General features: G+C 41.0%; 53 protein-coding genes and 1 tRNA gene (1 of these 54 running past the window's edge). 35 read left to right on the forward strand and 19 right to left on the reverse strand.

Features of this window, described 5'->3' with window-relative positions; genetic code table 11:
• Window positions 1-276: 276 nt before the first annotated feature.
• Window positions 277-1,779, forward strand: a complete 1,503-nt coding sequence (locus BM380_RS06215) for an NAD(P)H-hydrate dehydratase (RefSeq protein ID WP_090493599.1) — start codon at window positions 277-279, stop codon at window positions 1,777-1,779.
• A gap of 96 nt (window positions 1,780-1,875) precedes the next feature.
• A complete protein-coding gene (locus BM380_RS06220; RefSeq protein ID WP_090493603.1) occupies window positions 1,876-3,843 on the forward strand; it encodes a methyl-accepting chemotaxis protein in 1,968 nt (655 codons plus the stop codon).
• An 81-nt stretch (window positions 3,844-3,924) separates the two neighbouring features.
• Here the strand turns inward: BM380_RS06220 and rnk are convergent, their stop codons facing one another.
• From rnk to BM380_RS06240, 4 genes are all read right to left on the reverse strand, one after another.
• Entirely contained in the window at window positions 3,925-4,338 is a 414-nt protein-coding gene (gene rnk, locus BM380_RS06225) for a nucleoside diphosphate kinase regulator (RefSeq protein WP_090493605.1), read from the reverse strand.
• A 177-nt stretch (window positions 4,339-4,515) separates the two neighbouring features.
• A complete protein-coding gene (gene groL / locus BM380_RS06230) occupies window positions 4,516-6,162 on the reverse strand; it encodes a chaperonin GroEL (RefSeq protein WP_013466037.1) in 1,647 nt (548 codons plus the stop codon).
• Between the two features lie 49 nt (window positions 6,163-6,211).
• The gene (locus BM380_RS06235) at window positions 6,212-6,499 is read right to left on the reverse strand and encodes a co-chaperone GroES (protein ID WP_008113511.1); all 288 of its coding nucleotides are present in this window, start codon (window positions 6,497-6,499) and stop codon (window positions 6,212-6,214) included.
• Between the two features lie 109 nt (window positions 6,500-6,608).
• On the reverse strand, window positions 6,609-7,088 hold the full coding sequence (locus BM380_RS06240; protein WP_013466036.1) for an FxsA family protein: 480 nt from the start codon (window positions 7,086-7,088) through the stop codon (window positions 6,609-6,611).
• Window positions 7,089-7,328: 240 nt separating this feature from the next.
• Here BM380_RS06240 and cutA point away from each other — a divergent pair, with 240 nt between their 5' ends.
• From cutA to BM380_RS06315, 15 genes are all read left to right on the forward strand, one after another.
• The gene (cutA, locus tag BM380_RS06245) at window positions 7,329-7,649 is read left to right on the forward strand and encodes a divalent-cation tolerance protein CutA (RefSeq protein WP_013466035.1); all 321 of its coding nucleotides are present in this window, start codon (window positions 7,329-7,331) and stop codon (window positions 7,647-7,649) included.
• Window positions 7,649-9,454, forward strand: coding sequence for a protein-disulfide reductase DsbD (locus BM380_RS06250; protein ID WP_090493607.1), 1,806 nt, complete (start codon window positions 7,649-7,651; stop codon window positions 9,452-9,454). The genes cutA and BM380_RS06250 overlap by 1 nt, the downstream gene beginning before the upstream one ends.
• Window positions 9,455-9,683: 229 nt before the next feature.
• A complete protein-coding gene (gene aroQ, locus BM380_RS06255) occupies window positions 9,684-10,136 on the forward strand; it encodes a type II 3-dehydroquinate dehydratase (protein ID WP_013466033.1) in 453 nt (150 codons plus the stop codon).
• 33 nt (window positions 10,137-10,169) lie between these two features.
• Window positions 10,170-10,631: an acetyl-CoA carboxylase biotin carboxyl carrier protein gene (accB, locus tag BM380_RS06260; protein WP_024601932.1), complete on the forward strand. Its 462-nt coding sequence runs from the start codon at window positions 10,170-10,172 to the stop codon at window positions 10,629-10,631.
• A 26-nt stretch (window positions 10,632-10,657) separates the two neighbouring features.
• A complete protein-coding gene (accC, locus tag BM380_RS06265; RefSeq protein ID WP_013466031.1) occupies window positions 10,658-11,998 on the forward strand; it encodes an acetyl-CoA carboxylase biotin carboxylase subunit in 1,341 nt (446 codons plus the stop codon).
• A gap of 126 nt (window positions 11,999-12,124) precedes the next feature.
• Window positions 12,125-12,592, forward strand: a complete 468-nt coding sequence (gene tsaE / locus BM380_RS06270) for a tRNA (adenosine(37)-N6)-threonylcarbamoyltransferase complex ATPase subunit type 1 TsaE (RefSeq protein WP_013466030.1) — start codon at window positions 12,125-12,127, stop codon at window positions 12,590-12,592.
• A gap of 28 nt (window positions 12,593-12,620) precedes the next feature.
• Window positions 12,621-13,964, forward strand: a complete 1,344-nt coding sequence (locus BM380_RS06275; RefSeq protein WP_090493609.1) for an N-acetylmuramoyl-L-alanine amidase — start codon at window positions 12,621-12,623, stop codon at window positions 13,962-13,964.
• Window positions 13,965-13,993: 29 nt separating this feature from the next.
• The gene (mutL, locus tag BM380_RS06280; protein ID WP_028835549.1) at window positions 13,994-15,820 is read left to right on the forward strand and encodes a DNA mismatch repair endonuclease MutL; all 1,827 of its coding nucleotides are present in this window, start codon (window positions 13,994-13,996) and stop codon (window positions 15,818-15,820) included.
• Window positions 15,821-15,830: 10 nt separating this feature from the next.
• The gene (gene miaA / locus BM380_RS06285) at window positions 15,831-16,748 is read left to right on the forward strand and encodes a tRNA (adenosine(37)-N6)-dimethylallyltransferase MiaA (protein ID WP_090493611.1); all 918 of its coding nucleotides are present in this window, start codon (window positions 15,831-15,833) and stop codon (window positions 16,746-16,748) included.
• An 81-nt stretch (window positions 16,749-16,829) separates the two neighbouring features.
• Complete coding sequence (hfq, locus tag BM380_RS06290; RefSeq protein WP_013466026.1) at window positions 16,830-17,093, forward strand: RNA chaperone Hfq; 264 nt, start codon at window positions 16,830-16,832, stop codon at window positions 17,091-17,093.
• A gap of 16 nt (window positions 17,094-17,109) precedes the next feature.
• The gene (hflX, locus tag BM380_RS06295) at window positions 17,110-18,399 is read left to right on the forward strand and encodes a ribosome rescue GTPase HflX (protein WP_024601936.1); all 1,290 of its coding nucleotides are present in this window, start codon (window positions 17,110-17,112) and stop codon (window positions 18,397-18,399) included.
• Between the two features lie 100 nt (window positions 18,400-18,499).
• Entirely contained in the window at window positions 18,500-19,669 is a 1,170-nt protein-coding gene (gene hflK / locus BM380_RS06300) for an FtsH protease activity modulator HflK (RefSeq protein ID WP_013466024.1), read from the forward strand.
• Between the two features lie 5 nt (window positions 19,670-19,674).
• Window positions 19,675-20,553: a protease modulator HflC gene (gene hflC / locus BM380_RS06305; RefSeq protein ID WP_013466023.1), complete on the forward strand. Its 879-nt coding sequence runs from the start codon at window positions 19,675-19,677 to the stop codon at window positions 20,551-20,553.
• Window positions 20,554-20,762: 209 nt separating this feature from the next.
• Window positions 20,763-22,076 carry an adenylosuccinate synthase gene (locus tag BM380_RS06310; RefSeq protein WP_024601937.1) on the forward strand — a complete coding sequence of 438 codons (1,314 nt, stop codon included), beginning with the start codon at window positions 20,763-20,765 and terminating at the stop codon, window positions 22,074-22,076.
• A gap of 124 nt (window positions 22,077-22,200) precedes the next feature.
• Window positions 22,201-22,839, forward strand: a complete 639-nt coding sequence (locus tag BM380_RS06315) for a tetratricopeptide repeat protein (RefSeq protein ID WP_013466021.1) — start codon at window positions 22,201-22,203, stop codon at window positions 22,837-22,839.
• Window positions 22,840-22,972: 133 nt separating this feature from the next.
• Here the strand turns inward: BM380_RS06315 and BM380_RS06320 are convergent, their stop codons facing one another.
• Window positions 22,973-24,832, reverse strand: a complete 1,860-nt coding sequence (locus BM380_RS06320) for a cation:proton antiporter (protein WP_013466020.1) — start codon at window positions 24,830-24,832, stop codon at window positions 22,973-22,975.
• Between the two features lie 862 nt (window positions 24,833-25,694).
• On the opposite strand from BM380_RS06320, the gene proB reads away from it, so the two are divergent.
• Window positions 25,695-26,801 carry a glutamate 5-kinase gene (gene proB, locus BM380_RS06325; RefSeq protein WP_013466019.1) on the forward strand — a complete coding sequence of 369 codons (1,107 nt, stop codon included), beginning with the start codon at window positions 25,695-25,697 and terminating at the stop codon, window positions 26,799-26,801.
• Window positions 26,798-28,045 (forward strand): glutamate-5-semialdehyde dehydrogenase, encoded by a 1,248-nt coding sequence (locus BM380_RS06330; protein ID WP_024601938.1) that lies wholly within the window; start codon window positions 26,798-26,800, stop codon window positions 28,043-28,045. The genes proB and BM380_RS06330 overlap by 4 nt, the downstream gene beginning before the upstream one ends.
• Window positions 28,046-28,224: 179 nt before the next feature.
• Here the strand turns inward: BM380_RS06330 and BM380_RS06335 are convergent.
• Window positions 28,225-28,300, reverse strand: a tRNA-Ala gene (locus BM380_RS06335).
• Between the two features lie 165 nt (window positions 28,301-28,465).
• Between BM380_RS06335 and BM380_RS06340 the strand changes: the two genes are divergently transcribed.
• Together BM380_RS06340 and BM380_RS06345 are read left to right on the forward strand one after the other, a co-directional pair.
• The gene (locus tag BM380_RS06340) at window positions 28,466-28,852 is read left to right on the forward strand and encodes a hypothetical protein (RefSeq protein WP_013466017.1); all 387 of its coding nucleotides are present in this window, start codon (window positions 28,466-28,468) and stop codon (window positions 28,850-28,852) included.
• 1 nt (window position 28,853) lies between these two features.
• Complete coding sequence (locus BM380_RS06345) at window positions 28,854-29,354, forward strand: prolyl-tRNA synthetase associated domain-containing protein (RefSeq protein ID WP_090493612.1); 501 nt, start codon at window positions 28,854-28,856, stop codon at window positions 29,352-29,354.
• Here BM380_RS06345 and BM380_RS06350 read toward each other — a convergent pair.
• Window positions 29,321-30,469, reverse strand: coding sequence for an MFS transporter (locus tag BM380_RS06350; protein WP_010391697.1), 1,149 nt, complete (start codon window positions 30,467-30,469; stop codon window positions 29,321-29,323). The genes BM380_RS06345 and BM380_RS06350 overlap by 34 nt on opposite strands.
• Before the next feature lie 194 nt (window positions 30,470-30,663).
• Here BM380_RS06350 and BM380_RS06355 point away from each other — a divergent pair, with 194 nt between their 5' ends.
• The 4 genes from BM380_RS06355 (at window position 30,664) to BM380_RS06370 (ending at window position 33,803) form a co-directional block, all read left to right on the forward strand.
• Entirely contained in the window at window positions 30,664-31,203 is a 540-nt protein-coding gene (locus BM380_RS06355) for a DUF2058 domain-containing protein (protein ID WP_010391699.1), read from the forward strand.
• Between the two features lie 171 nt (window positions 31,204-31,374).
• Complete coding sequence (locus BM380_RS06360; protein ID WP_010391700.1) at window positions 31,375-31,698, forward strand: c-type cytochrome; 324 nt, start codon at window positions 31,375-31,377, stop codon at window positions 31,696-31,698.
• A gap of 134 nt (window positions 31,699-31,832) precedes the next feature.
• Window positions 31,833-32,600: a class II aldolase/adducin family protein gene (locus BM380_RS06365; protein WP_013466014.1), complete on the forward strand. Its 768-nt coding sequence runs from the start codon at window positions 31,833-31,835 to the stop codon at window positions 32,598-32,600.
• 27 nt (window positions 32,601-32,627) lie between these two features.
• On the forward strand, window positions 32,628-33,803 hold the full coding sequence (locus tag BM380_RS06370; RefSeq protein ID WP_010391702.1) for a mandelate racemase/muconate lactonizing enzyme family protein: 1,176 nt from the start codon (window positions 32,628-32,630) through the stop codon (window positions 33,801-33,803).
• Between the two features lie 57 nt (window positions 33,804-33,860).
• Here the strand turns inward: BM380_RS06370 and BM380_RS06375 are convergent, their stop codons facing one another.
• The 9 genes from BM380_RS06375 to BM380_RS06415 all read right to left on the reverse strand — a co-directional run bounded on the left by BM380_RS06375 (window position 33,861) and on the right by BM380_RS06415 (window position 41,106).
• Complete coding sequence (locus BM380_RS06375; RefSeq protein ID WP_090493614.1) at window positions 33,861-34,235, reverse strand: hypothetical protein; 375 nt, start codon at window positions 34,233-34,235, stop codon at window positions 33,861-33,863.
• 3 nt (window positions 34,236-34,238) lie between these two features.
• Entirely contained in the window at window positions 34,239-35,801 is a 1,563-nt protein-coding gene (locus tag BM380_RS06380) for a S41 family peptidase (protein ID WP_010391706.1), read from the reverse strand.
• Window positions 35,802-35,849: 48 nt separating this feature from the next.
• Complete coding sequence (locus BM380_RS06385) at window positions 35,850-36,689, reverse strand: amidohydrolase family protein (protein WP_090493616.1); 840 nt, start codon at window positions 36,687-36,689, stop codon at window positions 35,850-35,852.
• Window positions 36,686-37,414 (reverse strand): SDR family NAD(P)-dependent oxidoreductase, encoded by a 729-nt coding sequence (locus tag BM380_RS06390; RefSeq protein ID WP_013466010.1) that lies wholly within the window; start codon window positions 37,412-37,414, stop codon window positions 36,686-36,688. The genes BM380_RS06385 and BM380_RS06390 overlap by 4 nt, the downstream gene beginning before the upstream one ends.
• A 21-nt stretch (window positions 37,415-37,435) precedes the next feature.
• Entirely contained in the window at window positions 37,436-37,924 is a 489-nt protein-coding gene (locus tag BM380_RS06395; protein ID WP_090493618.1) for an FKBP-type peptidyl-prolyl cis-trans isomerase, read from the reverse strand.
• A gap of 65 nt (window positions 37,925-37,989) precedes the next feature.
• Window positions 37,990-39,438: a transglycosylase SLT domain-containing protein gene (locus tag BM380_RS06400; protein ID WP_090493620.1), complete on the reverse strand. Its 1,449-nt coding sequence runs from the start codon at window positions 39,436-39,438 to the stop codon at window positions 37,990-37,992.
• A 56-nt stretch (window positions 39,439-39,494) separates the two neighbouring features.
• The gene (locus tag BM380_RS06405; RefSeq protein ID WP_090493622.1) at window positions 39,495-40,514 is read right to left on the reverse strand and encodes an MBL fold metallo-hydrolase; all 1,020 of its coding nucleotides are present in this window, start codon (window positions 40,512-40,514) and stop codon (window positions 39,495-39,497) included.
• Window positions 40,515-40,570: 56 nt separating this feature from the next.
• Window positions 40,571-40,876: a cell division protein ZapA gene (locus tag BM380_RS06410; protein WP_013466007.1), complete on the reverse strand. Its 306-nt coding sequence runs from the start codon at window positions 40,874-40,876 to the stop codon at window positions 40,571-40,573.
• Window positions 40,876-41,106: a hypothetical protein gene (locus BM380_RS06415; protein WP_008466311.1), complete on the reverse strand. Its 231-nt coding sequence runs from the start codon at window positions 41,104-41,106 to the stop codon at window positions 40,876-40,878. The genes BM380_RS06410 and BM380_RS06415 overlap by 1 nt, the downstream gene beginning before the upstream one ends.
• Window positions 41,107-41,344: 238 nt before the next feature.
• Here BM380_RS06415 and BM380_RS06420 point away from each other — a divergent pair, with 238 nt between their 5' ends.
• Window positions 41,345-42,184, forward strand: coding sequence for a 23S rRNA (adenine(2030)-N(6))-methyltransferase RlmJ (locus BM380_RS06420; RefSeq protein ID WP_090493624.1), 840 nt, complete (start codon window positions 41,345-41,347; stop codon window positions 42,182-42,184).
• 382 nt (window positions 42,185-42,566) lie between these two features.
• Here the strand turns inward: BM380_RS06420 and BM380_RS06425 are convergent, their stop codons facing one another.
• Window positions 42,567-43,373 carry an META domain-containing protein gene (locus tag BM380_RS06425; RefSeq protein WP_090493626.1) on the reverse strand — a complete coding sequence of 269 codons (807 nt, stop codon included), beginning with the start codon at window positions 43,371-43,373 and terminating at the stop codon, window positions 42,567-42,569.
• Window positions 43,374-43,508: 135 nt separating this feature from the next.
• The gene (locus BM380_RS06430) at window positions 43,509-44,075 is read right to left on the reverse strand and encodes a PhnA domain-containing protein (RefSeq protein WP_024601949.1); all 567 of its coding nucleotides are present in this window, start codon (window positions 44,073-44,075) and stop codon (window positions 43,509-43,511) included.
• A 267-nt stretch (window positions 44,076-44,342) separates the two neighbouring features.
• Between BM380_RS06430 and BM380_RS06435 the strand changes: the two genes are divergently transcribed.
• The 7 genes from BM380_RS06435 (at window position 44,343) to BM380_RS06465 (ending at window position 53,360) form a co-directional block, all read left to right on the forward strand.
• On the forward strand, window positions 44,343-45,617 hold the full coding sequence (locus tag BM380_RS06435; protein WP_013466003.1) for an EAL and HDOD domain-containing protein: 1,275 nt from the start codon (window positions 44,343-44,345) through the stop codon (window positions 45,615-45,617).
• 53 nt (window positions 45,618-45,670) lie between these two features.
• Window positions 45,671-46,279: a paraquat-inducible protein A gene (locus tag BM380_RS06440; RefSeq protein ID WP_090493627.1), complete on the forward strand. Its 609-nt coding sequence runs from the start codon at window positions 45,671-45,673 to the stop codon at window positions 46,277-46,279.
• A gap of 63 nt (window positions 46,280-46,342) precedes the next feature.
• Window positions 46,343-46,717 (forward strand): hypothetical protein, encoded by a 375-nt coding sequence (locus BM380_RS06445; protein WP_090493629.1) that lies wholly within the window; start codon window positions 46,343-46,345, stop codon window positions 46,715-46,717.
• 103 nt (window positions 46,718-46,820) lie between these two features.
• Entirely contained in the window at window positions 46,821-48,146 is a 1,326-nt protein-coding gene (locus BM380_RS06450) for a TolC family protein (protein WP_090493631.1), read from the forward strand.
• Window positions 48,136-49,635 (forward strand): efflux RND transporter periplasmic adaptor subunit, encoded by a 1,500-nt coding sequence (locus BM380_RS06455; RefSeq protein ID WP_090493633.1) that lies wholly within the window; start codon window positions 48,136-48,138, stop codon window positions 49,633-49,635. The genes BM380_RS06450 and BM380_RS06455 overlap by 11 nt, the downstream gene beginning before the upstream one ends.
• Before the next feature lie 8 nt (window positions 49,636-49,643).
• A complete protein-coding gene (locus BM380_RS06460) occupies window positions 49,644-52,760 on the forward strand; it encodes an efflux RND transporter permease subunit (RefSeq protein WP_090493635.1) in 3,117 nt (1,038 codons plus the stop codon).
• 144 nt (window positions 52,761-52,904) lie between these two features.
• The gene (locus BM380_RS06465) at window positions 52,905-53,360 is read left to right on the forward strand and encodes a hypothetical protein (protein WP_024601955.1); all 456 of its coding nucleotides are present in this window, start codon (window positions 52,905-52,907) and stop codon (window positions 53,358-53,360) included.
• 70 nt (window positions 53,361-53,430) lie between these two features.
• Here the strand turns inward: BM380_RS06465 and BM380_RS06470 are convergent, their stop codons facing one another.
• Window positions 53,431-53,937, reverse strand: coding sequence for a glycine cleavage system transcriptional repressor (locus BM380_RS06470; RefSeq protein ID WP_090493637.1), 507 nt, complete (start codon window positions 53,935-53,937; stop codon window positions 53,431-53,433).
• A gap of 356 nt (window positions 53,938-54,293) precedes the next feature.
• Here BM380_RS06470 and BM380_RS06475 point away from each other — a divergent pair, with 356 nt between their 5' ends.
• Entirely contained in the window at window positions 54,294-56,528 is a 2,235-nt protein-coding gene (locus BM380_RS06475) for an ABC transporter permease subunit (protein ID WP_028835570.1), read from the forward strand.
• A 15-nt stretch (window positions 56,529-56,543) separates the two neighbouring features.
• Window positions 56,544-57,671, forward strand: the 5' portion of a protein-coding gene (gene pstA / locus BM380_RS06480) for a phosphate ABC transporter permease PstA (RefSeq protein ID WP_090493639.1). Its footprint extends 522 nt past the window's final position; the window shows 1,128 of its 1,650 coding nt (coding positions 1-1,128); it begins with the start codon at window positions 56,544-56,546; its stop codon lies beyond the right edge, outside the window.

The following is a 57,671-nucleotide window of genomic DNA, read 5'->3' on the forward strand; positions in this document are numbered from 1 at the left end:
TACTCAATCATTTTGCGGGGCTAAACGTGCCGCTACCTGTGTTAAAAAATTCTCATTTAGAACAACTAAATAGCGAATTTTTTGCCTAGCTATCACCCCGTTTTTCCTGCCTCAAAATAGACCGCTTAATTAAGCGAATTGGTATAAATTGGTAATAAATACTCAAATAAGGGGATTGCACCCTTATTCTTGAATGATACATTTCTGATCTTACTTGAAAAAAAACCAATGAGCCCAAAGTCTACTTAATCAACACTTATTTTTATAGAGCCTATCATGTCGTTATTACCTTCATCTTCCAACGTTAAGCAATTCGTATATTTAGCACAGCAAATAAGAGAGCATGAGGGTAATGCTGCAAAAGCCAGTGGTTGTGATCTGTTTACCCTAATGGAACGAGCGGGGCATGCCGCATTTTTAAATTGGAAATCATTCAATGCACAGCAGACTCTAGTACTCGTAGGGAGTGGCAATAACGCAGGAGATGGCTATATTGCGGCTAGCCTTATTAAGCAAGCCGATAGACATGTAGTGGTGTGTGCCGTAGATGAAAATAAAGAATTAACCGGCGATGCTGCAAAAGCACAAAAGCGCTGGATTGATGCCGATGGTGAAATTTGTAACTTTAGCGCTGATGCACTCGATGAGTGTGATGTAATCATTGATGCATTACTGGGCACTGGTCTTGAAAATACGGTACGCGATAATGTTGCCACTATAATTAAAGCGGCGAATGAAAGCACTAAACCAATACTCAGTATTGATGTGCCATCAGGTATAAATGCTGATACAGGCCAACCTTTAGGTATTGCAATTAAAGCCACTAAAACAATTACTTTTGTAGGGGTAAAACAAGGGTTAACAACGGCTGCGGGTAAACAGTATGTTGGTGAACTTATCTTTGATGACTTGGCTATTGGCGAGTCATTCGTAGAATTAGCAAGCCCTTCGGGTAAGCTTATTAATATCAATAGTTTTAATGGCCTAGGCTCACGTGCTCTGAATAGTCATAAAGGTAGTTATGGAAAATTACTGTGTATTGGTGGGAATCAAGGAACGGCAGGTGCTATCAGGTTAACAAGCGAGGCTGCGCTTAGAGCTGGTGCTGGAATGGTCAGAGTGTATACCCATGAAAGCTCAATTATGCCAGTCAGTTTTGGCCGACCAGAGCTTATGGTAAGTAGTAATAACTTGCAACACGCATTGGAGTGGGCAAGCTGTGCTGTTATTGGCCCAGGCCTTGGACAAGACGAATGGGCGCAAAATACCTTTAATCAAGTCATTGAGTATTGTACACGTAATAATATGCCTTTAGTTATTGATGCTGATGCACTTAATTTACTCGCTAAACAAGCTTCACCGAAAATGCCCACGCGGTGTGTACTTACCCCGCATCCGGGCGAAGCCTCTCGATTATTAAAGGTGTCGACTGGGGAGATAGAGTCTGATCGGTTCAGCTATGTTCAACAATGTGCTAAACGTTACTCAGCAGTTTGTGTTTTAAAAGGCGCAGGAACTTTAATAGCCGATGGTAAGCATACTTGGGTTTGTGAAGAAGGAAGCCCTGCGCTTGCTGTTGGCGGTAGCGGTGATGTTCTTACTGGTATTATAGGGGCATTACTTGCTCAAGGGTTAGATTGTGCTGAGGCGACTTGCTATGGTGTTACACTGCATGCTAAAGCGGGTGATATTGCTGGGCAAAAAAATGGAGAGCGAGGTATGCTACCTAGCGATCTGTTTTGTATAGTGAGGCGGTTAATTAATAATATAAAACCATAAGATAAAAGCATTCATATTAATTTTGTTCTTTTTTTGATAAATCCATTAACCTTCTTATACTTAGTTAACGCTGTTTGGTTGTAACTGAGGTTAAAAATGTTAATACAGAAAAAAATGTATGCGGGAAGCTTATTACTTATCGTTTTCTCTTTGCTCGTTTTAACCGTAATTATGCAATGGGTGATAACGCCAATTATAAAAAATGAAGCTATTTCTGCAGCTAAGTTACAGGCTAAAGTAATCGGAGAATCATTTGCTAAGGATTTAGGAAAAAGTGCAGCATTAACTAAAAGCTTATCTGTTGTTGCTCAAACACTTCCCCTTGATAAAGATCAATTTATTAAAAATTTGGCACCGTTAATTGCTAGTGGTACAGGTATTGCCGGTGGTGGAATATGGCCAGAGCCAAATATGTTAGATGCATCAGCACAAAGGGCATCTTTGTTTTGGGCTAAGGGCGATAATGGTCAATACACTTTATTAGATGACTACAACCAAGCTGATAGCAGTCCATATCAACAAGAAAGCTGGTATACAAGTGCTGCTAACGCTCAACCAGGCGTATGTGTTTGGTCTGAGGCTTATGTTGATGCAGTTTCGAATGTGCCTATGGTAACTTGTTCCGTTAAAATTGAGCGTAATAATCAGTTTTGGGGAGTCGCTACTTTAGATATAGAGCTTTCTCATATTGAAAAGTCACTCCTTGCTGAAAACCAAGCAACCGGTACCTACAGTTTTATTATTGATAGTGCGCAGCAGTTTGTTTCTATTCCTGCATTTAGAGATACGAATTTAGCCATGCTAAATTTTTCACAAGTTGTGAGTAAAGATAGCTCTTTACAGCCTTTAGTTAACGCCTTGAAAAATGAAGATAGACTCGTAGCTGAGTTTAGTTCAGGTGTCATAAAGGGGGATAGCTCAATTCTAGTGACATTCTCACTGCCGGAGCAAAAGTGGCGCTCTGGCGTGATAATTCCAACAGCGATTGCAAAAAAAGCAGCTAATACGCTGACATATTATTTGTATGGTTCATTCATTGTACTCATTGTTATATTTATATCGGCATTATTAGTATTTGGTAAGCGATTAGTTGAGCAAATAGAGCAGACTTCGGCGCAAGTTAGGTCATTAATGCAAGGGCAAACAGATTCTAAATTACCAATATCAGGGGATGATGAAATGAGTCATCTTTGCGAAGCTATTAATGATTACGGTGATCATCTTATTAAAATTCTTGGGCTGATTAAAGAAGAGGCGGCCTCAGTAAAAAACAATGCTGAATCTATTGATAACTTGAGTAGTAATAGTCAGCAACGCGCACATGAACTAATGCAAGAAAATGAACTGTTAGCCACGGCTATCAATGAAATGTCGATAGCGGCTTCATCGGCATCAGAAGATATTGGTGGCGTTGCAGATATTACCGCTAAGTCATCAGATCTTGTAAACTCTGGATTTAATGTTATTGAACAAAACGCAGAATCTATCCAGCTGTTGTTCAATAAACTAACTGAGTCGTCCAATGCAATATCACAAATCTCTGAAGATTCACAGCAGGTTGGTTCGGTATTAGATGTGATTATGAATATCTCTGAGCAAACTAATTTGCTTGCGCTTAATGCTGCTATTGAGGCTGCTCGTGCTGGTGATTCTGGAAGGGGGTTTGCGGTCGTTGCTGATGAAGTTAGAACACTGGCACAAAGAACGCAACAATCAGCTGGTGAGATTGAAACCATGATAAGTCAGTTACAACAAGCGGCTGCAAAAGGAGTCAGTGTTATTCAAGAATGCCGAGAGTTCTCAGAAGTGGTCAATGATCGTTCAAATACAACACGCACGCAATATGAAAATATAGTTGATGCATTTAACGACATTAAAGGGCGCTCAGCAAGTATTGCCGTAGCCACTGAAGAACAGGCTCAAGTAACCGTCAATGTTAAAAAACTAGCGGAACGCATCCGAGAAATATCAGGGCAAAATGCCGCTGATGCCGAAGACTTTAGAGAAGTAAGTAAAGCCTCTAATAGCCAAGCACAAAGGCTATACGACATTAGTCAGCAGTAACTCAATAAAAAAAATCCAAGCCTTGCTTGGATTTTTTATATAAATTTGTTTATTAATTTAAAATTATGAGGATTTAAAAGTCTATCTATGAAGCTCGCCAGCTCTTTCTGGTTGATAAGTTACCTCTTTAATAGTTACTGTTATTAACCCACCGCCTGGCTTTGGCCATTCAATTTTATCTCCCTGTGAAAGGCCAAGTAATGCACTACCAACAGGGGCTAAGATTGATATTTTGTTGCCACTTGAGTCAATATTCTTCGGGTAAACAAGCGTTAAAGTAAACTCCTCACCTGTAGATTCAACAACAAAGTTCACTGTTGAATTCATGGTTACCACGGTTGAGGGAACTTCGTGTGGCTCAACGATGTTAGCCCTACCAAGTTCTGCTTCAAGTTCTTTTTCACCCGCAAAACTGTTCGCAGGTAACGATTCCATTAGCGCATACAATCGATCTGCATCCAGTGATGAGATGATTATTTCAGGTTTAGTATTCAACTTAATATCCTTAATCATGTTAAATAAAATTTACTCTGGGTATAGCTTGCAGGAACTCAGTTGCATTGGAATACACTGAGATAATTTTATTGTTGCCTTAGTGAATTTATTTTATCTCTATTGCTAAAAACCCAGCCGAAGCTGGGTTTTTATTTGAGCTAAGTGTTTAGGGGATGATTACATCATGCCGCCCATACCACCCATACCACCCATGCCACCCATATCAGGAGCGCCCGCTTCTTCTTTAGGAATTTCAGCGACCATTGCTTCTGTGGTGATCATTAGACCGGCAATCGATCCTGCAAATTGTAATGCAGAACGGGTTACTTTCGTTGGATCTAGGATACCCATTTCAATCATGTCGTTGTATTCGCCAGTGGCTGCGTTGTAACCGTAGTTACCTTCACCGCCTTTCACTGCGTTAATAACAACAGATGCTTCGTCGCCTGCGTTTGTAACGATTTGACGAAGTGGTGCTTCCATCGCGCGAAGTGCCACTTTAATACCGTGGTTTTGGTCTTCGTTATCGCCTAGTAAGTCTGCTAATTTGCTAGCAGCACGCACTAAGGCAACACCGCCACCTGGTACAACACCTTCTTCAACCGCTGCGCGAGTTGCATGTAATGCATCTTCAACACGGTCTTTTTTCTCTTTCATTTCAATTTCAGTAGCGGCACCTACTTTGATTACTGCAACACCGCCAGCTAATTTAGCCATGCGCTCTTGTAGCTTTTCTTTATCGTAGTCTGAAGTCGCTTCTTCAATTTGTGCTTTGATTTGTGCAACACGGCCGTTAATACCGTCTTCTTCACCAGCACCATCAATGATTGTTGTATCGTCTTTAGTGATTACTACGCGTTTAGCAGTCCCTAAGTCTTCAACTGTTGCTTTTTCAAGCTCAAGGCCGATTTCTTCAGAAATCACAGTACCGCCAGTTAAAACCGCGATATCTTGTAGCATTGCTTTACGACGATCGCCAAAACCAGGTGCTTTAACCGCTGATACTTTTACAATACCACGCATGTTATTAACTACCAGTGTCGCTAACGCTTCACCTTCAAGGTCTTCTGCGATGATGAGCAGAGGTTTACTTGCTTTAGCAACCGCTTCTAATGTAGGTAATAATTCACGGATGTTAGATATTTTTTTATCTACAAGTAAGATAAATGGGTTATCTAGCTCAACCGCGCCTTTTTCAGCGTTGTTGATAAAGTATGGAGATAAGTAACCACGGTCAAACTGCATGCCTTCTACAACATCTAATTCGTTTTCAAGTGATTGCCCTTCTTCAACCGTAATAACACCTGTGTTACGGCCTACTTTTTCCATTGCATCAGCAATGATTTCACCAATTTCTTTATCAGAGTTAGCTGAAATAGTACCTACTTGTGCAATCGCTTTAGTATCAGCACATGGAACAGAAAGCGCTTTAAGTTCTGCAACTGCAGCAATGATTGCTTTATCAATACCGCGCTTAAGATCCATTGGGTTCATACCCGCAGCAACCGCTTTAAGACCTTCGTTTACAATAGACTGAGCAAGCACCGTTGCGGTAGTGGTACCGTCACCAGCAGCATCATTTGCTTTAGACGCTACTTCTTTAACCATTTGTGCGCCCATATTTTCAAACTTGTCTTCAAGTTCGATTTCTTTTGCTACAGATACACCATCTTTGGTGATCACAGGAGAGCCAAATGATTTGTCTAATACAACGTTACGACCTTTAGGGCCTAATGTTACTTTTACTGCATTTGCTAGAATATTTACGCCTGTTAGCATTTTTGCACGTGCGTCGCCTGCAAACAGTACTTCTTTTGCTGCCATGTTTAATTTCCTCTAAATTCTTAAAATGTGTGTTAAACGAAAAGTAGGTTTAGCCTACAATGCCTAAAATATTGTCTTCACGCATGATCAGGTACTCTTGACCTTCGATCTTTTCTGTTTTTTCAACATATGAGCCAAATAACACAGTGTCACCGGCTTTCACTTCTAATGCTCGAACGTCACCGTTTTCTAAAACGCGACCATTACCTACGGCAACAACTTCTCCGCGAGTTGATTTTTCAGCTGCAGAGCCAGTTAATACAATACCGCCAGCAGACTTGGTTTCTTCTTCTAGACGCTTGATGATTACGCGATCTTGTAAAGGACGAATGTTCATGTTTTTAGTTCTCCTAACAGTTTCTGAACAGTACAGAAAAAAGTGTATCTAATTTGCTTTCATTAATGGGGGTGGAGTGAAAAATTCCAAGAGAAAAAATGATAAATTTTTAATCTTTTCGCTCGTATTCACCATCTATGGTCTTAGGGCGGTTTTCATCTTGCTCGTGATGCATTGATTGATGAGTTTGCGAAAACCCTGAAGTGCCAGTTTGATGCATGCTGGCGCTCATTCTTACAGTTGCTTGACTAGCAAGTCCTGCAGCTAATTTGTTTCGAATAGCAGGGGTAAGGAGTAGTAAGCCAAATACATCTGTCATAATGCCGGGTGTTAATAAAAGTACCCCTGCAATAATTACGCAAATACCGGTAAACAATTCTTTAGCAGGCATTTGCCCTTGAGCCATTTGCATTTGTACGTTTTGTAGTGCGCCCATTCCTTGCTGTTTCACCATTTTTGCACCCACAATGGCGGTTAGTACCACTAAAGCGATTGTTGCAAAGCCACCTATCACGTCACTAACCTGAATTAGTAAGGCAATTTCAATAATAGGGATGATGATAAACAGCAAAAATAAAATTCTAAACATAAGACTCTCTAAAAAAATGACACTTATTAAGGTGCTAATGAAATATAAGTGAGGGTTGTCGGGTCTATTTTCAAGCTAATAAGAGTAAGTAATAAACTTTAGTGTTAGTTGAGTTAAAGGTAGCGGGTTTAAATCAATTTACTGCAAAGACCCAAAATGCAGACAGAGTTCGTGTCTACACATTATACCCGCTATCAGCTACTATGGGGCTAGACCCCCGTAAACAAGTAAAGGTTCACTATGACAACGCAATTTAAACTTATTTTTACCACTTGCAAAGATAACGATGAAGCCCGTTTATTGGCTATGGCGCTAATTGAAAAGAAATTAGCCGCTTGTGTAAATATTTTACCGGCCATGACTTCTATTTACATATGGGAAGGTGAAGTAGCTGAAGCAACTGAAGTAAAGCTGCTAATTAAAACTAAGGCTGACAAAATGAACGATGTATTTTTAACCTTAAAAGATCTTCACAGCTACGAAGTACCAGAAATACAAGTTGTTGATGTGGCAACGGGTAACTTGGCTTACTTTAATTGGATGGACGAGGTGCTTCATTAATGCGCTTTATTTTATTTTTTTTATTAAGCGTATTAATGGCGCCTGCTTGGGCAGCACAAAATACCCTTGATGATTTTCTAAAACCGACTCAGCACACATTTTTACCGGTAAATGAAGCGTTTGTATTTGATTTTGACCAGCAAGGAAGTACGTTATTTGTTGGTTGGGATATCGCTGATGACTATTACCTATATAAAGATAAAATAGAAATTATTGCCAAAGGTGCCAGCATTGACGTGCCTGAGTTGGGCGCTGGTGAAATAATTGAAGATGAATTTTTTGGCAAAACTGAGGTGTTTTTTAATTCTCTTAGCGTTATCAGCAAACTAAGTAATGTGAGTGAAGATGGCGTTGTTAAGGTGCGTTATCAAGGCTGTGCAAAAGCAGGGCTGTGTTATCCACCTGAAATCATCAGCATTCCATTAAGTGTACTGGCAAGTGAAACTAATACTAATGACAATACTGCAGCAAGCAGTGCATTTGCAGCACTTAGCCAATCTGCAGAAAAACCAGCAACTGCATCAACACCTGATAAAGAGCTCACATTTACAGAGCAGTTAGCCAGCCAAAGCTTAATGGTTAACTTAGCCATTTTCTTTGCCGTGGGTGTGGGTTTGGCATTTACACCGTGTGTATTTCCGATGTTCCCTATTTTATCTAGCTTAATTGCGGGTCAAAAGAACCTATCTACCAAAAAAGCATTTGCCCTATCATTTGTTTATATTCAAGGCATGGCGGTTACCTATGCAGCATTAGGGCTTGTGGTTGCTGCGTTAGGCGGGCAAGTGCAAGGCTATTTACAGCATCCATATGTATTAATTAGCTTTAGCTTATTATTTGTACTGCTGGCTATGTCGATGTTTGGTTGGTACGAAATAAAGTTACCCAGCGGCATGATGAACAAGCTAACCCAAGTGAGCAACAACCAAAAAGGCGGTAACTATATTGGGGTGTTCTTGATGGGGGTTTTATCAGGGCTTATTGCATCTCCTTGCACTACAGCGCCTTTATCAGCCGCATTATTATTTGTGGCACAAAGCGGCGATTACCTAGTAGGCGGGCTAACACTTTACGTACTGAGTTTAGGTATGGGGCTACCGCTGTTATTATTAGGTACATCGGGAGGTAAGCTATTACCGAAAGCTGGCGGCTGGATGGAACAAGTTAAAACCTTATTTGGTTTTATTATGTTAGTTGTGCCACTTATTTTGCTAGAGCGCATTATAGATATTGAAATTATTATGCTTATGGCAGGCTTATTAGCTATCGCCACAGCGCTTTATTTCCATTATTGGCAAAGCGCCCAAACTCAAGGCAAATTAAAAACCTTATTGTGGTTTATGGCTGTTTTATTGATGCTTACTGGCTTTAATTTAACCAAAAACTATTTTTGGCCAACACAAGCCGTGAGTTTACAAACAACCTCGCAAAACAATGAGTTTAAACATGTTGCCAATTTAGCTGAGCTTAAACAAGCCGTATCACAAGCAAATAGCGAAGGGCGCATGGTTATGGTGGACTTATACGCTGACTGGTGTGTAGCGTGTAAAGAGTTTGAGCATTACACCTTTCCCGACCCGCAAGTACAAAGTGAGTTTAGCCATTACCAACTGATTCAAATTGACTTAACCCAAAGCGATAATGAAACAATTGAGCTAATGGAAGCATATTCAGTGTTTGGTTTACCGAGTATTTTATTCTTCAATACTCAAGGTGAAGAGCTAAGTGCACAACGTGTTACTGGCTTTTTAAATGCGGATGATTTCGCTAAGCACCTTGCTGCAGTGCGTGCCAGCGCTGAATAACCATTCTATATGGCACAACATGATTGTTAATGTTGTGCCATTATTCCCCCTCAAGATTCGTCCCCAAAATAGAGATTAGACCAGTATTTTGCTGCTATTTACTTCGAAATCACTATAATAGTTGGTTAACGTGAGAAATTGTTGCTATCTTACTTTTTTCAGCTTACTTTTTAGTGAAAAATTAGTTAGTAACCGCTTAACTCATTACTTATAGGATATATCGCGTATTATGGCTGCAAAATTAAAGATTTTAGTTATAAATGGCCCAAATTTAAACATGCTAGGAAAGCGTGAGCCCGATAAGTACGGTTCGCACTCTTTAGAGCATATTATGAGCGAGTTAAACAGCGCTGCTAATAGTTTAGATGTGGCGTTAACGCATTTTCAAAGTAATAGTGAGCAAGCGCTCATTGAACGCATTCATGATGCTTGGCAAGCGGTTGATTACATCATTATTAACCCTGCAGCATTTACGCACACAAGCGTCGCATTACGTGATGCATTGCTAAGCGTTGATATTCCGTTTTTTGAAGTGCACTTAAGTAATGTGCATGCACGTGAAACGTTTCGCCATCATTCTTATTTTTCTGATGTGGCGCAAGGCGTTATTTGTGGATTAGGTGCAATGGGCTATCACGCTGCTTTACATGCAGCGGTGAGCCGATTGCAAAACTCAAACTAAATTTAAACTAACAAACTAATAGGCGGGTCGTTTATGGATATTCGCAAGATCAAAAAACTAATTGAATTAGTAGAAGAATCAGGTATTGCAGAACTAGAAATCACTGAAGGTGAAGAATCAGTACGTATTAACCGTAACAACATGAGTGCCGGTCCTGCGTACGCGCAATTTGCTCCACAGCAATATGCTCCAGCACCCGCTCCTGCGGCTGCACCAGCAGCACCTGTAGCAGAGTCTGAAGCACCAGCGGCAGGTCCTACAGGACACCAAGTTAAATCACCTATGGTAGGTTCTTTTTACGCAGCAGCTTCTCCAGAAGCGCCAGCATATGTTGAAGTCGGTTCACAGGTTAAAGTTGGCGACACATTATGTATCGTTGAAGCAATGAAAATGATGAACCAAATTGAGTCAGATAAAGCCGGTACAGTAAAAGCTATTTTAGTAGAAAACGGCGAGCCAGTAGAATTTGATCAACCTTTATTCATCATTGAATAATAGCGCAACGTAAAAGGCCAACTCTCATGTTAGATAAAGTAGTCATTGCAAACCGAGGTGAAATTGCACTTCGTATATTGCGCGCCTGCAAAGAGCTTGGGATCAAAACGGTTGCTGTGCATTCAACGGCGGATCGCGATCTTAAGCACGTATTACTAGCAGATGAAACCATCTGTATTGGTAAACCAGCAGCAACTGAAAGTTACTTAGACATTCCACGCATTATTGCCGCAGCTGAAATAACTGATGCGGTCGCTATTCACCCAGGTTATGGTTTTCTTGCTGAAAATGCCGACTTTGCCGACCAAGTTGAGCAAAGTGGCTTTGTATTTATTGGTCCTCGTGGCGACACTATTCGCCTAATGGGCGACAAAGTATCAGCTATCGAAGCGATGCGTAAAGCCGGTGTTCCATGTGTGCCAGGTTCTGATGGTCCGGTATCGGATGATAAAGAACGCAACATGCAAATTGCTAAGCGTATTGGTTACCCGGTAATTATTAAAGCAGCTGGCGGCGGCGGTGGTCGTGGTATGCGTGTTGTACGCAACGAGGCTGAGTTAATCAACTCGATTGCGCTTACGCAGCAAGAAGCTAAGCAGTTCTTTGGCAACAGCATGGTTTACATGGAAAAATTCCTTGAAAACCCACGCCACATTGAAGTGCAAGTATTGGCCGATGGTCAAGGTAACGCGGTTCATCTAGGTGAGCGTGATTGTTCAATGCAACGTCGCCACCAAAAAGTAGTGGAAGAGGCGCCAGCACCAGGGATTACTGCAGAAGTACGTAAGTTCATTGGTGAGCGTTGTACTCGTGCGTGTATCGAAATTGGTTATCGTGGTGCAGGTACGTTTGAGTTTTTATACGAAAACGGCGAGTTTTACTTCATTGAAATGAATACCCGTATTCAGGTTGAACACCCAGTGACTGAAATGGTTACCGGTGTGGATTTAATCAAAGAGCAGCTAAAAATTGCCGCTGGTCAGCCATTATCATTCACTCAAGACGACGTTGTTATTCGTGGCCACGCTATTGAGTGTCGTATTAATGCTGAAGACCCTGAAACCTTTATTCCATCGCCAGGTAAAATCACCCGCTTTCATCCAGCTGGTGGTTTAGGTATTCGTTGGGACAGCCATATTTATGCTGATTACACGGTACCGCCACATTACGATTCTATGATTGGTAAGCTGATCACTTACGGTGAAAACCGTGATGTTGCTATTGCCCGTGCTCGTAATGCACTCAATGAGCTGGTAATCGACGGTATTAAAACGAATACGCCATTGCATAAACGCATTCTTGCAGATGAAAACTTCAAAAACGGTGGTACAAATATCCACTACCTTGAGAAGAAATTAGGGCTGTAAAGTCTATGCTAATTAAAAACCGGCTCAGGCCGGTTTTTTTATCTTTAAAAAAGAGGCAGTATCACCTTAAATAAATAATCTGGTATGATTAACAAATATGCGCTTTTCGTAAATTTTGAGGTAATCATGTCGTGTAGTTTTGATTTTCATTTAGTCGATGAAAATGCCACTGTTGCTATGGGTAATAAATTAGCTGCCATAATAGAACAGGGCGCAGTTATTTATTTGCATGGTGATTTGGGGGCCGGTAAAACGACATTTACTCGCGGTATAGTGCAAGGTTTTGGTCATACAGGTAAGGTTAAAAGTCCCACTTATACACTTGTTGAACCTTACGAGCTTGTGCGTGGCAATGTCTATCATTTTGACTTATACCGATTAGGTGACCCAGAAGAGCTTGAATTTATGGGAATTCGTGATTATTTTTCAGAAACGGCAACTTGTATTGTTGAGTGGCCGGAAAAAGGCGGAGAATTTATTCCTGTTCCCGATCTAAATGCTACGCTAAGTTATGTAGGTGATGAGCGTAAAATTGTTATTAACAGTGCTAGTGAGCGTGGTGTAGCAATTGTCGAAAAACTAAATAATAGATAATAAAATAGTTAAGGCAGTGATTATCAAAATGAGTCGTGGTTTAGTTAAACTTTTTATTTACCTCATGGTTTTTACAGTGAGCTTGCCATTGTGGGCGCAAAACACTATTAATAGTGTGCGTGTCTGGCCATCCCCTGATAGCACTCGGGTGGTGTTTGATCTCGACGATAAACCTGACTTCAGCTACTTTATGCTAAAAAACCCAAGCCGTTTAGTGGTTGATTTAGAAAACACTGATGAGTTGAAAACATTGCCAGGTGTGCCACCAAAACACCAAATTGTTAGTAAGTTACGTTACTCAAAACCTAAAAATAAACACAGCGTGCGTTTAGTGTTTGAATTAAATGGGCCAGTTAAACCGGTTATATTTGCACTAGCCCCCACAGGCCCTTATAAAAATAGATTGGTGGTCGATTTATACGATAAAAGCCAAGCTAAAAGTGCAATTACCCCTGCGCAAACGGCGGCAAAAAAACGCCAATTAAGCCAAGAGCGCGATATTGTAATTGCTATTGATGCAGGGCATGGCGGTGAAGACCCTGGCTCCATTGGCCCATCAGGCACTTACGAAAAAGACATTACACTGCAAATTGCCAAGCGTTTAGAGCGGATGATTGATGCTGAGCGAGGCATGATTTCGCGTATGGTTCGCAGTGGCGATTACTTTGTAAAACTCAATACACGTACCAACCGCGCACGTCAGAAAAAAGCAGACTTTTTTGTTTCTATTCATGCAGATGCGTTTACCAGCCCTGGGCCAAATGGTGCTTCTGTATGGGTGTTGTCGCTGCGACGTGCCAATTCAGAAATTGGTAAATGGATTGAGGATAAAGAAAAACACTCTGAGTTACTTGGCGGTGCTGCCGATGTAATTAAAGATGCTGCAAATGAAAAGTACTTAGCGCAAGCCTTGCTTGATATGTCGATGGATCACTCCATGAAAACCGGTTTAAACGTGGCTGAGGAAGTAGTTAAAGAGCTACGAAAGGTGGCTAAACTTCATAAAAAAGAGCCGCAACATGCCAGCCTTGCAGTATTAAAGTCGCCAGATATTCCGTCTATTTTGGTTGAAACTGGGTTTATCTCTAATCCACGTGAAGAGCGACTGCTTAAAAGTGCCAATCATCAAGAGCGCTTAGCTAAAGCCATGTTTACCTCAATTAAAAATTACTATTTACGTAACCCGCCTGACGACTCACTGTTTGCGTCATTAAAGTCTCAATACCCAACAAAACATAAAGTACGTCCTGGTGAGTCACTGAGCATGTTGGCAGGTCGATATGGCGTGAGTATCAGTAAAATAAAACAAGTTAATAAGCTCAGTTCAAATACGCTATTTATTGGTCAGGAACTTGATATTCCTCAGAGTTAATTTTAAAAGCGCACATATTTAAGGTTGTTATGAGTATTGAAATATTACCTGCGCGCTTAGCAAACCAAATTGCGGCGGGTGAAGTTGTTGAGCGTCCCGCATCGGTGGTTAAAGAGTTAGTAGAAAACAGCCTTGATGCAGGCGCGACACGTATTCAAATAGATATTGAACGCGGGGGCCACAAGTTAATTCGTATTCGCGACAATGGAGCGGGTATTGCAAAGGATGAGCTCACATTAGCGCTCTCTCGCCATGCAACCAGTAAACTAAAGTCCTTAGACGACCTAGAAAATATTTGTTCTCTTGGTTTTAGGGGGGAAGCCTTAGCATCTATTAGTTCGGTATCTCGCTTAACCTTAAGCTCTAAACCCGAAAATCAAGAAGCTGCGTGGCAAGCCTTTGCACAAGGCCGAGATATGGCCGTAGAGGTAAAGCCGGTTGCTCACCCTAGCGGTACCACAATTGAAGTTAAAGATTTATTTTTTAACACCCCAGCAAGACGTAAGTTTTTACGCACTGAAAAAACCGAATTTAGTCATATTGATGAGCTTATTAAGCGTATTGCGCTGAGCCGTTTTGATGTATCAATTACATTAACCCATAATGAAAAAGTGGTGCGCCAGTATCGCGCTAAAACTGATCCCGCTCAAGCGATTACGCGAGTCGCACAAGTGGCGGGTAAAGCGTTTGCTGAGCAAGGATTGCATATTCAATCGGGTGAGGCTGGGTTGCAACTACACGGTTGGGTATTGCCAGTTGGATCGGCTAATACTACTCAGTATACCTATGTAAATAATCGTATGATGCGCGACAAACTTATTCTGCATGCTATTCGTCAAGCATTTGAAGAGGTCAGTGGCGAGCAGGAACTTCCCGGATTTGTGATTTACATTGATATAGACCCACGCCAAGTGGATGTTAACGTGCACCCGGCAAAGCATGAGGTACGTTTTCATCAAGGTCGTTTGGTACATGACTTTATTTTACAAGCTATTAAACAAGTTGTGGTGCCACTTCAAGCTGAGTTTGTTAATTCGCCAGCCGCTCACACGCATCAATCACCGGTTACATCGTTTAACCAAGAACACACGACCAATAGTGAACTTTTTGATTATCCTAAGTCGTCATTACAACCAAGTCATTCGCCATCCACAAGTAGTGCCTCTTATGGTGGCAGTCGTCAAGGTGGGGGTAGACAGGTGCGTACTGAAAGCCAAAATTACCATGATGTGAATGCGTTTTATCAGGGCGTGAATGAGCAACAAGCGCAGCACTTTGATACTGCGGCAGCATTTGTACAATCTAATGAGACGCAAGTATCAGATACAGCACTGCGCACTGTCGATATAATAAGCATTGAAAAGGGCGTTTGCGTGTTCAATAATGAAAATCAACTTTATTGTTCACACTTTAAATACGCATTAGCGGATGATTGGCATACACAAATAAAAGAGCATGGCAGCCTTGAAGGTAAAGCACTCCTATTGCCTGTGCGTGTCAACGTATCAAAACAAGACACGGCGCTTCTTGCTGCTCAGCAGTCTTGGTTTACCTTACTAGGTTTTGAGTTATTAATAGAAAAGCAGTTTGTTATGGTAAAGAAGCTGCCTACAAGTCTGTACTTATTAGATGTAAGTGCTGCAATAGATGCATTGCTTGAGGGATGTAAGGCTCAGTTAGCAAGTATTGATGAATGGCTACAATGGCAGGTAAATATAATTCCCGCACGGTTCTATGCGAGCAATGCCTTTTTAGAGCAGCAAACGCGCTTACAAAATAATCCGCAAACAATTGAACGCTTGCGAGAAAAAGCAGTTAAAATAGATCTAAACTCTTATCTAACGCAATTTAATTAAGGTATTCGTGTTGAGTAATTTACCGGTCATATTTTTAATGGGCCCAACCGCTGCTGGTAAAACAGCATTGGCAATTTCACTGTGTGAGTATTTAAATACTGAGATTATTAGCGTTGATTCTGCGCTTGTTTATAAAGGTATGGATATTGGTACGGCTAAGCCTGATGCCGACGAATTAGCTCGTGCCCCACATCATTTAATTGACTTACTTGATCCGAGTGAAACGTATTCGGTTGCTGATTTTAGACGTGATGCTATAGAAAAAATTGATAAATTTCATCAACAAGGTAAAGTGCCTGTATTGGTTGGAGGTACAATGATGTACTTCAAAGCGCTAATTGATGGGTTGTCGCCATTACCTGAGGCCGATGCAAACGTTAGAGCCGAACTAGAAACACAAGCTAAAGAGCATGGCTGGCCTTATTTATACAAAGAGCTGGTTAAAGTTGATCCGCAAGCCGCACAAAAGATGAGTGAAAATGATTCGCAGCGAATTAATCGTGCTTTGGAAGTTTACCGTATAACAGGTAAAACGATGACTGAATTGCAAAAGCAAAAACAGCCAGCATTACCCTATACTTTTCATCAATTTGCAATTGCACCCGATGATCGAAGTGAATTACATCATCGAATTGAAGAAAGGTTTAAAATAATGATTGAACAGGGGTTTGAAAAAGAAGTTTTGACCCTATATCTACGTGAGGATTTACATCCCAATATGCCTTCTATTCGTTGTGTAGGTTATAGACAGATGTGGGATTACCTTGCGGGTGAAATTGATCATGATGAAATGATTTTTCGCGGCATTGCAGCCACACGTCAATTGGCTAAACGTCAATTAACGTGGTTAAGAAGCTGGCCTGATGTTACATGGTTAACAACAGGTGATGAAGAAAACTTGCATCGTGTAGTAAGTTCGCTAAGCTAGTAGTAGTTGGACAAAATTTATCTTTGTTAAATCAGTTCAGCCACTTAATTATAATAACACCTAGAACGAAGGAATAATAACATGGCAAAAGGCCAATCGTTACAAGACCCATTTTTAAATGCACTACGCCGTGAGCGCATTCCAGTATCAATTTTTTTGGTAAATGGCATAAAATTACAAGGTAAAATTCAGTCATTTGACCAATTTGTAATTTTGCTGGAAAACACTGTTAACCAAATGGTGTATAAACATGCAATTTCTACAGTTGTACCTGCACGCGCAGTCAACTTCCAAGGTGTTCAGGGAAATGAAGACACTGAAGAACCTGAAGCTGGAAACTTTTAAATTAGGAGCGTAATGCTTGTTTGACCGCTATGAATCTGGCGAACAGGCAATTTTAGTCCATATCGACTTACCTAAAGAGGGGGATCGTGAAGATCTCCACGAATTAGAAATGTTGGTATCTTCTGCTGGTGTTAGTAGTTTGGCGGTTGTGCAAGGCAGCCGTCAAGCACCACATCCGAAGCTATTTGTCGGTACCGGCAAAGCAGAAGAAATAGCTGAAATTGTCAAAATCCACAATGCCGATGTTGTCATTTTTAACCATCAGTTAAGTCCGTCTCAAGAACGTAATTTAGAGCGTGTTTGCCAATGTCGGGTGCTTGATAGAACCACACTTATCCTTGATATTTTTGCTCAGCGCGCACGTACTCACGAAGGTAAACTTCAAGTTGAGTTAGCGCAGCTTCGTCATATGTCGACTCGTTTAATCCGAGGTTGGACCCACCTTGAACGCCAAAAAGGCGGTATTGGTTTACGTGGTCCTGGTGAAACGCAGTTAGAAACCGATCGACGTTTATTACGTGCACGTATTAAAAATATACGCGCCCGTTTGGCTAAAGTTGGCGTACAACGTGAGCAAGGTAGACGAGCACGTACTCGTAATGAGATCCCAACGGTTTCTTTAGTGGGTTATACTAATGCGGGTAAATCAACCTTATTTAACCGTATTACAAATTCTGATGTATATGCCGCTGATCAGTTGTTTGCAACACTAGACCCAACCTTACGCAAATTAGATATTGGCGATGTTGGTTCGGTTATTTTAGCCGATACTGTAGGGTTTATTCGCCACTTACCGCATGACTTAGTGGCTGCATTTAAAGCAACGCTGACAGAAACGCGAGAGGCTGATTTACAATTACACGTGATAGATGTAGCCGACCCTCGTCGAAAAGAAAATATTGAACAGGTACAAGAAGTACTCAAAGAAATTGAAGCTGATGATGTACCGCAATTACTTGTATACAACAAAATTGATGCGCTGGATGATGTAACCCCACGTATTGATCGCGATGACGAAGGTCAACCTATAAGGGTATGGTTATCAGCAAAAACAGGTGAAGGTTGCGAGCTGCTAAGTGAGGCTATTAGTGACCTACTAGCTAAAAAGATGTTGAGTGAAACTTTACTACTGGCTCCTCAGTATGGACGTTTAAGAGCATCTTTATTTAACTTAAGTGCAGTACATAACGAACGTTTTGATGAGCAAGGTAATTGGTTGCTAGATGTGCGATTACCTATGATTGAGTGGAATCGTTTGATTAAAGATTTTGGCCCAGAGATTGAAAGTTTTATTAGCTGCGACTAAAAACTGAAAGATTAATGTCGGTTTTAGTATAAGAAATGCATAAGATTTGTTAGATTTAACACAATTTCCGAATTTATTTAGATAACAATGGAGTATAGCTATGGCCTGGAATGAACCGGGTAATAATGGCAATGACAAAGATCCGTGGAATAACAAAGGCGGACGTGATCAAGGCCCACCTGATTTAGACGAGGTGTTCCGTAAATTCAGTAACAAGTTTAACGGCTTATTTGGCGGTAAAAAATCCGGCAATGGTAGCGGCGGTGGACTTGGCGGAGCCGGTATTTCATTTGTACTTATTATCGCTGCCATTGTGTGGGCGTTAAGCGGTATTTATACGGTGAAAGAAGCTGAGCGCGGTGTCGTTCTTCAATTTGGTAAGTTTGACCGAATTGCAGATCCAGGCTTGCGTTGGAAGATGACCTTTGTTGAGACGGTTATTCCAGTCGATATCGAAGCTGTTCGTTCGTTATCAGCATCAGGTTTTATGCTAACTGAAGATGAAAACGTAGTAAGCGTTGAGTTTGAAGTACAGTATCGAGTAATCGACCCATACTTATACAAGTTTAGTGTCACTAACGCTGACAGCAGCCTTGAAGAAGCATTAGATAGTGCGCTGCGTTATGTTGTTGGCCATTCAAAAATGGACCAAGTACTGACTAACGGCCGTGAAGTTGTGCGTCAAAATACCTGGGATGAGCTAAATCAAATCATCGAACCTTATAATTTAGGTTTAATCGTAACTGACGTTAACTTCAAGGATTCACGTCCGCCAATGGAAGTTAAAGATGCGTTTGATGATGCAATTGCAGCCCAAGAGGATGAACAACGCTTTATTCGTGAAGCCGAAGCGTATGCCCGTGAAATTGAACCGCGTGCGCGTGGTCAAGTAACGCGTATGACGCAAGAGGCTGAAGGTTACCAAGAGCGTATTACTTTAGAAGCGCAAGGTGAAGTGGCTCGTTTTGAGAAATTACTTCCAGAATACCAAGCAGCTAAAGAAGTAACACGCGAGCGTTTATACATAGACGCAATGCAAGAAGTATTAGGTAATAGCTCTAAAATATTGGTTGACGTTAAGGGCGGTAACAACATGATGTATTTACCACTTGATAAAATCATGGAAAAACAGGGTTCATCAACACGCGTTGCTTTACCTAGCTCAAGCGATATTAACGATTTACGTAACAAGGTAAATACGTCACGTAACAGCACTGTTAATAGTGGTAACGATCGCTTTAACAATGATCGCTTCAACGACGGGAGATAAGCATAATGAAAAACTTTAGTTTAGTAATCCTATTAGCTGCCATTGTAATGTGTTTCTCGTCAGTATTTGTGGTTTCTGAAGGCCAAAAGGCGATTGTACTTTTATTTAGTAAAGTACAAAAAGACAGTGATGATCAAGCGGTAGTTTATGGTCCAGGTCTACATCTAAAAGTGCCATTTTTTAGCCAAGTGCGCCGCATTGATGCGCGTATTCAAACGCTAGATGGCACACCGGATCGCTTTGTAACTAGCGAGAAAAAAGACTTAATTGTTGATTCGTTTGTAAAATGGCGTGTTAACGACTTTAGCTCTTTTTACCTGCGTGCACGTGGTGATAAGCAATACGCTGAAACACTGCTTAAGCAAAAAGTAAATAATGGCCTACGTACTAACTTTGGTACTCGTACTATTCGTGAAATTGTATCGGGTGAACGTAGCGAGCTGATGGAAGAAGCGTTAGTACAAGCCTCTGAAAGTGCTAGTGAGCTGGGTATTGAAGTACTTGATGTACGTGTTAAGCAAATTAACTTACCTCAAGAGGTGAGTAGCTCTATTTACCAACGTATGCGTGCTGAGCGTACTGCCGTTGCTAAAGAGCACCGCTCTGAAGGTCAGGAAAAAGCAGAAACGATTCGTGCAGGTGTTGACCGCCGTGTAACAGTAATGCTTGCTGATGCAGAACGTAATGCGCGTTCTGTTCGTGGTCAAGGCGATGCTGATGCTGCTGCGATTTACGCTAGTGCTTATAATAAAGACCCTGAGTTCTTTAGCTTTGTTCGCTCTTTAGAAGCTTACAAGCAAACTTTCAAAGGAAAGCAAGACGTGATGGTGTTATCACCGGATAGCGACTTCTTCCAATACATGAAAGGCGCGAAAGCTCAGTAATCACAGCTTTAGTTAAATTTAAAAAGCCCTGCAATTGCAGGGCTTTTTGTTATCTGAATTTTAATCTTATAAATCACTGTTATTTATGTGATTATTAGCTAAACACTGATGTTTACTAAGGGCACGAGGAAAAAATAAGCTAAACGGGGTGAACTTTGCTTTAGTTTTCTGGTAAAATCTCGTCCTAATTTTCTCTAAGTGAATTTGCAATGGGTAAAAACGTTGTTGTACTAGGCACCCAATGGGGTGACGAAGGTAAGGGTAAGGTAGTTGACCTCCTTACAGATAAAGCATCTTTAGTAGTTCGTTATCAAGGTGGTCATAACGCTGGCCATACCTTAGTGATCGACGGTGAAAAGACAGTTCTACACCTTATTCCATCGGGTGTATTACGTGACAATGTTAAATGTGTGATTGGTAATGGTGTTGTTTTATCACCAGAAGCGCTAATGAAAGAAATTGGCATGCTTGAAGAGCGTGGCGTACCAGTACGCGAACGTCTTTTAATCAGTGAAGCATGTCCGCTAATATTGCCTTTCCATGTTGCATTAGATGTAGCTCGCGAAACAGCGCGTGGCGATAAACCAATCGGTACAACGGGTCGTGGTATCGGTCCAGCGTATGAAGATAAAGTAGCACGTCGTGGTTTACGTGTTGGCGATTTATTCAATCCTGAACTATTTGCTACTAAGTTAAAAGAAGTATTGGAATACCACAACTTCACATTAGTGAACTACTACAAAGTAGATGCAGTAGATTTTCAAAAAACGTTTGATGACGCAATGGCTGTTGCTGACATCTTAAAAGCAATGGTAGTTGATGTAACTGAGCTTTTAGATCAAACGCGTAAAGCCGGTGACAACATCTTATTTGAAGGTGCACAAGGTACATTACTTGATATCGATCACGGTACTTACCCTTATGTTACATCTTCAAACACTACTGCTGGTGGCGTTGCTACAGGTGCGGGTTTTGGCCCATTACACCTTGATTATGTACTAGGTATCATTAAAGCGTACACAACACGTGTAGGTTCAGGTCCTTTTCCTACAGAGCTTTACGATGGCCTTGAAAAACAAGACCCAGTAGGTAAGCATTTAGGTGACAAAGGTCATGAGTTTGGTGCTACTACTGGTCGTTTACGTCGTACTGGCTGGTTAGATGCAGTGGCTATGCGCCGTGCAGTTCAAATTAACAGCATTTCAGGATTTTGTTTAACTAAACTTGACGTTTTAGACGGTTTAGAAACACTTAAAATCTGTACGGGTTATAAGCTTGAAGATGGTACTGTGACTAACGTTACGCCATTAGCGGCTGAAGGTTACGATAAAGTAACACCAGTATACGAAGAAATGCCTGGTTGGTCTGAAAATACCGTGGGTGTAACATCGCTTGAAGGTTTACCTAAAGCAGCAATTGATTACATTAAACGTATTGAAGAAATCACGGGCGTCCCTGTTGATATTATCTCTACAGGTCCAGATCGTGTTGAAACCATGATACTTCGTAGCCCATTTGCATAATTGGGTTTATGTTGAAAAGAAGCTGCCATGTGCAGCTTTTTTTATGTCTATAAAAAAGCATACCTATTAATAGTGGAACGATCTTTGTATATTATTTGGTAAGTTTATTTTTAAAGTGGTTAATATGCGTTTATCTTCTCGTTGCTCAGTGTGGTCATTATCACTACTTACACTTTCTTTATTTAATATAAGCAATAGCTTAGCTGAAGAAAGCCCTGCAGCTGTGCCGCTGTATACCGAATCTGAGTTAATAGCTTTAATTAATGAGAACACTCATCTAGCCCGCGTGAAGGCAGATAATTGCCAGTTAGTGCAAGATATAGAAGCACGAGCCAATAAAATGGCATTGCCGTCGTATCAATTTTTATACGGTGATATGCTCGCCTACAAGGTGTGTGTTGAGCGTGATGTAGCTTTAGGTGTGTATTACATGAAAAAAGCGGCTGAGCAGGGCTTAGCGGCAGCATTAGAGCAACTAGGTCGCTACTACGATGTTGGGCAGTTAGTCCAAAAAGACAAAGCCATGGCAATAACCTACCTCCGTGAGGCCTCAGCGCAAGGTAACTTAAAAGCGCAATTACGATTAGTGGGCTTGTTTAATCAAGGCTATGGTAGTCCAAGAGACTTTGAAGATGCTTATCGTTGGCTGTTTAACACCACGGTAGCCGATAAAGCGACACATAAAAAAATAGAGCGAGCATTAACTAAACTTGCTGAAAAAATGCCAGCTAGTGTCGTTACCCGCGCGCGCTTACCTATGTAACCTAAACTCTGGCTAGAGAAAATAAACCTAATTATGACTATGATTTAATATGTTAGTAAATCCCTTAATCAGAGTTTAGGTTTGTAAATAAAAAAGCGAGAGTGCTTTTTTTAGCACTCTCGCTTTTTAGTTATTACTCGTCTTTTTTATTGTCTTTGGCTTTGTTATTGGCCGGATCTTTTAATAGCGATATTTTAGGCGGTTGCAATGCAACTACTCGTTCACCCTCTTGTGGTGGCTTTTCCATATCACTGGTAAAAGGCCTCATTTTCACTGGTGCATCTTCATCACTGTCTTTATCCCCTTTGAGAATAAACAGTGGGATCGCTTCAGGATTCATTTCTAAATACTGCTGCCAGCTAAACTCTTCAGATATACGTGTTGCACTCACTTTACCGCCTTTGGCAATAACACTGCTTAAGCGTGCATATGCGCCGTTCTCACCAAACAGAATTTGTCGTGATAAAAACGTCGCACTGTCTTTATTTGCTTTGGCGTGCGAAGAAGAGGAACGTAGTGAAAATACATTTTTTTCATTTAATAAATGAGAGAAGTACTGCACCCCTAATGCGTTGTGGTGGCGATTAGGTGAAAGCGCTAAAACACTGCGAATCGTGGTTAAAGGTAAATAACGTTCAGCATGCTCCGATTGCGGGTTACCGTAATAACAAGGCAGGCCATCCATACGCGCCATTCTACAGTTCTCCCAAGCAGGATCTGATAGATGAACAGGAATATTTTGCTCTTTTAAGCCACGTGCAATTGCACGCGATACATGGTTTGCACCAATGATTAAAATAGTATTAGGGGATGGTTGACGCACTCCAAGTAGTTTCGCAACAGGGATAGCCGTTAAGCTTTGCAGTACCACAGTAACAATAATAACAGTAAATATGAGTGGCACCATTTTTTCGGCATCGGCCACTCCCGCTTCCATCATACTCAGCGCAAATACTGAACCAACGGCTGCTGCAACAATACCGCGAGGTGCAATCCAAGCAAGTACTAGGCGTGATTTCATCGGTAAGTCTGTACCAAAGGTTGAAATAGCAATACACAATGGGCGCGCAATAAATAGCACAATAGCTAAAAATATAAATACGTCGCTGTCGAGCATCATTAAATCAGAGAGTTGTAGTCTTGCGGCCAATAAAATAAATAAAGTTGAGATTAAAATCATCGACAAATCTTCTTTAAACTCGAGTACCGAATCTATTTCCAAGTCATCTTGATTAGCTAACCAAATGCCAAACACCGTCACAGCCAGTAAGCCTGACTCATGGCTTATGTGGTTTGAAATAGAAAAGCTAATTAACACTAACGCTAAAATACCAAACTTATGTAGCTCAAATGGCAGCCATTCTCGGCGCATTAGTTGCGTCGTGATCCAACCCGAAACCACACCAATACTTAAACCAACGCCAACGGTTTTAACCAGTGCAACGATAGTGTGGCTAAGTACTTCACCCTGACCAACCAGCATTACGGCTTCAAACACTAGTACTGCAAATAAAGCGCCAATGGGGTCTATTACTATGCCTTCCCAGCGTAAAATACGATCGATATCCTGGGTAGGTCGCATCGAGTTAAGTAATGGAGCAATAACGGTTGGCCCCGTAACAACAAGCACTGCGCCAAGTACTGCAGCAACTCGCCAATTTAACTCGAGTAACCAATAGGCGCTAAAACTAATAACAATACAAGTTGTAAGCATACCAATAGAGCAGAGGTTTCTGACGACTTTACTGATCCCTTTAAGTTCTCGAAAATGTAAAGTTAAGGACCCTTCAAATAAAATCACAGCGACACTCAAAGAGACCACAGGAAAAAGTAAATCACCTAATAATGCATCAGGGTCTAATACGCCACTAAATGGCCCTAATAAAAGCCCTGTAAGCAATAAAAACAGAATAGCGGGTACTCTAAACGCCCAAGCGACCCATTGGGCTAACACTGAACACAGTGCAATACCGGCTATATAAATTGCTGACATAGAGTAAAAACTCCTTAATTTTAATAATGTTTAAAAGTATAACGGTTACCAATCAGTAATACAGTGGGTATACACGTGTAAATTAAATTTAGCTAATAAATAATGTTTATTTATTTAGTGTTAACGTCTTTTGTGAGAGTGTTATCAAAGTTATAGTCTCTATAATTACTATTTATAGTAGTCTAACTTTATGATATCTATTGCAAAATGTGCATGCCTTGTCTGTTATGACCTATTTAGCTTTAATTTTAGCCTTGATCTAAGCGGCTATTTTAACGTATTATACTTCGTGTTCGAATAATTAGTTATCTAATAAAGTTTGTTATTTAAGTAAGTAAACGTATTAGATATAAACATCTTAACTCTCTTAGTGATTGTTTCAGCGATGTTTTATAATGTTCGAACATAAAATATCATTTACCGAACTCTTTGGTATAGTTTTGCTCAAGGTGTTTATTTGCTTAACGCATATAAATTAAAGTTTGAGTTGAATTATTACCTTTCAATATTTAATCCCCATCGTGGCGGTTAAATCTCGGTCCTTAAGTCATCACCCTATCTGTTGGTGTACCAGACTTAAGAGGCTCTATGTATGTTGTTAATAAAAAAGCCGCACACAGCTTTTTACAGCGATACATAAACAACACTTTATATTTTTTTAGTTAGTACAATCCAATTTTATTGGGTTAATACTATTTATTTTTTGCATCTCAATTTAAAACAATGGTTTTAGAGACGGTGTACGCGTGTGTAAAAAAAGTGTGGGCAATGATAAACAAATTCGACGTTATGTTTTAAACATAGCGACCTGGTTTCATTCATCAGTGTGATGAATACAAATAAAATGGAAAGTTGAGCATTTATGCAAAAGTTAAATTGGCGACGTATCGTACTTAAAGTGGGCAGTGCCTTAATTGCACCCGATCAAGATGGCTGTCGTTCACGCTACTTGTTAACCATCGCACAGTTTATCGTTCACTGTCGCGCACGTGGTATAGAGGTTATTTTAGTGTCATCAGGCTCTGTAGCGGCAGGCTCGCATTTATTTCCATCAGAGAAGCCGCGCTCAGTTGTTATGAAAAAAGCCATGGCAGCAGCAGGGCAAACAGAAATGATGGCCATGTGGGATCGTTTCTTTGATTTTCCATCAGCGCAGCTATTATTAACTCATGGTGACTTACGTGACCGTGAGCGTTACCAGAGTATCCGTGAAACCGTATTTACATTGCTAGAGCACGGTGTGCTACCTATCATTAATGAAAATGATGCGGTAACAACAGATGATTTAAAAGTGGGTGATAACGATAACTTATCAGCTATGGTGGCAGCTGCCGCTGACGCTGACGCATTAATGATTTTTTCAGATGTAGATGGGCTGTATGACAAAAATCCAAATCTGCATGACGATGCCGTATTATTGCCTGAAATAAAATCAATTGATGATTCTATTTATGCTATGGCAGGATGTGCTACCAGTGCAGTAGGCACCGGTGGTATGAAAACCAAGATTGAAGCGGCAGAAAAAGCCACATCACATGGTATTGCAACGTATATTATTAATGGCTTTAAAGAAGAGACCTTTACTCGTTTATTAGCGGGCGAAAATCCAGGTAGTGTGTTCTTGCCTTATGAAAAACCAATGCAAGACTCTATTCACTGGATGACACATACCGCAAATGAACAAGGTGAAGTGGTTGTCGATGGGTCATTTGATGATTCGCTAGAAGGCGAAGACGGCTGTTTACGAGGCGATGAGATCAAGGAAGTACATGGCGAGTTTGCTGTGGGCGATACTATCTTAGTTCGCAGTGAAGATGGTACGCGTTTAGCTAAAGCCACAGCAAATTACAGTAGCTGCTTGTTAAACTTTATTGCAGACAACGAGCAGAGTGAATTCAGCGAAAAAATGCAGGATTCAATTGGACCAATTATTTCAGAAAAAGATATCGCATTATTGGAGAAGTCATGAGTTTAATTACGGATATATCACGCCAAGCAGCAAAAGCTGCACATACACTTGCTTTACTCGATACCGAGACTAAAAACAACGTGTTAACCGATATGGCAGCGGCATTAAGAGATCAAAAAGAATTTATAATCAAAGAAAACGAAAGTGACCTAAGCGCTGCGCGTGACAATAATTTAGCAGCGTCAATGATAGACCGTTTAACATTGAATGATGAGCGCATTGAAGCGATGGCTGAAGGTATCGAAGTGATTGTTTCACTTGATGATCCGGTTGGCCAGTTACGTGATATCACTGAACGTCCAAATGGCATTAAAATTCGAAAAATGCGTGTACCACTGGGCGTGGTATGTATGATTTACGAAGCACGACCTAATGTAACGGCTGATGCTGGCGCATTGTGCTTTAAGTCGGGTAATGGTGTTATTTTGCGCGGTGGTAAAGAAGCGCTTAAAAGCTCACAAGCCATTGCTAGTGTAATGCACAGCGTGCTTACTAAACATGGTTTGCCAACGGCGCTAATTTCAGTTATTCCAGATCCTGACCGTGCTTTACTAATGGAATTAATGCAGCAACGCGACAGTATTGATTTAATTATTCCACGTGGCGGTGAAGGGCTTATTAACTATGTAACAGAAAACAGTACAATTCCTGTTATTCAGCACTTTAAAGGCGTGTGTCATTTATACGTAGATAAAGATGCAGACTTAGAAGTGGCACTTAATCTACTACTTAACGGTAAAACTCAACGTACTGGCGTATGTAATGCCTTAGAAGGGTTAGTAGTTCACCAAGATGTTGCTGATGAGTTTTTAAACCTTTGCGCGGTAGTGCTTCGCCAAGAAGGCGTAAAAATAAATGCTGACGCCAAAGCGGCTGAGTATTTTGATAATGCCACTGTGCTTGCAGATAACGAATTTGGTGAAGAATATTTAGATTTAGAAATTGCTATTCGTATAGTGCCAAGCTTTGATGCAGCCGTTGAGCACATTGCTCAATTTGGCTCAAATCATACCGAAGTTATCTGTACTAAAAACGATGCTGCGGCAGAGTTATTCCAACGTAGTGTGGATGCATCGGTTGTTATGGTTAATGCGTCATCACGTTTCTCTGATGGCTCACAACTAGGTTTAGGTGCCGAGATTGGTATTGCAACGACTAAGCTGCATGCTTATGGTCCAATGGGGCTTGAGTCACTAACGACTGAGAAATATTTAGTTAATGGTGTTGGTCAAGTTCGCGAATAACTTACCCAACCTAATAAACGATAAAATGCCGAGCTTTTGCTCGGCATTTTTGATCTCAATTTAGCAAAATCAAACAACTAAGCAAACATAAAGATTAAAACAGGGCAAAAAATTATTAACAGAGAAATTTATTTAGAATATAAAAATAAGGATATTACTTAAGGGAGAGAGTAGGAAAGTGGTGGAGCTAAGCAGGATCGAACTGCTGACCTCCTGCGTGCAAGGCAGGCGCTCTCCCAGCTGAGCTATAGCCCCACATTCCTAATTTACATACAATGTAAATGCTTAAGTGCTGAGTCTCAAGCGGGGTGAACTTTAAATATTTTTACGATTTTGGTCAAGTATTTTTTCACAAATTTTTCCGTTTTAACTAATTTTTGTTAAACTCGAGCTCAATATTTACTAAAACGACAATACATAATGAAAAAATACGCGTTAGTTTTCATGATTTTCCTTTTTGGTTGTGCCAGTTCAGTAGATGAACCGCCCTACGAAATTAATAATAAACAATTTTATGACACCCTTGATGAGCAAGGTAACAAGCTTTTTGCTTATGTGGTTTCTGTAAAGGCTAAAAGTCGTGAGCAAATTAATATCAATAAAAAACTAACTCGCAGTGATGTTCAGCGTTTTGCTGAGCAAGAGCATTTTGAAGAGTCGAGTGTTTTAAAATTACAATTAGAAGATCAAGCGGTAGAGTTTCTTAATAAAGAACTAGCACAGCGTAACTATTGTGCAGATAAGCATGAAATAAACGAAGTACTATGGCGTGATTTAAGTGTGCAATTAAGAGGGCGTTGTTTGTAGTATGTTAGCGGATAAACAAAAACTAGCGGCAGTGTTAGCCCAACTAAATATAGAATATGACGTAATAGAACATCCAGCGCTACATGGCAGTTTAGATGCCGATGAACTGATGGTAAATCGCCCAGGAACACGCTTAAAAAACCTATTTTTGCGAGACAACGAAGGTAAGCGTCATTTTTTAGTGATCACCGCGCATGATAAACAGTTGGATTTAAAGTTACTTGCTAAACAGCAAGGGCTATCGCGCTTAGGCTTCGCCTCTAATGAGCGCTTGGCTAAGTACTTAAAGGTTGCACCGGGTTGCGTGTCAATGCTCAGCTTAATGAACGACAAACAACGAGATGTAACGCTTTGGCTTGACCAAGATATTTGGTTTGGCGATTTATTTCATTGCCACCCGTTTGAAAATACCCAAACATGGTTATTAACTAAGCCTGATTTACTGCGTTTTTTTGACTTTACTGAGCATCAGCCGCGGGTGATGTTTTTGCCATCGCGCTGAGCCCACAAAATAAGCCCCAGTCCACACAAACATACAGCGAGTAATGTTGCCATAAACGCCGTTTGTCCATGAGTTTGATAAACCACCCCTGGTAATAACGAGCCCAGTGCGCCGCCGCTGTAATAAAATGATACATAGCACCCGTTGGTAACGCTTGGCGGTGCGTGACTGATTTTATTAACCAGTGGTGCCGCTGTGGAATGAATCACAAACATAGCGCCGCAAAAGAGTGTGAATGCAATTAAAAACAACAACAGTGAATGACTCATTAATAACACAATACTGAGGTTATAAAACACGAATACCGCGGCCAACAATCGCCAGGCTGAAGTCATTTTTTTTAATAGCCAAGGAGTGAAAATAGAAGCCAAAGCACCCACCAAATAGCCACTATAAACAAAGCCAATGTCGCGCGTGTTATTAATTAAAAAGGTATTTTTTAAAATAAAAGGCAAGTAGTTTAATAATGCTGCAAAGCAAAAAAACATACAAAAAATGGCACCATAGAGCTTAAGTGCAGAGCCCTCTTTAAGTTGTTTTATATAATCTAATGGTGATAAAACCTCGGTTGATTTAACGAGATTAAAACGTTTATGGGGAATACTTAACGCTAGAATAATCAGCATGGCTGCTATTAGGTAATAAAAACTCTGCCACGACCAAACATCGCTAAAGAGCGCAGCCAATACACGACCAAAATAACCACCGACAATCGTACTACCTATATATAGCGTCATATTTTTTTGTAATGTATCGGCTTGATAGCTCATACCAATAAAGCTGGTCATGGCAGTCAATGCGGCAGGTAAAGTCAGTCCTTGTAAAAACCTTACCAGTAGAAGTAATTCAAAACTCGGGGCATAAATAAATAAGATACAACCCACACCCAGTAACAACATAGCGAAGCGTAATATCAATAAAGGGTTTCGCTTAGCTAAAAACAGTCCATACACCAAAGGGGCAATAGCTAAAGGCAACATAGTGGCCGTCATTAAGCTGCCTGCAACAGCAGGAGCAACATTAAATTCAGTAGCAAATAAACTTAATAATGGCTGTGGTGCGTATAAAACAAAAAAAATGAAAACTGAACAGATGAGTAGGTGAGGTAAGCGCATTAACTGCCATATACATTGCTTATTAGTTGAGCTGCATTATATACAAAACTGCTAGGGTTTTCATAAATTAACCTTTATTGCGCTAAATCATGCTTTGTTTTCAGTAGTTTGTTAGATTAATACCAATAGCGCTGTTATTTACGCTCGTTGGTGATTAAAATAGCATTAATATTCGTTTTTAGTGGGAACACGCCATGGGGTCACTACAAGAGCAATTGCTCCAAGCTGGTTTAACAACATCACATAAAGCTAAAGTTGCTAAATCAGAAAAGCGCAAGCAACAGAAAAAGCAAAAGAAGGGAGCGACGAGCAACCCGAACGATTTACAAAAGCATATTCAGCAAACTAAGTTGGAGCAGCAGCAAAAAGCTGAAGAGCTCAATAAAGCGCGCCAAGAAGAATTAAAGCAGCGCGAACAAGTAGCCCGTGTTAAGCAAATTTTAGAGCATCATAATCAAGAGTCAATTCGCGGTGAGCGTACCTTTAACTTCACTTATGAAAACAAAGTGAAAGGGCTTGATGTGAATGAGCAAACGCAAAAGGCGCTCTCGGGCGGGCGTTTAGCTATTTGTGTGTTAGAAGGTCAGTTTTACGTATTAGAAGATGAGCCTGCGCGTAAAGTGGCTGAGGTGGATGAAAAGTATATTGTGTTTCATGTTGAGCCTGAAAATAAAGCCAAAGATGAAGACGATCCGTATGCTGATTTTGAAGTGCCAGACGATCTTATTTGGTAAGCCTATTAAGTATCTGCTCAGTTAAAGCAAGCTAGTATGTGTTTTATGAGGGATACACGTATTTGTTCTGATTGATCGTCAAACCTTACCAAGGACGTATGCTTTTTAAAGATTTATTGACTACAATAATCACAACCGTTTTTTTTAACCGTAAAAAGAAGAGTAAATACAATGAGCAAGATAAAAACACTTTTATTAGGCGCGGGTATTGGTTTAGCCGCAAGTTTTTCATTTTCAGCAGCCGCTGCAGATGGCGCTGCACTTTACACAGCTAAAAATTGTCAAACATGTCATGGTGCAGAAGGTAAAGCACCTATTATGGCGATGTACCCTAAACTAAATGGTCAAAACAAAGAATATTTAGTAGCGCAAATGAAAGACATCAAGTCAGGCGCTCGTAACAACGGTATGTCTATGGCGATGAAAGCGATGGTTGCGACTGTGACTGATGAAGAATTTGAAGCGATTGCCGATTACCTATCAAAAGTACAATAACCGTTAACGCTAATTAAAAAGAGCCACACCTATGTGTGGCTTTTTTATTTGGTGATTGCCATCATGCTAATACTCATTTAGACTTCTAAACATCTACAATCACTAGCGCTATGCTGTGTTTTAAAAGGCTTGTTATGTTTGATTTACCCCAGCTCAATTTAAAAAATAAAGTATCAGAACAAGAGTGGCAACTACGTGTTGATTTAGCCGCATGTTATCGATTAGTTGACCATTTTCGTTGGGGGGATTTAATTTATACGCACCTTTCTGCTCGCCTACCGGGCACTGATCATTATTTAGTGAATGCCTTTGGCTTAACGTTTGATGAGATCACTGCATCTAACTTAGTCAAAGTAGATTTAAATGGCCGCATTATTGACGATACACCCTTTAATATTAACCCTGCAGGGTTCACTATTCACAGTGCCATTCACGAAGTACGTGAGGATGCCCATTGCGTTATACACCTGCACACCAAAGAAACGATTGCGGTTGCAACACAAAAAGAAGGGCTGTTACCGCTAAGTCAGTATTCGATGTTTTCATTGCCGTCTCTGTCTTACCATGGCTATGAAGGTTTAGCGGTGAATGACGATGAGCGTAAACGCCTGCAAACAGATTTAGGCACCACCAATCATATGCTATTGGTCAACCACGGCGGTTTAACAGTAGGCCCAACGGTAGGCGATGCGTTTATGCGCTTTTATGACCTTCAGCGTGCCTGTGAAATACAGTTAGCCATTCAATCAAGTGCGCAAGAAGCGGTGGCTGTGCCTCAAGCTATTATTGATAACATTTATAACCAAGCGAACGTCGTTCACAGCGGCAGTACAGGGGGCCAGCTAGCATGGCCTGCCATGTTACGAAAAGCGTATCGTCTTGATCCTAGTTTTGCAAAATAACCCACTGAAGGTTAATAAGGAATTTTTATGAAAGTAAATCGCGTTGAAGTCTTTGATATTCATTGCCCTGATCGTCCTGCATGGACGCCGGTATTTGTTCGAATTCATACCGATGAAGGTATTAGCGGTGTGGGTGAAGCAGGTCTTGCATACGATTTAGGCCACAGTGCAGCTGCTGCGATGATCAAAGAAATGGCCGATGCCTTTTTAATTGGCCATGACCCGTTTCAAACTGAAAAACTATGGTCGCGCATGTTGCGTGAAAGTTTTTGGGGTCTAGGCGGTGGGCCGGTGGTTTACGCAGCAATGAGTGCGATTGATACGGCACTTTGGGATATAAAAGGTAAAGCATTAGGTTTACCGGTTTATCAGTTGCTTGGCGGTAAAGTTAACGACAAGCTGCGTACTTATGCATCACAGCTGCAGTTTGACTGGGACAGTGAATTTAAAGCGCTGGTACAGCCACAAGAATATGCAGAAGCGGCACTAAAAGCGGTGGCGGAAGGTTACGATGCGGTAAAGGTCGATCCAATTCAATACGATAAAGACGGCAACACCTATTACGACCGCACAAATATTATTTCTCGTCCAGAAATGAAACTATACCGCGCTCGTATGCAGGCTATTCGTGAAGCCGTGGGTGACGAAGTAGATATTATTTTTGAATGTCATAGCTTACCAGGGGCGACATCGGCAATTCAAATTGGTGAAATTGCAGAAGAATTTGACTGTATGTATTTTGAAGAGCCGGTGAATTACCTAAACCATTCATTACATGCAAAAGTGGCTGACAAAGTGGCTGTGCCTATTGCAGGCGGCGAGCGCTTGTATAACCGCTGGGGTGTACGTCCTTATTTAGAAGATCAAAGTATTGATGTACTACAGCCAGATATCGGCTTATGTGGTGGCTTTACCGAAACTAAAAAAGTATGTGATTACGCTGATATTTTTGATGTGCGTATTCAGGCACACGTATGTGGAGGGCCGGTTGCAACGGCGGCATCATTGCACTTAGAAACAGCGATCCCTAACTTTTTAATTCACGAGCATCATACTTACGCGATTAAAAAGTGGAATAGAGAGCTATGCTTACAAGATCCACAACCAAAAAATGGTTTTTTTGAAGTATCTGAAGAGCCAGGTCTTGGGATTGAGCTTAACGATGAAATTGTAATGCGCTCACAACGCGTAGAAATAAAATAGTTTACTCTGTTGAGGAATAGCCGGTAAGTGAGTTATCACTTACCGGCTTTTTTATCGCTATGGGTTTATTTTACAAAGTACTTGTTTTAGTTCAATGGTTGCTTTGCTATCAAGGTGGCGAACAAAACAGCGCTCTCCCTTAGTCACGAGCTCAAATTGATCTGGCATATTAAGTTGCTTGCCCAAAATAGGGTTGCCCTGAGGATCTTTATGATTAAGTTGCTCAAGGGTAACTGTGCTTGAGGTGACAAAAACATCGTCTGCTAATTGAACCTGCGAGCTATGCAGCAGCTGCGCAATTGCGTCGGCTACTTTAGCGCTATTAGGCTCAATTAGTAACGCATGTTGCAATTTAGGTGTGGGCTCTGAGCTTTGTGCTAAGCACCCACTTAAAAATAGCGAAATTGCAGTTATTGCTAATAAAATCTTCATTGCTTATCTCATGTTATCGCTAAGAATAATATTCTGTTTAAGTACAGTCTGAATTCGCGCGTCTTTTACTTCAGGCATATCGGTGGCGATAGTGGGCGCAAAACCGAGAACACTATTTATTGAGCTTGGGGCTGGGCAACTGCCGGTTGCTCTATAACTAAGTGCGGTATTAAGTAAGCCTTCACTTGCATCACCTAAGCGTTTGCTAAAGTCATCGGCAACAGCACAGCCTGCAATAAGTACGGGCTGGCGCGCATTATCAATGGTATTTTGCGGTGCAAAGCCATCTGAATATTCACCAAAACCTTTGTTATTTTCGCCAGTAAATTGAATGGTAAAATAAGTAGTGTCGCAGTTATCGGTTGGGTAAAAGCCATACGGTTTACCACAGGTGCCAGCCCCTATCTGAATGATTTCAACATCGGCTCCGCGCAGCCCGTTAATTATAGCCTCACTGGCTGAGCAGGTGCTGCTGGTGGTGAGTACAAATACCCGATCTAAATTTAACGTTGGTAATGGGGTGCCTGCAGCTATTGCAGGGTTATTTTCAAACCCGACAAAACGATTTGTAAAGGGCATGGGGGTCAGTGTTTGCCCTGTGATAGGGTTGGTATTGGGATATTTATCGTTAAAAATAGTGCGTTCAAATATTTTGCCTTGGGTATTGCTACCTGCCACCATGTAGCCTACTTGGCTGGCCATTTGTAACAAACCACCGCCGTTATAGCGCACATCAATGACTAAATCTTTAATGCTGCTGGCAGCGAGTTGGTTAAAGGCGTTGTAAAGCTGCGTTTCGGCTATCGCGTTGTGGCTATTAAATTGAAAGTAACCCACATCGCCGTTTGCTAAATCAGTACGTACGTTCATTACTGGTTGCGACTCGATATTTTGAGATGTGAGCGTAACAATGCGATTTTCATTAGTGCTGATATCCCTAAATACAAATTCGGTAACTTTACCTGTTTGTTCTGGGAATAAACCTGCGTTAATAATAGCTACCTCGCTTGATGAGGTCGTGTTAATAAAATCAACACCATCAACTTCTAAAAGCTCAAAGCCCCTAATAATATTTTGATTACTAGCAGGGGTATTTGGCTCGGTATAGCTAACAATTGCTTGGCGCGGCGCACTACCAGCGATTATTTTTATATTAAAGCCATAACCAAAGCTTAGGCCTGATTGATTTTGTCTTTGCCACTCATCGGTTGGCAAACTAAAGTGAAAGTTATCTTTTTTCGCACCCGACTCAGTCAGTTGCTCCGTTTTTAAAGTATTAAAGTAATCAATGACGCCTGACGTTAATGCCGGATTAGTATCAATAATTTCGTCGTACCATAAGTAGGTTTCGTTACTCCAAGAGCGTAGCCAGTTTTTTTCATTAATTGCTTGGCATTGACCTTTAAATTGCCCTGAGCTAGCAAATACACCAGAAGCCCAGCCGCTATTGTCTGTTGTTGGGTTAGTCGCATTGTCGCTACCTCCACCGCCACAACCTGTTAATAAAGCGGCTAGCGAAAAAGGGAGTAATGTGTATTTGAGAGAAGATGAATTAAGAATGGCCATACGCATGCTCGTTTTTTAAACTGTTGAGCTAAATATAGCGGTTTTCATTTAGAGTTGATAGAGGCGCGCAGCATTTTTGTAACTCAAATGTTGCCATGTAAGATCATCGCTACATAGGCTTCGATAATGTTGCCATAACTCATTGTAGTTAATGTTAATTTGGCACACGGGGAAGTTGCTGGCAAACATCACTCTTTGCATACCAAAATGCTTTAAAATATGTGTAAAACATAGGGTTTGCTGCTCGCTATTAAGCATGAGTAATTCAAAGCCTGAAAACTTCATCGCAACATTAGGCTGTTGTGCGAGTAATTCAATGGCGCGTTGCCAGTTAGCAAGGTTGTGTGCAAGCCCTGCGTGATTAATGATGATTTGTAAGTCACTAACTTGGTTGGCATAAGAAATAAGTTGCTCGGTGATGTTGAGGTTTTCTATTTCAAATTGCGCTTCAAAATGCAGTTTTAAGTGGCACAAGTGGCGCAGGTTATCGAGACAATGAGGGTTCAATAAGCGCGTGGCATCATGACCTTCAGTGATATCTCTAATGCCGACAAGGGATGAATGTTTTAGATGTTTAAGTGCTAGTTTAAATGCGTTATTTGGTTGGTTAATTGTTGCAAAGCTAATCGCTTTGTAAGGTAGCCTTTTTATATGCTTTGCTAACCAGTTTAATTCATTAATAGGTTGCTCATTATCAAAGCCAGCTTCTATATGCACTAAACCAACGAGTTCAAAGTCCGTACTTTTGATTAGTTTAGCAACGCTAATCGGTTGTTTTATTTTATCTAAGTTAGGCCAAGCGGGTGGGTTAGCACCTTGCAGCCAGGTGTATTGACCCTCCAGCAAATTAAAAAAATGCACATGCGGGTCAATAATTTTAGTACTCATTGCGCTGTGTAACCGCCATCAATGCGTTGCAAACTGCCGGTAATAAAGCTGGCTTCTGGACTTACTAAAAAGTTTACCAGTGCTGCAACTTCATCGGCTTGGCCTAAACGATTAAGTGGTTGTAAAGCAGCTTCTTCGGCAACAATATCTGCCTTATTTGCGCCACTTTTTTTGCAGTATGCATCAATCGCATTATGAAATAATGGCGTTTCTATGGTGCCAGGACACACGGCATTAGTGCGAATATTAAAGCTTGCGTAATCTAAGGCGGTGGTTTTAGCCATCGAAGCCAATGCATGTTTAGTCAGGTTATAAGCAAATGAGTTTTGTTTGCCAATAATGGCCTGATCTGAGGCAATTAACACAATAGCGCCATCTTGTTGTGCTTTCATGGCTGGTAATACGCTTTGTATAGCCGCGTACGCACCTTTAACATTCAGTGCCATTAACGCATCGAATGTCGCTTCATCGGTTTGCTCAATTGTGGCACTTAGGTGCTTGCCAGCATTTGAAACAAGTACATCAATGCGTTGTGTTTTTTCAATAATAGCCTGTATACACTGGCGTACGGCGGTTACATTACTAACATCACATTGATGAAAAACACCACTCTCACTGGGTTCAATATCTAGGTTATGAACCTGATAGCCGCTCGTTAATAATCGCTGAACCACAGCAAAGCCAATGCCTTTAGAGCCACCGGTTACTATTGCAACTTTTGACATACTTGTTCCTTTAATTAGCAATTAATGTGCGTGGCCGCAACCACCTTCAGCATGAACATGGCCGTGAGAAATCTCTTCGTTTGTTGCTTCTCGAACTGAGACAACCTCAACATCAAAAGTCAGCGTTTTACCAGCAAATGGGTGGTTTAAATCACAATCAGCATTAAAGCGGCCTACTTTTACAATGGTTACTTGGTGGCGACCTTGGTTTGATTGCACCATAGCAGTCATGCCTGGTTTCCATACTTTTACATCACCTTGAAGGTGCTTAAGCGGAATGCGCTGAATTAAGTCATCAACACGCTCACCGTATGATTCACTTGGAGATAACGTAACGCTAAATTTATCACCAGCGGTTTTACCTTCAAGTGCGGTTTCTAAACCTAAAAGCATGCCTTCGCTGCCGTGAATATAACTTAATGGCGCGTCGTTTAGGCTGCTTTCGATTTGTTCACCCGCTTCGCTTAGGGTGTAATGAAATTCAACGGCCGAATTTTTACTGATTTGCATGCTTGTCTCTTTGAGTTTTAAATTAATTAAAGGCAATTTTACGCGAAATACTGCGCTTTAGAAACTTAACGTGGATGATTTAATGTATTTTGTAAGTCGAGTAACAGGTCTTTTTTCGCCGGTGTAGTTTTTGGCGTAGCGGCTTGAGGTATAAATAAAACCAACTGAGTCCCAGGTTTTAATACGCTTGAGGCAGATAATTTATTCCAACGCGCTAAATCGCTATGAGCAACGCCGTATAACTGACTTATATTCCAAAGGTTATCACCGGGTTTTACGTGGTAATCTACCTCGATGGTTGGAATGATTTGCTCTTTTTGTTCTAGATAAGGGCTTATTTTATAGTTAATAGTGAGCGACTCAGGCAAAGTTTGCGGCTCCCCTAAAATAAGCTTTTCGCCAACGCCAATAAAGTTATTTTGCTTATTATTGAGCTGTTTTAATACTTCTAAAGGCAAGCCAAAATGCCTAGCAATACCGTACAGCGTGTCATTTTTCTTAACGATGTATTCGCCTGCAAAATTGGCTTTAAAAAAGCGGTTTTTTAATAAAGCTTGTTGCTCTATAGGTAATAACAGAGTGTGCGGTCCATGGGGAGAGCTTTGATTTTTTAAATAACCCCGATTAAGGGCATGCAGTTGTTTGGCGCCCATGCCAGAGAGCTTGGCCATAACTGAAAAATCAAACTGTTTTGCCACATTTAGCGAGGTAGTCAGTGCTTTATAAGGAAGCTTTGGCCGTTTAAAATTTGCCTTAGGGTGTTTCACTAAATAGCTCAGTGCTAATAGTTTTGGTACATAGTCAGCGGTTTCTTTTGGCAGTGTTAGTGCCCAAAAGTCAGTTGATTTACCTCGTTTTTGATTGCGTTTTATAGCGCGCTTAACTCGGCCTTCACCGGTGTTATAGGCCGCAAGTGCATGTAGCCAATTACCATCAAAACGTTTATGTAAATAGCTCAAGTAATCAAGTGCCGCATCGGTTGAGGCTAATACATCCTGGCGTCCGTCGTACCATTGATCTGATTTAACCCCAAAATGATGCGCGGTTGCTGCAACGAGTTGCCACACACCCACAGCGTGTTCGCTTGAGCGTGCGGTAGGTCTAAAGCCACTTTCTACAAACGGTAACAAGGCGAGCTCCATCGGCAAGCGCTTTTGCTCAACTTTTTTTACAATATGGTATAAAAAAGGCGCTGCACGTCGAGACACTATTTTTAAATAATTAGGCTGTTTTAAATACCAGTTAATGCGTTTTTTTAACGCCTGATTTTGCTCAACCGGTAAATGTAAGTTATCAGCAATATGTGCCCATAACTCTGTGGGTTGAGCTATTTCAGGGGCTTTGGGGGTGGCTTTTTTATTAATGACTTTGTGAGTGTTTATAGAGGTCGGCGTATTTGATAGTGCCGGTTTTGACTCTACAGGTGTGGGAACTGCAGGCGCAATGATCTCTGGCCGGGTGGTTTTACAGCTGCATAGCAATACAATGGCAAAGCATAAGATCAAGTGACGCATTTTGTTCCTTTTTAAAAAATATATTTCCATATTTTAACACAATCCATTGTGTTCAGTTATTGACTGTTTTTAGCGCGAAGTAATCCCGATTGCAAAAATAAGTGACTTGATTTTATATCAAGTGGTTCTTGTTGATAAGGTTTTAGTGCCTCACTAGGGAAGTTTTTTTGTAATTGCTCAATACTGGCTTCAGGGTTATTTTTAGCATGCTCCGTAATCGCTTCTAAAAACGTGAGTGACTGTTTTAGTTTAACTTTATCGACTAAATCGCCATGTCCAGGAATAAAAAGTGACAGCGTATTATTATTTATATATTTTTTTAATAAGCGTTGCCATTGCTTAAGCTCGCCATGCCCAGGGTAAGGTAACCAATCGATGATATCACCACCAATTAAGGTTTTACCTTTGTCGGCAAGTAGTGTTAAATCGCCATTAGTATGTGCCTGATGCGAGTTTATAGTGAGTGTATAGCCACCTAAATCTAACGTTTTAGATTCACTAATACTCATTTTTGGTGGTGTTAATTGATAGTCTTGCCAGCGAAATAAGCGCTTTTTAGCGCGGGTAAGCTTTTCTCGCCATTGAACTTGCTCAGCATCGGGTAAGGTGGCTAATCGTTGATAGCTCAGCTCAATGCTTTTCTCGAATCCCTCTAGCTTGTCTGTTAAGGCTTGCTGGTAAAGCGAAAAGTCGTTAGCGACTTGTTGGTGAGTAATAAGTTTTGCGTCTGGGAAGTAATGCTGCATAACCGCCATCCCCAGTAAGTGATCGTCATGAAAGTGGGTTGCAACTAAATAACACAAAGGCGTCTTTAGACGTTGTTTTAGCTCAGTTACCAGTTGTTCTACCGCCGCAAAGTTACCACTGGCATCAACGAGTAATGCACATTCACTGCCTTCAATTAATACTTGGTTAGAGTCGTAAAAACGAAGTCTTTCAGGTTGCTTAAGAAATTGAATATTAGCTGACAACGGTTGCCACTCAATTGCCGCCTCGCTTTTTGTTTGCATAAACAAGCAAATTAAAGGCAGTAAGCACTTACCTATTTTTTGAGCTTTACTTAAAAATGGTTGCATCTTTATCTCTAGCTGTATTTTTGACGGTAAAAACAATAAAAGCGCAAAATGCGCTTCTATTTAGTGTGCTCAGAGTTCGAGCTTAAGTACTGACTCAATTTATCAATCAGTTGATCTTGATATTCAAGCTCAACTGATTTTTGAGTTTTCGCTTCAAGCAATTCGTGGCTTAAATTTAAGGCAGCCATAAGTAATGCTTTTTGATCGTTTCTGACTGTTGAACGTTGTTTCATTTGTTCAACTAAATCATTCAGATTTTTGGCGGCCGCTTTTAGTGCCTCTTCTTGCCCCGCAGGACAAGCAAATTGCTGCTCTTTACCAAGCAATTCAACAGTGACTCGCTGGTTTTGCAGCTCAGACATTAGCTTGCCTGTTGCGCGCTTTGTAATTTATCTAACAATGATGACAAGGTGGTACTTGCATCTTTTTGTTTTTCTTCATTTTCAAGGGCTTCTAACTGCAATAACTCATTTTCATCAAGTAGCTTGCTGTTTTGCTCTTTAAGCTCTGAAATATCAGTTTGTAACTGATTATTACGGGTAATTAGTTGGTCGATCAGTTGTTCGAGTTGTTGAAGAGTGTTGTTGTTCATAAATGCGCTCATATAACTGTAATTAATGTCATGCAAATGTAAAGCAAAGTGTGTTTATTTGCCAGCATTTACGCTGGTTTTAGGTGATTTTTATTCTATGTTAAGGGATAATTCACGCTATTGGCTTTTTCATTCAGAAGCGGTTCACGTAAACCCCCGCTTTTGCTGGTATCGATTGTCAAAGTAGTGTGCTTATGGTTCACTGATTTTATTAAATAGCGTATGGTGAAAATAAATAATGCTTAGTTACAGACACTCCTTTCATGCGGGTAACCCTGCCGATGTACTTAAACATTTAGTGTTAGCGCAAGTACTGGGTTATCAAACAATTAAAGATAAGCCGCTTGACTATATTGATACGCATTCGGGGGCTGGTTTTTTTGAGCTTGCTGCGCCTGACGCGCAAAAAAACCAAGAGTACCAAGATGGCATTGAAAAACTGTGGCAACATACTAGCCAACACAGTGCCTTAAATGACTACATTGAGCTAATAAAATCATTTAATGAGAGCGCATCGTTGGCGTTTTACCCAGGCTCACCAAAAATAGCCGAGCACTTTTTACGCCGTCAAGATAAGGGCTGGTTTTTTGAGCTACATCCGCGAGATTTAGTCTTACTTGAAGAAAACATGCAAGGTAAGCGCTCTATTCGTGTACGCGGCGAAAATGGGTTTGCAGGCTTAATTGGTCTGCTACCACCAGCCTCACGCAGAGCCTGTGTGTTAATAGACCCGCCATATGAAATAAAAGACGATTACAATACGGTGGTACAAACCATTGTTAAAGCACATCAACGCTTTGCAACAGGGACTTACATGATCTGGTATCCGGTTGTGGACAGAGAACGTATTGATAATATGGAGCAGGGTTTAATTGACGCGGGCATTAAAAATATTCAATTATTTGAATTAGGTACTGAAGCAGATACAGAAGTACATGGTATGACCGCCTCTGGAATGATAGTGATAAATCCACCCTGGAAGCTGAAACAAACTATGGATGACGTGTTACCTGAACTAGTAAGCTTGTTGAGTAAGCCAAGTGGCTTTTATCGCAGCGAGCAGTTAGTTGCCGAATAAAAATAAATAAGCCTAGGGTCTGTTGACCTTTGCGGATTAAAATTTGTTCAAACTAGGGGCGGTTTAATCGCGGCGCGAGGTTTGTAACCTAGTGGGCTAAGTAAAAACCGAGCAAAGCTTCCGCGTCCTGCTCACGCCCCTTACCTACATCCATGTAGGCAACAAAGAGTAAATCGCCCCTAAGCAGAACTCTTCGGGCAGCGCCTGTTTGGCATTGATGCTGCGTTATCGCCTATTTATGGGGAATAACCACACCACATAGGCTCTGCCTTGCCTAAATACCAAACAGACTGCTGCAAATTTAACCTTGAAAGATCAACAGCCCCTAGTTTAACTGGGCTTTATACTGTTCTGCTTAGATGCGGAGTATTGTTACGCTTAATTAAAAGTAAACAGCGTTAAAGGTAGCAAGTTGCTTGCCTGCCTCATTTTGTAATACTAATTTTTCACCGTTAATTTGCCATTGCGTTGCTGCTTGCAGCACACCCGCCATGGCGCTTTCTTGTTCCATATTTTCATGACACATTTTTTGCGTGGTAGCTAACTGCGTAAAAGTAACCGTTTGCTTCGATACTTCATAACCGCCATTAAAGTTATTGCACCCTAAAAAACCGTGCACAGTGTTGTCACTATTAAATTGAATAAATGGCTCTTTAGTATTCACTTCAACGGGATTGCCGTCAATTGAAACGGCTTTGAAGTAGGTATTTACTAAGTCAACGTCTGGCTTTGGCGCTACTTTTGAAACAATAATTTCTAAAGGCTCTGATGAGGCCGTATTAGCAAAAGGCGAGTTACTTGTTGTGCTGGTGTATAGTAAGTTTCCTTGATTATTAATGGTTGCGCGCACGCTGTAGCGATGGGCTGGATCAATTTTTTCAAGGTTGTATTCAAGCTCTACTTTATACGGCGGTGCGCCTACTAAATCAATTACCTGCTCAGAAATAACGGTTGCTGCTACATCCATTTTTGACACATCAACCAAGGTAACGGTTAGCTGTGAATTAGGCGCTAATAGGCTGCGATCTAAGTAGCTAACTTGTACCGGTAAGGTAGCTGTTGTTTGTTTCACAGCGCTATTTTGCTGTGTGGTATCATCGTTACATGCGCTAAGCATAAGTGTGCCACTTGCTAAAAAACATAGGCCTGCAACCGACTTTAAGATTGAGTTTGGCTTTGGTGAGAACATAACAGTTCCTAGATATAATTACGGATATAAGCAATAGCATACGGCTAAGTTACTTAATCATCGCTTAACTTGTAAATACAGCCAATACAGAAAGTTGAGATATAAAAAAAGACGCTAGGCGCCTTGATTCGTTACTTATTTTTTAACGTATTTAGTTAAAATTACAATACGTTGTCCATCAACACGCCCTTCAATATGTTCTGGGTTGCTGGTTAAGCCAATATTGCGCACAGCAGTACCGCGCTTTGCCGTTAAGCTGCTACCTTTCACATCTAAGTCTTTTATTAAGGTGACGGTATCGCCAGCTTGTAGCACTACGCCATTACTATCAATGTGTTTAATATCATCATCTTCAGCAAGCGCTTGCTGAGCCCATGTTAATGTGTCTTCTTCAAGGTAAATCATATCAAGTGCGTCTTGTGCCCAGCCATTATCGGCTGCTAGTCGTGTCAGCATGCGATAAGCAACAACTTGTACCGCCGGTGTTTGGCTCCACATGCTGTCATTTAAACAATGCCAATGAGTAGGAGTTAAATCGCGGGTGCCCTCAATTTGATCTTTACATGTTTGACAGGTGTAAATGCATTTATCTGAATGAGCTTCGGTAACTGGAGGTACTTCGTATACAGTTAAGTTATCTGTTGCTGCGCAGAGTTCACATTGGTTGTTGCTACGCTCTATTAAGGCTTGTTCAATGCTCATATTAGGGGCTCTTGTGAGTTTATAAAAAATATATAAGAGCATTATACCTTATAACCATAACCTTTGGGTATGCTCAGAGCGGCTGATAGCAGCAAAACCTTATAAAAAATAAGGTTAATAAAGGTTTTTATTTTAAGAATATAAATTTAGGCTTAGTCGCTTGTTTTTTATTCGAATTAAAATTGCAGCAAGTCTTTAAAGTTTCACTATACTGGTTAGGTATAACAATAAAAATAACGCTCACATCACTGCAAAACAGGAAGGGTAATGCCAAATAATCCAGACGTAAAAAATTCATCTATTTTGGTCACTCAATATATTGCTAGGCAACCCATTTTTCATGCTGATAGAAGCATTTTTGCCTTTGAGTTACTTTATCGCGATTCAGTTAATAATGCCTTTCCTGCGGGAACAACCGACGGGCAGGCCACTGGGCGACTTTTTTTTAATGCGTTAATGCTGGTTGGGGTGGAAAAGCTGGCGCTTAATCAGACCGTGTTTATAAACCTATCTAGTGAAGGACTTTTAGAGGATTTACCTACATTATTGCAGCCTGAAAATACTGTAATTGAAATTGTTGAGCGTACTGAAAATATCGAGCTTGTTACTCAACGAGTAACTGAGCTAAAAAAAGCAGGGTATGTATTTGCGTTAGATGATTATGACGCGCATGAAAAATGGCAACCTTTGCTCAGTTTGGTTGATTATATAAAGCTTGAAGTAGAAGAGCCTATAATAAAAACCACCATGCTACTTAAAAAGCTCAAACGCAATTACCCTGAGGTTAAAATAGTGGTAGAGCGAATTGAAACCTATGACGAATTTAGGCAGCTTAAAGAAGCTGGATGCGATTACTTTCAAGGATTCTTTTTTGCACGGCCAGAAATGCTCAGTTACGGTAATGTTGAGCCGTTAAAAATGGCGGTTTTTGATTTATTGCGCTGCACATCTCGTCCTGACTTGGATTTTAACGAAATTAATCAACGTATTTCTAAAGATGTGGGGTTAACCGCACGTGTTCTCAAACTAGTTAATGCTCGCTCTGCTAATAAAAATTTAGTGATTACGTCAATTCCACAAGCGGTTGTGTATTTAGGGGAAGATTCTATTAGAAAGTTTGTACGAGTACTGGCGCTGAGCGAACTTGGCTCAGACAAGCCTAGTGAACTTACTCGTTTAGGTTTATGTAGAGCGCAGTTTATGCAATTGATTTTAGAGCCCGGCGGAAAGATTATTGCAGAGCAAGGCTATTTAGTCGGCTTGATGTCGGTGCTTGATGCTATTTTAGATATGGAACTGGAAGCTATTGCCAAAGAGTTTAGTTTAGGGGCTGAGTTATCTGGTGCACTTTTAAGTTTTGATGGCATGATGGGGAACTCATTACATTTAATAAAAGCAGTAGAAGAAGATAACTGGCAATTGGCTAAAAAGTTGCTAGAGACTATTCGCCCTGCATCAGATATAGAGCTGGTGTATACAGCCATGTTAGATGCGCGCCAATATGCGGATGAGTTATTAGCCACCATTATTGAACAAGACTAACGCAAAACGTTTGGGTATGATTGGCACATATTGATTTTACTTAGTATTACACCATGCGTTTACTTTTACCTATCACGACTATTTTAATTGCCTTAGCTTTATTGATCCCCGGGGTGACACAGCCGGTGTTGAGTATGGAAGGCAAAATTGATAAATCTAAACTTGCTCAAGCCGGTATTGAAATGCTGGCAGATGAAGGAAATCAAAACACCCGTAATATGCTAATGATGATCTCGAGTATGTTGGGATTAGACAAACTTGAAGGCGAGATCCGCGCTTATCAAAAAACGCGTAGTATTTGGGGCACCGTTAACGAACTGGCCGATAACAAAAACTACTTAGTGGCGATATTAGTGGCGTTTTTTTCAATAGTGATCCCAACAATTAAGCTGCTGCTTCAATTTTTTTATTGTGCACTGAAGGAGACTTCGTTTAAGTACAAGCTTGGTAAAGTGATAATTGGCTTAAGTAAATGGAGTATGGTGGATGTGTTTGTTATTGCATTAATCGTGGCTTACATGGCTGGTAATGCAAACGCGAACTCAGAAGACTTACTTAATATGCATGCTGAGTTTGGTACTGGTTTTTGGTATTTTACCGGCTATTGCCTGTTCGCTATTGCGGCTAGTAGCTTGATAAAGCCAATGGTAAAAACCAGTTAATGATTGAGTTTTAAAGCCAGTTACCATAAACTTTTAGCGTCTATTTACTTTTAGGTTATTTCATTGCAACGTATTTACTGTATTTTACTCACGCTAACTTTGTTACTCACTTTTGTGGGTCAAGCCGTTGCGTCTGTATCTATGGTATGTGATGTGCCGCATATGAACATGGCAACCCATGCACCGATGCAGCATAGTGAAATGGCAATGAGTGACGACGCTGATACAACAACCATGTCTATGGATTGCTGTAGTGAGCAAAGCACGTTAACCCAAGATTGCAGTTGCCCGATGAGTGCTTGTAATTCGCATTCGGCCTTGCATGTAAACTCGCTATTTATAGCTTCCAAATTACCCTCTGAAAAAGTGCACCTTGCTGTCATGCAGCGCCAACCTAATTTTGCACGATCTCTTTATCGTCCTCCTATGCCTGCATAACCGCAGGATAGGTGTATTCAAAATCTAGCCATTTAGCTTTTTGTCATCTATCTGCTTAAAAATTTAATCGTTTTTTATTTTTTAAATTTAAGTGGAGCAAGTGATGAATCACTTCGCAGTATTAAAAGCCGTTTGTGTGAGCAGCTTATTGAGCATTAGTGTCTCTGTACACAGTGCTGAACTGAGTTTAAATGAGGCAATTAACTATGCCTTAAACCATGAGCCTTGGCTTAAAGCCAGCAAACAAAAACAAACATCAATTGAAGCAAAAAGTATTGCCGCAGGTACCTTACCTGATCCGGTACTCACGCTAGGGTTAATGAACTTACCCACTAATGGTTTTGCTTTTGATCAAGAAAATATGACCCAATTTAAAGTAGGAATTAGCCAATCGTTAAGCCGAGGCGATAGTTTAGCATTGCAGCAAAAAGCACTGTCTCAGTCGGCTGCGGCAGAGCCTTGGCTTCGTAAAGATAGACTCGCGCAGGTAAAAACCACAGTGACCGAGTCATGGCTCAATGCGTTCAGAGCGCAGCGAACTATTGCACTTATTGAGCAGGACAAAGCCTTGTTTACTCAGTTAATCGATATTACCGAATCAAGTTATGTAAGCTCGGTGGGTAAAACACGCCAACAAGATATTATTCGTGCGCAATTAGAGCTAACCCGCCTTGAAGATAAACTAATGCAACTTGATCAACAGCTTCAAGGTGCTAAAAAGCGGTTAACACAATGGTTGCCCATCGACATGCTAAGCCAGCCTGTTGGTGAGGACTTTTCAGCGCTTGCAGCGTTAAAAAACTACACGGAGTTAGAGTTTCAGCAATTAATGGCATTGTTATTAAAGCACCCCGCTATTATGGCGATTGATAATGCAATAGAGGCAAAGCAAACTCAAATCAGTGTGGCTGAGCAAGGCTATAAACCGCAAATTGGTGTGAATATGGGATATGGTTATCGTGATGATATGCCAATGGGGGGCTCGCGAGCAGACCTTTTCTCTGTGGGAGTGAGTATCGATTTACCGCTATTTACCGATAATCGCCAAGATCAACTCGTTAATGCCGCGATTGCTGATAGCGAAGAGGCAAAAACACAAAAATTAATTGCCCTTAAAAAGCTACAAGGAATGTACTTTAAGGAAGTCAGCCAACTAACACGATTAAGTCAGCGAGCAGCGCTCTATAAAACTAAATTATTGCCGCAAATGGCCGAGCAATCCCAAGCGACCCTGAATGCTTATACTCGCGATGATGGTAATTTTTCGGATGTGATGCAAGCGCGGATCAGCGAATTAAATGCCAAAATAGACGCACTTAATATTCATGTTGATCAAAAAATTATTATTGCACGGTTAAATTATTACGCCAGTGCTGATGACGCCAGCTTAAAAAACTTATCACAGCAGGAGCTAACCTATGAATACTAATTTAAAATTGTCATTGGTGGCTATATGCAGTGCAGCGCTGACGGCCGGGGTGTTATTGAGCTTGCCAGCTGAGCACACTATGCCAAGCAATGACAAAACCAGTAGTAAAAAAGAGCCGCTTTATTGGGTGGCACCAATGGACAGTAATTATCGTCGTGATGAACCGGGTTTATCACCTATGGGTATGGATTTAGTGCCTGTTTATGAAGAGTCAGACAGTGATGCAAATGAAGGCCCCGGCAGTGTTAAAATTTCACCTACCGTGATCAACAACTTAGGTGTACGCACGGCACCGGTGGAGTTTGCAGCGCTGGAAAATGAAGTCAACACGGTAGGCTATGTACAGTATAACCAAGACCAGCTCATTCATATTCATCCGCGGGTGGAGGGCTGGGTAGAGACATTATATGTGAAGGCCGCAGGCGATCAGGTTAAACAAGATGAGCCACTTTATACCTTGTATTCACCGCAATTAGTCAATGCCCAAGAAGAGTTTGTTTTAGCGTTAAAGCGCAATAATCCGGTGTTAATTCGGGCGGCTAAAGCACGTTTAAAATCGCTTAATGTGTCTGAGGGTTTTATTTCACGCTTACAAAAAAGTCAGCAAGTGCTACAAAATATTACTTTTTATTCTCGCCAAGGTGGCGTTGTTGATGAGCTTAATATTCGTGAAGGGTTTTACGTTAAACCAGATACATCAATGATGAGTATTGCTCAGCTTGACGAAGTGTGGGTTGAGGCTGAGGTATTTGAACGCCAAGCTGAGCTGATCCGTGTTGGCTTACCGGTAACCATGACACTCGATTATTTAAGTGGTCAACGTTGGCAAGGGCAAGTGGATTATATTTACCCTACTTTAGATGCTAAAAATCGTACTTTACGAGTGCGTTTGCGCTTTAATAACGAAGGTCATCAGTTAAAACCAAATATGTTTGCGCAAGTGAGTATTCATAGCCAAAAAGCTGAAAAGCAGTTAATTGTGCCTAAAGAGGCGGTTATTCGCACTGGTAGCCAAAACCGCATTGTAATTGCGCTTGGTGAGGGGCGTTTTAAATCGGTTGAAGTAACCTTAGGGCGAAGCGATGCGACTCATACTGAGATTTTATCGGGTGTTATGGCTGAAGATGAAGTGGTTACTTCAGCACAGTTTTTAATTGATTCAGAGTCGAGTAAAAGCTCTGACTTTAAGCGTATGCAAGCCCCTTCGCACAGCACAATGGCAATGAGTGATAGTGACCCAAGCATGGCTACTGTGAATGGGGTTATCAACAGCATTGACCCTAGCACGCGGGTTATGAATATTAGCCGTGAGGCGATTGAAAAGTGGGGGCGCGGACCTGCAACTATGGACTTTGTGTTAGCAAAAAATGTAACCATTGAGGCGTTTAAGCTAAATGATGAAGTTACATTTACCTTTAGTATTGAGCAAGGTGAGTTTGTGATCCATACAATGACTTCTGTGCATGCTATGCACAGTCAGCACGAGTAGGAGTGGTTATGATTACTGCAATTATTCGCTGGTCTGTTGTTAATCGTTTTTTTGTACTGTTACTGACCGCAATACTTATTGGTGGCGGCTTGTATGCTGTAAAAAACACCCCAGTAGATGCCTTACCCGATTTATCTGATGTACAGGTTATTGTTAAAACATCTTACCCTGGGCAAGCGCCGCAAGTAGTGCAAGATCAGGTCACATTTCCTATAACCACGGCGATGTTATCGGTACCAGGGGCGCAAACAGTACGCGGTTTTTCGTTTTTTGGTGACTCCTACGTGTACGTTATTTTTGACGAAGACACCGATTTATACTGGGCACGAAGTCGTGTTCAAGAATATTTAAGTCAAGTATCTGCGCGTTTACCCAATACGGCAATTGCAGAGCTAGGCCCGGATGCCACAGGAGTTGGTTGGGTGTATTTATATGCACTCACTGATACCACAGGTAAGCATGACATAAGCCAACTACGCAGTTTACAAGATTGGTTTTTAAAGTTTGAACTGCAAACTGTGCCCGGTGTATCCGAAGTAGCATCGGTAGGTGGCATGGTGAAACAATACCAAGTTAACGTACAGCCCGATAAGTTACGTGCCTATGGTATTCCGCTAAGCCTTATTCAAACTGCCATTAAGCAAGGTAACCAAGAAATGGGGGCATCAGTTGTTGAAATGGCAGAAGCCGAATACATGGTTACCAGCACTGGCTATGTAAAAAGTGTGGCTGATTTAGAAGCGATTCCTCTAGGTATAAACGCTAACGGTACTGCACTGCAGTTACGTGATGTTGCTAATGTGCGTTTAGGTCCTCAAATGCGCCGTGGTGTTGCCGAGCTTAACGGCGAAGGCGAGGTGGCTGGTGGCGTAGTAGTGATGCGCTTTGGTGAAAACGCGCAAAAAACTATAGAGCTCGTCAAAGCTAAATTGGAGTCACTTAAAAAAGGCCTGCCTGAGGGGGTTGAAATTGTACCTGTGTACGATCGCTCTCACTTAATAAAAGACGCAGTTGATAACCTCACCTCTAAATTGACGGAAGAACTTATTGTAGTGGCTTTAGTGTGTGTGGTGTTTTTATTCCATGTACGCTCATCGCTGGTGGCTATTATTACCTTGCCCTTAGGCATACTCACCGCCTTTATTATTATGTATTGGCAAGGGATTAATGCCAACATTATGTCGTTAGGGGGCATTGCTATAGCGATAGGTGCCATGACCGATGGTGCGATTGTGATGATTGAAAACATGCATAAACACATGGAGAAAAAACCGCTGACCGATGAAAATCGTTGGCAAGTGGTGATTGATTCTGCCAGTGAAGTAGGGCCTGCATTATTTTTTAGCTTATTAATCATTACAGTTAGCTTTATGCCGGTGTTTATTTTAGAAGCTCAAGAAGGGCGAATGTTTGCGCCATTGGCTTACACAAAAACCTATGCAATGGCGGCATCTGCCGGCTTAGCAATTACCTTAGTACCCGTACTGATGGGGTACTTTATTCGCGGTAAGGTGATATCTGAAAATAAAAATCCGGTAAACCGTTTACTAGTAAATAGTTATAAGCCACTGTTAAACACAGTCTTAAAATTCCCCAAAAGCACCTTGTTGGTGGCACTGATTATTACTTTAGTGGGCTTTTATCCGGTAAATAAAATAGGCAGTGAGTTTATTCCACCTCTTGATGAGGGGGATTTAATGTATATGCCGACTACTTACCCAGGAATTTCAATTGGTAAAGCGCGCGAGCTATTACAGCAAACCGATAAGCTGATTGCCACTGTGCCCGAGGTGAAAACCGTATTTGGTAAAATTGGACGAGCGGAAACGGCAACCGATCCGGCACCACTGACCATGATTGAAACTTTTATACAGTTTAAGCCTAAAGATCAGTGGCGCGAGGGCATGACCACCGAAAAGCTCAAACAAGAGCTGGATGCTTTAGTAAAGTTCCCAGGACTCACAAACGCTTGGGTAATGCCTATCAAAACGCGAATAGATATGCTGGCTACAGGGATTAAAACCCCAGTGGGTATAAAAGTCGCGGGGCCTAATTTGAATGAAATTCAAAAAATAGGTCAACAAATAGAGGCACTGCTTAAAGACTTTCCCGGTACGGCGTCGGTTTACTCAGAGCGAGTGGCAGGTGGGCGTTATATCAAGGTCGATATTAACCGCGAAAAAGCAGCGCGTTATAGTTTAAATATTGCAGATGTGCAGCAAGTGGTCGCAACCGCTATTGGCGGGATGAACGTGACTGAAACGGTTGAGGGTCAAGAGCGATACCCGGTTAATATTCGTTATCCGCAAGCGTATCGTGATTCACCAGAGGAGTTAATGCTGCTGCCTATTGTGACCCCAGCTGGGCAACGCATTGCACTTGCCGACGTGGCTGATGTATACATTAGCGATGGCCCTCCTGGCATAAAAAGTGAAAATGCCCGTTTAAATGGTTGGAGCTTTATTGATATTAAAGATACTGACATTGGCAGCTACGTAGAAAGTGCTCAGCAGTTACTAAACGAGCAGCTAATTTTACCCGCAGGGTATTCTATAACTTGGGCAGGGCAATACGAATATATGGAGCGTGCCAAAGCCAAACTGAGTTATGTGTTGCCGCTTACCTTAGCCATTATTGTGGTACTGCTTTACCTGAATTTTAGAAGCTTCACTGAAGTCTTTATTATTATGGCGACATTACCACTGGCGATGATAGGGGGTATTTGGCTCATGTACTTAGAAGGCTTTAATTTCTCTGTTGCTGTGGGGGTCGGCTTTATTGCCCTTGCTGGGGTGGCCGTAGAAATAGGCGTTATTATGTTGGTGTATTTAAACCAAGCGTATAAAGCGCAAGTAGAGGCCGCCGCTCAATTAGGAAAAAGCATAAGTATTGAGCAGCTTAAACAGGCGATATTAGAAGGCGCTGGTTTGCGCGTTCGCCCTGTAATGATGACGGTAGCAACCATAGTGATTGGTCTGTTACCGGTGTTATATGGCACAGGCACGGGGAGTGAAGTAATGAGTCGAATAGCCGCCCCCATGGTTGGCGGTATGTTTAGCGCCATTGTTTTAACATTGCTGGTGTTACCCGCGGTGTATTTATTATGGCGAAAGCGAAACCTATAATTTTTACACTGGTTGTGTAACTTGTACTGTAAAAAATCAGTGCAAGTTACCCAGCTTTACTTTACCTGCTGATTTTATTGTGTTTTTTATTGGCATGATTCACGCATCTATTTAATCATTAGGGTTAAATAGTAAGGAACGCACATGCAAGTTAAAACAATCCAAGAAGTGTTCGATTGGACCGTTCAATTTCACACACAAATGGCCGCTAATTTTTTTAGTGTAAAGGACCTACTCGGGGAGCATAACAAACAGCTAATTGATTATTGTGTTGAGTATGAAAAAAAGCTCGCTGAGGATTTAATTGGCTTTAAAGCCATCACGCAAATAAACACATTAGATACGTATTGTTATGAATATTTTTCAGAGCACTCAGAAATTATTAACTTTACTGATTTAGATCGCAGTAACCAGTTAGATGAGCAAGTAATTCAAGAATATTTATCAAAGCAGCATCAAAAAGTATTGAACGCATATAGTTATTTGGCTGATAAAGCACAATCACCTGAGGCTCAAGAAAAACTAAGTGAGCTGTTGCAACTTGAAGAGCAAGGATTAAAGCAAATGATACAAAGCATTAATCGTCATGCAGATATGTAGCAACAAGTGTTACGCATAAAAAAGGCGCTGTAATAAGCGCCTTTTTCGTATGTAAAATAATAGAGCACATTTAACTTTGCTCTACATCAACCACTAAGTCACTCGTAATCGACTCAAGAGCGTTAATTACTTCGTCTTTGTTAAGCCCATTAGGCAGGGTAACGGTGGCAACGGCACTAAAAATTGGCACCCCCCAGTTTGGCGCACTTTGCTGCCTTGAGTTTAAGTTCGTAATATTAGCGCCTTTATGACGAATAACACTTGCCAACTCCTGGACAATACCGGGACGATCGTTCCCGGTGATCACAAAATTAAGCTGCTCGAGTTCAACAGGCTCAATTTCGGTGTTGCCTTTTTCAATACGGACATCTAATTTAGGAAGCCCATTAAGCGCATCTTGAAATGCCTGTAAATGCTCTTCAGCCACCTCAACTTGTATAATGCCAGCAAAGTGGCCAAGCAAATGACTTAAATTACTGCTTAACCAATTACCGTGGTTTTCCAATATAACCGATGAAATACTTTCTACTAAACCGGGGCGATCTTCCCCTAAAATGGTTATTACCAACTGCTTCATAATAGTTCTCTTTTTAAGCCCAAATGAAAAAATAAATGCATAGGCATTAAGTGATGCGATCTAATGTATGTGATTCTTAATGTATGTAAAAGCTAACCACAAAAGGATTGTTATATCTTAATAGGTTACTTTATTATTGTTATATTAGATGCCCATTGAGTATTGTCTTGGATAAATAGTTTGTCCAATTAATAATTGATTTAGTTTGTTAATAACACATAAATAAATACAATTATTTAATAAAACAATACTTTAATATTATTTTGTGGTTCCAGTAAAGAATTATTACGACTGTAACATTACTGTCACTTTGATGAAATATAATGCGCCCAACGTTAAGATATAAGGGTGTTTTGATGACTTCAAATCCGAATAAACCGACTTTTAATACGGATCGAAGCCGTCTATTTAAAGACCGGTTTGCTAAGTTTGGCATAACCGCAGGCGGTATAATGGTATTAATAGCACTGCTATTGATCTTTTTTTACCTTCTTTATGTAGTGCAGCCTATTTTCGAGTCAGCTAAAGTTGAAAAGCGCGCTAGCTTTAATGTTGCTAATGCTGAGCAAATAGTTGGGCTTGGTGTTGAAGAACAAACTGAGGTTGCTTACTTACTTGATAATCAAGGTCAAGTTAACTTCTATAGTGTTGATAAAGCAAACTTTGGTAAAAAACTAAAAACACTTAATGCCACTTTACCTGCGAAGGTAACCAGCTTTGCAAATAGTGCCCCTTTTCAAGGTCATTATGCGTATGGCTTAGAAAATGGCACCGTAACTATTGTTGCGCCTAAGTTTTTAGTCACCTTCCCTAATAATGAACGTAAATTAAGCCCGCGTTTAGGTTATCCATTGGGTGAGATGGCGTTAGAAGTTGATGAACAAGGTGCTGCTATTAAGCGTTTTGCCTTTAGCCATTATGAGGACAAAACAGCCGTTGTGGCACTTACCGCCGATAAACGTGTGGTATTTAGCAGCTTTGTAGCCGAAGAAAATATGTTTACCGGTGAAGTCGAATGGCAAGTTGAACGTACCGAATTGAACGTTGATGGTCGCGTAGATGAGTTATTAATGTCGCCTGATACCACCCGCACATTTGTTCGCTCTGCTAATCAAATTTACGTATTCGATACTCGCTACCCAAGTGAAGTAGAGCAAATCCAATTATTATCTGCCAACGAAGAAAACGCTAATATTGTGTCATCACAATTATTAGCTGGTGCTAACTCCCTGATGCTGGCCAATGATAATGGTGAAATATCGCAGTGGTTTGAAGTAAACACTGACTCAGGTCGCGAGTTTCAAAAAATTCGTTCGTTTGAAACCACCAAGCAAAGTAAGTTAAATATTTTTACTGAGTTTTACCGTCGCACCTTTTTTACAACCGGTCAAAATGGTGAGCTAGGTGTTTATTACACAACCAGTGAAGCAAAGTTGTGGCAAGGTAAAGTCAGTGAAGGTGCAATTGAACAGTTTGCTATTGCTCCGCGTTCAAATGCCGCGCTGATTTTGGCTGATAACAAGCTAACGGTATTAGAAATTCATAACGAACACCCAGAAGTAACGTGGTCAGCGCTTTGGCAAGAAGTATGGTACGAGGGTTACCCTGAGCCGGGTTATATTTGGCAATCAACGTCTGCAAGTGATGATTTTGAATCTAAGTTCTCACTGGTACCCATTTCATTTGGTACTTTAAAGGCTGCTATGTATGCAATGTTATTTGCTGTGCCTATTGCTATTTCAGCCGCTATTTACACCGCTTACTTTATGTCGAGCGAATTACGTCGCGTGGTTAAGCCGACCGTTGAAATAATGGAAGCTTTGCCAACGGTAATACTCGGCTTTTTAGCTGGCTTGTGGTTAGCGCCTTTAATTGAAGAGCACCTGCCGGCTATTGTTGGATTACTCGTATTACTGCCATTAGGTATTTTAGCAACCGCTTTAGGTTGGACTAAATTACCTGCAGCTATTCGCCATAAAATTCCTGAAGGCTCACATTCAATTTTATTAATTCCTGTGGTGTTATTTATTGGTTGGTTGTCATTTGCGATGAGCGAAAGTATTGAACTGTGGATGTTTGATGGCAATGTGCGTCAATACTTAACCAATGAGCTTGGTATGACTTTCGATCAGCGTAACTCGCTTGTGGTTGGTATTGCGATGGGCTTTGCGGTTATTCCCACTATCTTCTCAATTGCGGAAGATGCGGTATTCAGCGTTCCTAAGCATTTATCCAATGGATCGTTAGCATTAGGTGCAACGCAGTGGCAAACGCTAATTCGCGTGGTGTTACTAACGGCTAGCCCAGGTATTTTCTCTGCGGTCATGATGGGGTTAGGTCGCGCCGTAGGCGAAACCATGATTGTACTGATGGCAACCGGTAATACGCCGATTATGGATTGGAGTATTTTCCAAGGTATGCGTACCTTAGCCGCTAATATTGCCGTCGAAATGCCAGAGTCGGAAGTGGGGAGTTCGCATTATCGAATTCTATTCTTAGCCGCCTTTGTATTATTCATATTTACCTTTATTTTCAACACCGTTGCTGAATTTGTTCGTCAGCAGCTGCGTGAAAAATATAGCTCAATGTAAGTGGAGAAACACGACATGGTAAAGCAGTGGTTTAGGTCTGGTTCTCCTTGGATTTGGATGACCGGTGGTGCCGTCAGCATCAGTTTAATTTCAGTAATTGGTTTACTCGCCATGATTGCATGGAAGGGATTAAGCTTTTTTTGGCCATCTCAAGTTATGCAATATGAGCTTGAAGGCTCGATTACTAAACAAACCGTTATTGGTGAAATTTACGACCGTGAATTAGTACCTAAGTCGCGTTTAGCGGCAACCGGTATTGATGTTTCTAAATTTGAAAAAGACGAGGTTGAGCGTTTACTAATTAAAACCGGTAACCGTGAGTATGTAGATTTAGACTTTCGCTGGATACTTGAAACTGATATTACACAAAGCTCAGCACCAAAAGCACTCGCGGTATTTGAGCGTAGCAAAAACGGTAACTTTTACGGTTATGTAGAATCAGTAATTAAAGATGGTGAAACAATAACTACAGATAAAGTTGAAACATTACATGATCTTGTAGAGCGTGCGGTTGATTTAAATGACGAAGCACTGGATTTACAAAATGGTGATATTGGTCATATAAACTACGAGTTAGAGCGTTTACGTTTGCAGGAAAAAGCCTATTTGCTTGATAACAAGCTAACTGATGAGCGCGTAGCTGAACTTGCTCAAGCCCGTGCTGATTTACGTGCGCAATATGGTCAGCTTGAAAAAGAGTTATTTGCACTGCGTAACCAAGCTAAGCGTGACCAAGTAACTGTGAAAGATATGCGTGGTGAGATTGTTACTATCCCGCTTTATCAAGTGTTGGATGTATGGTTTCCAAACGACATGGGCTTTTTTGCTAAACTAGGCCATTACTTTGTGCAGTTAGGCAAGTTTGTTTCAGATGACCCACGTGAAGCCAATACCGAAGGCGGTGTATTTCCTGCTATCTTTGGTACGGTATTCATGGTGATGTTAATGGCTGTGATTGTGACACCATTTGGTGTGGTTGCCGCCATTTATTTGCATGAATATGCAGCTAAAAACGCAATTACTAAAATGATCCGTATTGCGGTTATTAACTTAGCGGGTGTTCCGTCAATTGTATATGGTGTATTCGGTCTAGGTTTCTTTGTGTATATGGTAGGTGGCAGTGTTGACCAACTATTTTACCCA

This window comes from Pseudoalteromonas sp. DSM 26666 (assembly GCF_900116475.1).
GTDB classification, from domain to species: domain Bacteria; phylum Pseudomonadota; class Gammaproteobacteria; order Enterobacterales; family Alteromonadaceae; genus Pseudoalteromonas; species Pseudoalteromonas tetraodonis.

Bases quoted from the DNA above. Each gene is read 5' to 3' on its own strand.
- BM380_RS06215 (WP_090493599.1), top strand. From the start codon at position 277: ATGTCGTTATTACCTTCATCTTCCAACGTTAAGCAATTCGTATATTTA.
- BM380_RS06220 (WP_090493603.1), top strand. From the start codon at position 1,876: ATGTTAATACAGAAAAAAATGTATGCGGGAAGCTTATTACTTATCGTT.
- groL (WP_013466037.1), bottom strand. From the start codon at position 6,162: ATGGCAGCAAAAGAAGTACTGTTTGCAGGCGACGCACGTGCAAAAATG.
- BM380_RS06235 (WP_008113511.1), bottom strand. From the start codon at position 6,499: ATGAACATTCGTCCTTTACAAGATCGCGTAATCATCAAGCGTCTAGAA.
- BM380_RS06240 (WP_013466036.1), bottom strand. From the start codon at position 7,088: ATGTTTAGAATTTTATTTTTGCTGTTTATCATCATCCCTATTATTGAA.
- cutA (WP_013466035.1), top strand. From the start codon at position 7,329: ATGACAACGCAATTTAAACTTATTTTTACCACTTGCAAAGATAACGAT.
- BM380_RS06250 (WP_090493607.1), top strand. From the start codon at position 7,649: ATGCGCTTTATTTTATTTTTTTTATTAAGCGTATTAATGGCGCCTGCT.
- aroQ (WP_013466033.1), top strand. From the start codon at position 9,684: ATGGCTGCAAAATTAAAGATTTTAGTTATAAATGGCCCAAATTTAAAC.
- accB (WP_024601932.1), top strand. From the start codon at position 10,170: ATGGATATTCGCAAGATCAAAAAACTAATTGAATTAGTAGAAGAATCA.
- accC (WP_013466031.1), top strand. From the start codon at position 10,658: ATGTTAGATAAAGTAGTCATTGCAAACCGAGGTGAAATTGCACTTCGT.
- tsaE (WP_013466030.1), top strand. From the start codon at position 12,125: ATGTCGTGTAGTTTTGATTTTCATTTAGTCGATGAAAATGCCACTGTT.
- BM380_RS06275 (WP_090493609.1), top strand. From the start codon at position 12,621: ATGAGTCGTGGTTTAGTTAAACTTTTTATTTACCTCATGGTTTTTACA.
- mutL (WP_028835549.1), top strand. From the start codon at position 13,994: ATGAGTATTGAAATATTACCTGCGCGCTTAGCAAACCAAATTGCGGCG.
- hfq (WP_013466026.1), top strand. From the start codon at position 16,830: ATGGCAAAAGGCCAATCGTTACAAGACCCATTTTTAAATGCACTACGC.
- hflK (WP_013466024.1), top strand. From the start codon at position 18,500: ATGGCCTGGAATGAACCGGGTAATAATGGCAATGACAAAGATCCGTGG.
- hflC (WP_013466023.1), top strand. From the start codon at position 19,675: ATGAAAAACTTTAGTTTAGTAATCCTATTAGCTGCCATTGTAATGTGT.
- BM380_RS06310 (WP_024601937.1), top strand. From the start codon at position 20,763: ATGGGTAAAAACGTTGTTGTACTAGGCACCCAATGGGGTGACGAAGGT.
- BM380_RS06315 (WP_013466021.1), top strand. From the start codon at position 22,201: ATGCGTTTATCTTCTCGTTGCTCAGTGTGGTCATTATCACTACTTACA.
- BM380_RS06320 (WP_013466020.1), bottom strand. From the start codon at position 24,832: ATGTCAGCAATTTATATAGCCGGTATTGCACTGTGTTCAGTGTTAGCC.
- proB (WP_013466019.1), top strand. From the start codon at position 25,695: ATGCAAAAGTTAAATTGGCGACGTATCGTACTTAAAGTGGGCAGTGCC.
- BM380_RS06330 (WP_024601938.1), top strand. From the start codon at position 26,798: ATGAGTTTAATTACGGATATATCACGCCAAGCAGCAAAAGCTGCACAT.
- BM380_RS06340 (WP_013466017.1), top strand. From the start codon at position 28,466: ATGAAAAAATACGCGTTAGTTTTCATGATTTTCCTTTTTGGTTGTGCC.
- BM380_RS06345 (WP_090493612.1), top strand. From the start codon at position 28,854: ATGTTAGCGGATAAACAAAAACTAGCGGCAGTGTTAGCCCAACTAAAT.
- BM380_RS06350 (WP_010391697.1), bottom strand. From the start codon at position 30,469: ATGCGCTTACCTCACCTACTCATCTGTTCAGTTTTCATTTTTTTTGTT.
- BM380_RS06355 (WP_010391699.1), top strand. From the start codon at position 30,664: ATGGGGTCACTACAAGAGCAATTGCTCCAAGCTGGTTTAACAACATCA.
- BM380_RS06360 (WP_010391700.1), top strand. From the start codon at position 31,375: ATGAGCAAGATAAAAACACTTTTATTAGGCGCGGGTATTGGTTTAGCC.
- BM380_RS06365 (WP_013466014.1), top strand. From the start codon at position 31,833: ATGTTTGATTTACCCCAGCTCAATTTAAAAAATAAAGTATCAGAACAA.
- BM380_RS06370 (WP_010391702.1), top strand. From the start codon at position 32,628: ATGAAAGTAAATCGCGTTGAAGTCTTTGATATTCATTGCCCTGATCGT.
- BM380_RS06375 (WP_090493614.1), bottom strand. From the start codon at position 34,235: ATGAAGATTTTATTAGCAATAACTGCAATTTCGCTATTTTTAAGTGGG.
- BM380_RS06380 (WP_010391706.1), bottom strand. From the start codon at position 35,801: ATGGCCATTCTTAATTCATCTTCTCTCAAATACACATTACTCCCTTTT.
- BM380_RS06385 (WP_090493616.1), bottom strand. From the start codon at position 36,689: ATGAGTACTAAAATTATTGACCCGCATGTGCATTTTTTTAATTTGCTG.
- BM380_RS06390 (WP_013466010.1), bottom strand. From the start codon at position 37,414: ATGTCAAAAGTTGCAATAGTAACCGGTGGCTCTAAAGGCATTGGCTTT.
- BM380_RS06395 (WP_090493618.1), bottom strand. From the start codon at position 37,924: ATGCAAATCAGTAAAAATTCGGCCGTTGAATTTCATTACACCCTAAGC.
- BM380_RS06400 (WP_090493620.1), bottom strand. From the start codon at position 39,438: ATGCGTCACTTGATCTTATGCTTTGCCATTGTATTGCTATGCAGCTGT.
- BM380_RS06405 (WP_090493622.1), bottom strand. From the start codon at position 40,514: ATGCAACCATTTTTAAGTAAAGCTCAAAAAATAGGTAAGTGCTTACTG.
- BM380_RS06410 (WP_013466007.1), bottom strand. From the start codon at position 40,876: ATGTCTGAGCTGCAAAACCAGCGAGTCACTGTTGAATTGCTTGGTAAA.
- BM380_RS06415 (WP_008466311.1), bottom strand. From the start codon at position 41,106: ATGAACAACAACACTCTTCAACAACTCGAACAACTGATCGACCAACTA.
- BM380_RS06420 (WP_090493624.1), top strand. From the start codon at position 41,345: ATGCTTAGTTACAGACACTCCTTTCATGCGGGTAACCCTGCCGATGTA.
- BM380_RS06425 (WP_090493626.1), bottom strand. From the start codon at position 43,373: ATGTTCTCACCAAAGCCAAACTCAATCTTAAAGTCGGTTGCAGGCCTA.
- BM380_RS06430 (WP_024601949.1), bottom strand. From the start codon at position 44,075: ATGAGCATTGAACAAGCCTTAATAGAGCGTAGCAACAACCAATGTGAA.
- BM380_RS06435 (WP_013466003.1), top strand. From the start codon at position 44,343: ATGCCAAATAATCCAGACGTAAAAAATTCATCTATTTTGGTCACTCAA.
- BM380_RS06440 (WP_090493627.1), top strand. From the start codon at position 45,671: ATGCGTTTACTTTTACCTATCACGACTATTTTAATTGCCTTAGCTTTA.
- BM380_RS06450 (WP_090493631.1), top strand. From the start codon at position 46,821: ATGAATCACTTCGCAGTATTAAAAGCCGTTTGTGTGAGCAGCTTATTG.
- BM380_RS06455 (WP_090493633.1), top strand. From the start codon at position 48,136: ATGAATACTAATTTAAAATTGTCATTGGTGGCTATATGCAGTGCAGCG.
- BM380_RS06460 (WP_090493635.1), top strand. From the start codon at position 49,644: ATGATTACTGCAATTATTCGCTGGTCTGTTGTTAATCGTTTTTTTGTA.
- BM380_RS06465 (WP_024601955.1), top strand. From the start codon at position 52,905: ATGCAAGTTAAAACAATCCAAGAAGTGTTCGATTGGACCGTTCAATTT.
- BM380_RS06470 (WP_090493637.1), bottom strand. From the start codon at position 53,937: ATGAAGCAGTTGGTAATAACCATTTTAGGGGAAGATCGCCCCGGTTTA.
- BM380_RS06475 (WP_028835570.1), top strand. From the start codon at position 54,294: ATGACTTCAAATCCGAATAAACCGACTTTTAATACGGATCGAAGCCGT.